The sequence below is a fragment of the Ancylobacter sp. 3268 genome, from assembly GCF_031456575.1.
Lineage (GTDB): Bacteria > Pseudomonadota > Alphaproteobacteria > Rhizobiales > Xanthobacteraceae > Ancylobacter.
Map to the genome: position 1 here is coordinate 1 of NZ_JAVDUX010000010.1, position 56895 is coordinate 56895.

The 56895-nt window shown below is 67.2% G+C and carries 48 protein-coding genes, 1 tRNA gene and 2 pseudogenes (1 of these 51 only partly in view); 21 read left to right on the forward strand and 30 right to left on the reverse strand.

Features of this window, described 5'->3' with window-relative positions; all coding sequences use genetic code 11:
* Positions 1 to 305: 305 nt before the first annotated feature.
* The 3 genes from J2X65_RS14800 to J2X65_RS14810 form a co-directional block, all read right to left on the reverse strand.
* A complete protein-coding gene (locus J2X65_RS14800) occupies positions 306 to 1133 on the reverse strand; it encodes a Hint domain-containing protein (RefSeq protein ID WP_310202321.1) in 828 nt (275 codons plus the stop codon).
* A 97-nt stretch (positions 1134 to 1230) separates the two neighbouring features.
* On the reverse strand, positions 1231 to 1419 hold the full coding sequence (locus J2X65_RS14805) for a hypothetical protein (RefSeq protein WP_310202324.1): 189 nt from the start codon (positions 1417 to 1419) through the stop codon (positions 1231 to 1233).
* 79 nt (positions 1420 to 1498) lie between these two features.
* Positions 1499 to 3148 carry a M20/M25/M40 family metallo-hydrolase gene (locus J2X65_RS14810; RefSeq protein WP_310202326.1) on the reverse strand — a complete coding sequence of 550 codons (1650 nt, stop codon included), beginning with the start codon at positions 3146 to 3148 and terminating at the stop codon, positions 1499 to 1501.
* Between the two features lie 590 nt (positions 3149 to 3738).
* Here J2X65_RS14810 and J2X65_RS14815 point away from each other — a divergent pair.
* Together J2X65_RS14815 and J2X65_RS14820 are read left to right on the forward strand one after the other, a co-directional pair.
* The gene (locus J2X65_RS14815; RefSeq protein ID WP_310202328.1) at positions 3739 to 5859 is read left to right on the forward strand and encodes an alkyl sulfatase dimerization domain-containing protein; all 2121 of its coding nucleotides are present in this window, start codon (positions 3739 to 3741) and stop codon (positions 5857 to 5859) included.
* 31 nt (positions 5860 to 5890) lie between these two features.
* A complete protein-coding gene (locus J2X65_RS14820; protein WP_310202330.1) occupies positions 5891 to 6415 on the forward strand; it encodes a hypothetical protein in 525 nt (174 codons plus the stop codon).
* 206 nt (positions 6416 to 6621) lie between these two features.
* Here J2X65_RS14820 and J2X65_RS14825 read toward each other — a convergent pair.
* Positions 6622 to 6833: pseudogene (locus J2X65_RS14825) on the reverse strand (IS3 family transposase); the annotation flags it as partial.
* A 171-nt stretch (positions 6834 to 7004) separates the two neighbouring features.
* Positions 7005 to 7262, reverse strand: a complete 258-nt coding sequence (locus tag J2X65_RS14830; RefSeq protein WP_310202332.1) for a helix-turn-helix domain-containing protein — start codon at positions 7260 to 7262, stop codon at positions 7005 to 7007.
* Between the two features lie 107 nt (positions 7263 to 7369).
* On the opposite strand from J2X65_RS14830, the gene J2X65_RS14835 reads away from it, so the two are divergent.
* Positions 7370 to 7690 carry a hypothetical protein gene (locus J2X65_RS14835; RefSeq protein ID WP_310202334.1) on the forward strand — a complete coding sequence of 107 codons (321 nt, stop codon included), beginning with the start codon at positions 7370 to 7372 and terminating at the stop codon, positions 7688 to 7690.
* 231 nt (positions 7691 to 7921) lie between these two features.
* Here the strand turns inward: J2X65_RS14835 and J2X65_RS14840 are convergent.
* Positions 7922 to 7997 (reverse strand) — tRNA-Lys (locus J2X65_RS14840).
* Between the two features lie 224 nt (positions 7998 to 8221).
* Between J2X65_RS14840 and wrbA the strand changes: the two genes are divergently transcribed.
* Complete coding sequence (gene wrbA / locus J2X65_RS14845; RefSeq protein ID WP_310202337.1) at positions 8222 to 8821, forward strand: NAD(P)H:quinone oxidoreductase type IV; 600 nt, start codon at positions 8222 to 8224, stop codon at positions 8819 to 8821.
* 75 nt (positions 8822 to 8896) lie between these two features.
* On the opposite strand, the gene tgt is transcribed toward wrbA, so the two are convergent.
* The 7 genes from tgt to gyrA form a co-directional block, all read right to left on the reverse strand.
* On the reverse strand, positions 8897 to 10033 hold the full coding sequence (gene tgt, locus J2X65_RS14850) for a tRNA guanosine(34) transglycosylase Tgt (protein ID WP_310202339.1): 1137 nt from the start codon (positions 10031 to 10033) through the stop codon (positions 8897 to 8899).
* Positions 10030 to 11106 carry a tRNA preQ1(34) S-adenosylmethionine ribosyltransferase-isomerase QueA gene (gene queA, locus J2X65_RS14855; RefSeq protein ID WP_310202341.1) on the reverse strand — a complete coding sequence of 359 codons (1077 nt, stop codon included), beginning with the start codon at positions 11104 to 11106 and terminating at the stop codon, positions 10030 to 10032. Before queA ends, tgt begins: the two co-directional genes overlap by 4 nt.
* Positions 11107 to 11281: 175 nt before the next feature.
* The gene (locus J2X65_RS14860) at positions 11282 to 11740 is read right to left on the reverse strand and encodes a peptidylprolyl isomerase (protein WP_310202342.1); all 459 of its coding nucleotides are present in this window, start codon (positions 11738 to 11740) and stop codon (positions 11282 to 11284) included.
* A 79-nt stretch (positions 11741 to 11819) separates the two neighbouring features.
* The gene (locus J2X65_RS14865) at positions 11820 to 12377 is read right to left on the reverse strand and encodes a peptidylprolyl isomerase (RefSeq protein WP_310202344.1); all 558 of its coding nucleotides are present in this window, start codon (positions 12375 to 12377) and stop codon (positions 11820 to 11822) included.
* Between the two features lie 40 nt (positions 12378 to 12417).
* Entirely contained in the window at positions 12418 to 12927 is a 510-nt protein-coding gene (coaD, locus tag J2X65_RS14870; protein ID WP_310202346.1) for a pantetheine-phosphate adenylyltransferase, read from the reverse strand.
* A gap of 86 nt (positions 12928 to 13013) precedes the next feature.
* Entirely contained in the window at positions 13014 to 13595 is a 582-nt protein-coding gene (locus J2X65_RS14875; RefSeq protein ID WP_310202348.1) for a TIGR00730 family Rossman fold protein, read from the reverse strand.
* A 77-nt stretch (positions 13596 to 13672) separates the two neighbouring features.
* Entirely contained in the window at positions 13673 to 16429 is a 2757-nt protein-coding gene (gene gyrA, locus J2X65_RS14880) for a DNA gyrase subunit A (protein ID WP_310202350.1), read from the reverse strand.
* A gap of 269 nt (positions 16430 to 16698) precedes the next feature.
* Here gyrA and J2X65_RS14885 point away from each other — a divergent pair, with 269 nt between their 5' ends.
* Entirely contained in the window at positions 16699 to 17325 is a 627-nt protein-coding gene (locus J2X65_RS14885; RefSeq protein WP_310202352.1) for a MarC family protein, read from the forward strand.
* A gap of 353 nt (positions 17326 to 17678) precedes the next feature.
* Here J2X65_RS14885 and ssb read toward each other — a convergent pair whose 3' ends face one another.
* The gene (ssb, locus tag J2X65_RS14890) at positions 17679 to 18233 is read right to left on the reverse strand and encodes a single-stranded DNA-binding protein (RefSeq protein WP_310202354.1); all 555 of its coding nucleotides are present in this window, start codon (positions 18231 to 18233) and stop codon (positions 17679 to 17681) included.
* Positions 18234 to 18558: 325 nt separating this feature from the next.
* On the opposite strand from ssb, the gene uvrA reads away from it, so the two are divergent.
* From uvrA to J2X65_RS14905, 3 genes and pseudogenes are all read left to right on the forward strand, one after another.
* Positions 18559 to 21465 (forward strand): excinuclease ABC subunit UvrA, encoded by a 2907-nt coding sequence (gene uvrA, locus J2X65_RS14895; protein WP_310202356.1) that lies wholly within the window; start codon positions 18559 to 18561, stop codon positions 21463 to 21465.
* A gap of 1621 nt (positions 21466 to 23086) precedes the next feature.
* Positions 23087 to 23851, forward strand: a pseudogene (locus tag J2X65_RS14900) (IS5 family transposase); the annotation flags it as partial.
* A 216-nt stretch (positions 23852 to 24067) separates the two neighbouring features.
* Entirely contained in the window at positions 24068 to 24457 is a 390-nt protein-coding gene (locus J2X65_RS14905; protein ID WP_310202761.1) for an IS5 family transposase, read from the forward strand.
* A 199-nt stretch (positions 24458 to 24656) separates the two neighbouring features.
* Here the strand turns inward: J2X65_RS14905 and J2X65_RS14910 are convergent, their stop codons facing one another.
* A complete protein-coding gene (locus J2X65_RS14910) occupies positions 24657 to 25724 on the reverse strand; it encodes a COX15/CtaA family protein (protein ID WP_310202358.1) in 1068 nt (355 codons plus the stop codon).
* A 186-nt stretch (positions 25725 to 25910) separates the two neighbouring features.
* On the opposite strand from J2X65_RS14910, the gene J2X65_RS14915 reads away from it, so the two are divergent.
* Positions 25911 to 26171, forward strand: a complete 261-nt coding sequence (locus J2X65_RS14915) for a DUF2842 domain-containing protein (protein ID WP_310202360.1) — start codon at positions 25911 to 25913, stop codon at positions 26169 to 26171.
* 28 nt (positions 26172 to 26199) lie between these two features.
* Here J2X65_RS14915 and J2X65_RS14920 read toward each other — a convergent pair whose 3' ends face one another.
* From J2X65_RS14920 to tpiA, 5 genes are all read right to left on the reverse strand, one after another.
* Positions 26200 to 27618, reverse strand: coding sequence for a lipopolysaccharide biosynthesis protein (locus J2X65_RS14920; RefSeq protein WP_310202362.1), 1419 nt, complete (start codon positions 27616 to 27618; stop codon positions 26200 to 26202).
* A gap of 190 nt (positions 27619 to 27808) precedes the next feature.
* Complete coding sequence (locus tag J2X65_RS14925) at positions 27809 to 28678, reverse strand: VOC family protein (protein ID WP_310202364.1); 870 nt, start codon at positions 28676 to 28678, stop codon at positions 27809 to 27811.
* Between the two features lie 145 nt (positions 28679 to 28823).
* Positions 28824 to 30452: a CTP synthase gene (locus J2X65_RS14930; protein ID WP_310202366.1), complete on the reverse strand. Its 1629-nt coding sequence runs from the start codon at positions 30450 to 30452 to the stop codon at positions 28824 to 28826.
* Between the two features lie 131 nt (positions 30453 to 30583).
* On the reverse strand, positions 30584 to 31003 hold the full coding sequence (gene secG / locus J2X65_RS14935) for a preprotein translocase subunit SecG (RefSeq protein ID WP_310202368.1): 420 nt from the start codon (positions 31001 to 31003) through the stop codon (positions 30584 to 30586).
* 216 nt (positions 31004 to 31219) lie between these two features.
* On the reverse strand, positions 31220 to 31978 hold the full coding sequence (gene tpiA, locus J2X65_RS14940; protein WP_310202371.1) for a triose-phosphate isomerase: 759 nt from the start codon (positions 31976 to 31978) through the stop codon (positions 31220 to 31222).
* A gap of 191 nt (positions 31979 to 32169) precedes the next feature.
* Here tpiA and J2X65_RS14945 point away from each other — a divergent pair, with 191 nt between their 5' ends.
* Together J2X65_RS14945 and trpE are read left to right on the forward strand one after the other, a co-directional pair.
* Complete coding sequence (locus J2X65_RS14945) at positions 32170 to 34062, forward strand: SurA N-terminal domain-containing protein (RefSeq protein ID WP_310202373.1); 1893 nt, start codon at positions 32170 to 32172, stop codon at positions 34060 to 34062.
* 25 nt (positions 34063 to 34087) lie between these two features.
* Positions 34088 to 35602 carry an anthranilate synthase component I gene (trpE, locus tag J2X65_RS14950; RefSeq protein ID WP_310202375.1) on the forward strand — a complete coding sequence of 505 codons (1515 nt, stop codon included), beginning with the start codon at positions 34088 to 34090 and terminating at the stop codon, positions 35600 to 35602.
* A gap of 244 nt (positions 35603 to 35846) precedes the next feature.
* Here trpE and csgH read toward each other — a convergent pair whose 3' ends face one another.
* From csgH to J2X65_RS14965, 3 genes are all read right to left on the reverse strand, one after another.
* Positions 35847 to 36146 (reverse strand): curli-like amyloid fiber formation chaperone CsgH, encoded by a 300-nt coding sequence (gene csgH, locus J2X65_RS14955; RefSeq protein WP_310202377.1) that lies wholly within the window; start codon positions 36144 to 36146, stop codon positions 35847 to 35849.
* Positions 36147 to 36229: 83 nt separating this feature from the next.
* Positions 36230 to 36592 (reverse strand): hypothetical protein, encoded by a 363-nt coding sequence (locus J2X65_RS14960; protein ID WP_310202379.1) that lies wholly within the window; start codon positions 36590 to 36592, stop codon positions 36230 to 36232.
* Positions 36593 to 36780: 188 nt separating this feature from the next.
* Positions 36781 to 37965, reverse strand: a complete 1185-nt coding sequence (locus J2X65_RS14965) for a LuxR C-terminal-related transcriptional regulator (RefSeq protein ID WP_310202381.1) — start codon at positions 37963 to 37965, stop codon at positions 36781 to 36783.
* Between the two features lie 701 nt (positions 37966 to 38666).
* Between J2X65_RS14965 and J2X65_RS14970 the strand changes: the two genes are divergently transcribed.
* The 7 genes from J2X65_RS14970 to J2X65_RS15000 all read left to right on the forward strand — a co-directional run bounded on the left by J2X65_RS14970 (position 38667) and on the right by J2X65_RS15000 (position 44211).
* The gene (locus J2X65_RS14970; RefSeq protein ID WP_310202382.1) at positions 38667 to 39275 is read left to right on the forward strand and encodes an aminodeoxychorismate/anthranilate synthase component II; all 609 of its coding nucleotides are present in this window, start codon (positions 38667 to 38669) and stop codon (positions 39273 to 39275) included.
* A 40-nt stretch (positions 39276 to 39315) separates the two neighbouring features.
* A complete protein-coding gene (gene trpD / locus J2X65_RS14975) occupies positions 39316 to 40338 on the forward strand; it encodes an anthranilate phosphoribosyltransferase (RefSeq protein WP_310202384.1) in 1023 nt (340 codons plus the stop codon).
* Between the two features lie 6 nt (positions 40339 to 40344).
* Positions 40345 to 41160, forward strand: a complete 816-nt coding sequence (trpC, locus tag J2X65_RS14980; protein ID WP_310202386.1) for an indole-3-glycerol phosphate synthase TrpC — start codon at positions 40345 to 40347, stop codon at positions 41158 to 41160.
* A gap of 4 nt (positions 41161 to 41164) precedes the next feature.
* The gene (moaC, locus tag J2X65_RS14985) at positions 41165 to 41659 is read left to right on the forward strand and encodes a cyclic pyranopterin monophosphate synthase MoaC (protein ID WP_310202388.1); all 495 of its coding nucleotides are present in this window, start codon (positions 41165 to 41167) and stop codon (positions 41657 to 41659) included.
* A 2-nt stretch (positions 41660 to 41661) separates the two neighbouring features.
* Positions 41662 to 42912, forward strand: coding sequence for a gephyrin-like molybdotransferase Glp (gene glp / locus J2X65_RS14990; protein WP_310202390.1), 1251 nt, complete (start codon positions 41662 to 41664; stop codon positions 42910 to 42912).
* A gap of 58 nt (positions 42913 to 42970) precedes the next feature.
* On the forward strand, positions 42971 to 43357 hold the full coding sequence (hpxZ, locus tag J2X65_RS14995) for an oxalurate catabolism protein HpxZ (protein WP_310202392.1): 387 nt from the start codon (positions 42971 to 42973) through the stop codon (positions 43355 to 43357).
* Between the two features lie 155 nt (positions 43358 to 43512).
* Positions 43513 to 44211 carry a GntR family transcriptional regulator gene (locus tag J2X65_RS15000; protein WP_310202394.1) on the forward strand — a complete coding sequence of 233 codons (699 nt, stop codon included), beginning with the start codon at positions 43513 to 43515 and terminating at the stop codon, positions 44209 to 44211.
* A gap of 14 nt (positions 44212 to 44225) precedes the next feature.
* On the opposite strand, the gene atzF is transcribed toward J2X65_RS15000, so the two are convergent.
* A complete protein-coding gene (gene atzF / locus J2X65_RS15005) occupies positions 44226 to 46055 on the reverse strand; it encodes an allophanate hydrolase (RefSeq protein ID WP_310202397.1) in 1830 nt (609 codons plus the stop codon).
* 201 nt (positions 46056 to 46256) lie between these two features.
* Between atzF and lexA the strand changes: the two genes are divergently transcribed.
* The gene (gene lexA, locus J2X65_RS15010; protein WP_310202399.1) at positions 46257 to 46979 is read left to right on the forward strand and encodes a transcriptional repressor LexA; all 723 of its coding nucleotides are present in this window, start codon (positions 46257 to 46259) and stop codon (positions 46977 to 46979) included.
* A gap of 214 nt (positions 46980 to 47193) precedes the next feature.
* Here the strand turns inward: lexA and J2X65_RS15015 are convergent, their stop codons facing one another.
* Positions 47194 to 49545, reverse strand: coding sequence for a ComEC/Rec2 family competence protein (locus J2X65_RS15015; protein ID WP_310202401.1), 2352 nt, complete (start codon positions 49543 to 49545; stop codon positions 47194 to 47196).
* Positions 49546 to 49679: 134 nt separating this feature from the next.
* Here J2X65_RS15015 and gltX point away from each other — a divergent pair, with 134 nt between their 5' ends.
* Positions 49680 to 51116, forward strand: a complete 1437-nt coding sequence (gene gltX / locus J2X65_RS15020; protein WP_310202403.1) for a glutamate--tRNA ligase — start codon at positions 49680 to 49682, stop codon at positions 51114 to 51116.
* A gap of 248 nt (positions 51117 to 51364) precedes the next feature.
* Positions 51365 to 52675, forward strand: coding sequence for a citrate synthase (gltA, locus tag J2X65_RS15025; protein ID WP_310202405.1), 1311 nt, complete (start codon positions 51365 to 51367; stop codon positions 52673 to 52675).
* A gap of 448 nt (positions 52676 to 53123) precedes the next feature.
* Here the strand turns inward: gltA and lpxB are convergent, their stop codons facing one another.
* The 5 genes in view from lpxB to lpxD are tightly spaced (each overlapping or abutting the next) and all read right to left on the reverse strand, a layout consistent with a single transcriptional unit that may run on beyond the window.
* Positions 53124 to 54296 (reverse strand): lipid-A-disaccharide synthase, encoded by a 1173-nt coding sequence (lpxB, locus tag J2X65_RS15030; RefSeq protein ID WP_310202407.1) that lies wholly within the window; start codon positions 54294 to 54296, stop codon positions 53124 to 53126.
* On the reverse strand, positions 54293 to 55183 hold the full coding sequence (locus J2X65_RS15035; RefSeq protein WP_310202409.1) for a UDP-2,3-diacylglucosamine diphosphatase LpxI domain-containing protein: 891 nt from the start codon (positions 55181 to 55183) through the stop codon (positions 54293 to 54295). The genes lpxB and J2X65_RS15035 overlap by 4 nt, the downstream gene beginning before the upstream one ends.
* Complete coding sequence (gene lpxA / locus J2X65_RS15040) at positions 55158 to 55988, reverse strand: acyl-ACP--UDP-N-acetylglucosamine O-acyltransferase (protein ID WP_310202762.1); 831 nt, start codon at positions 55986 to 55988, stop codon at positions 55158 to 55160. Before lpxA ends, J2X65_RS15035 begins: the two co-directional genes overlap by 26 nt.
* Positions 55988 to 56464 (reverse strand): 3-hydroxyacyl-ACP dehydratase FabZ, encoded by a 477-nt coding sequence (gene fabZ, locus J2X65_RS15045; protein ID WP_310202411.1) that lies wholly within the window; start codon positions 56462 to 56464, stop codon positions 55988 to 55990. The genes lpxA and fabZ overlap by 1 nt, the downstream gene beginning before the upstream one ends.
* On the reverse strand, positions 56461 to 56895 hold the end of the coding sequence (lpxD, locus tag J2X65_RS15050) for a UDP-3-O-(3-hydroxymyristoyl)glucosamine N-acyltransferase (protein ID WP_310202412.1). Its footprint extends 651 nt past the window's final position; only the last 435 of its 1086 coding nucleotides appear in the window; the start codon falls outside the window, past its right edge — the gene reads right to left on this strand; its stop codon occupies positions 56461 to 56463. Before lpxD ends, fabZ begins: the two co-directional genes overlap by 4 nt.

Genomic DNA, 56895 nt, shown 5'->3' on the forward strand with positions numbered 1-56895 from the left:
TCTCCGCCCACAAATCATCCGGAAGCAGCTTCTTCACCATGAAGCCAAACTCAAGCCGACATGGTTAACAAACGGTTTTGTTAGGCGCTCTAAGTCCCGCGCCACGAGTTAGGGCGCATTGGGCGCTGCACGGCGCCGCCCTTGCAGGTGATCTTGGCGCCGTCGCCCGCGTCGAGGCCGGCGGCCGACTTCGCGATCACCTACTGAGTGGTGTGAGTTATGACGGGCGTAAGCTCGGCCCTCACAGCCAAATGAAAAGGCCCCGCTTGCAGCGGGTCCTGGTGGTCTGCTGAGGTCTCGAAGGGTTAGGCAGCCGCGACGATGGCGGGCGCTTGAGCGGCAATCCCCGCTCGGATGCTCGCAGGCAACTGACGGGCCGACTTCACTCGCGGCAGATCAATCTCGCCGGTGCCCTGGCGTTCGGTGCTATAGAGCCCCTCGAACTCGGCGTAGTTGTCGAAGCGGCGACGGCTCACATTGTCGACGAAGGTCTCCGCCGGCACGCCCTCGGCAAGGATCAGTGAATGGTCGTCAAGCTCGACATGGTAGTAGACAAAGGTCTGCGGCATCTCAGCATGGCGCACGATGGTCGTGCCGTTCACCAGGGCACCGGCCTGGACCAGAAGGCCATCGATCTCCAGGGCGTGATCGGCCGAGACGAAGAGATCGCGCACCGGCAGGTTGTCGCCCAGCGCGCGCGCGGCGATACGGATCGGCAGCACCCGCAGCGGGTCAGCGAAAACGGTGGAAACGGTCTGCCGGGCCAGCCAGCGCACCGGCCGTGCATCGCCCCCGGCCGTGAGCACGAGATCGCCGACCCTCAACGTCTCGATCGCCACCTCGCCGTCCGGCGCGGCGATCATCGTGCCCGCAAGGAAGCAGACGATGAATGGCATTGCAGTCCATTGGACCTCATCGCCGATAGCGAGTGAAATGTCATTCGAATAGAGATAGTAGAATTCCGGAATTTCCTGAGCGACGAAGCCATCGTCATTGTATCCGATATAAATGTCGCCATAAGGCGTCAGCTCGTCCCCAGTAACAAACTCGTTGCCGGGTCTGATATTACTCGCAACTCCGGGGCTGGCACTGTAGCTTGCGGAAATGCGAGGAACCCCATCCACGATGCGCACCAAATAATACCCGGCTTAGGAATAATCGGCCATTTCCCCTCCACGTCGCCAGTTTCAGGCGCATAGACCTCTATTCGGCTGATAACACGCGCGAGGCTTACGTAGCGAGGCTGATCGGCCGCGCGTCGGTCGAGCGCGCCTTGGGCAAGGCGGTGCAGTACGGCGTGACGAACTGGTTGGCCTCGCCGGTGCGGCGGGACAGGATCTCCGGCGGCTTGCGCCAAGAGAGGATGGCCGCGCGGATCTGGGCGGGCGTCGCGCCGGAGAAGGACAGCGGCAGGGGCACACCGATCCGCGTGCCCTATATCGGCATATGTGATTGCACCTACGACGTTATGCGCAACCGGAGAAGTTGCTGCGAGCTGTCAGTCGAGGAATCGCTTGACGACTTCTCGCAGAAACCTTGGTAGCTCCTCGAAAGCGTAGGGCGTATGCACCCTTTCAAGCCGTTGGTGAAACTCGCGGCCCCAAGGTCCAATGTTCACCACGGGAAACGAAAGCGCATCCTTCCGAACTATATCGACGAGCGCTTCGGTCGGTGTGTTTGCCGCCACATAAGCACTATCTCGGTCGAGGGGGCTATGTCCGAAGAAACTCATGTCCGAAATGCCTGTGAAGTACTCGCGATACTTCAGCGGGCAGCCGCCGGCCTTCTCATGCGCAAGCCGAGCGGCTTCGATGGCGTCCGCGAAGGCCGCGTTCCCTTCCACCCTCGACAGATGCGTTGAAGGGTAGACGAGACTGCTGAAACCATAGACGACGGCGGGGCCGGTCACGCCAGCTTCCGTTGCCATCGCGCCAACGATGGCACGTGTCTGAGCTAGCGGATCGTCGGTGCCCCGTAATCCCTGATCAACACTCCTCACCCTGGCAACCGCATCGGGGCCACCCACGTGCTTAACCTGCTCTCTCAGTTCCTCGATCGAAATAAGAGAGGCCTCCGCCACCGGAGCAGCCGGGGTCGCGCCCAGCATAGCTGCATAGGAAAACACATGTTTGTTGAACTGCTGGATGGCGACGGCCGCGCCGGTGCGCACCTTCTGCTTGAACAGGCCGAGCAGATCCCGCGCCGTCCAGTTGTGCGAGAGCCAGTTGAAGGCGACCCAGACGCGCTCGGGCGTGGTGACTTCATAGCCTCCGCGAAGATCCTTCGCCTCAAGGCAGACCGGCGGCGGCGAGACTTCGCCGGCGGCCGTGTCGCACAAGGTCGGGTTCGCTTCGACCGACCGGATGATCTCAGAAGCGATCAGCTGGGCACTCACCCCCTCGAAGGGGTAGCTCGCATGCGAAGATTGGCCGACGATAAAGGCGAAAGGCAGCGCCTTTCCGATCGTGCCGCGATAGATGGCGCGGCCTTCCTCGCCGTTTCCCTGGTCGCTCGTCGCATCCAGATTGATGCCCGCCTCGATATCCAAGCCGAACTCGGCGGCCAGCGCGGGAAGCGCATCGCGCAAACTGCGCATGCCCCGTGAGCCACGTTCCTCGTCGGGGGTCGCGATGAAGACAAGGCTGCCGGAGCGCTCCGGATCGGCAGCGAAGTCCTCGAGAACCGCGATGCCTGCCGCGAGTCCGCTCTTCATATCGAGAAGGCCGCGTCCTGGCAGGAACTCACCGCTCTTGAAATCCTCCAACGCGCGCCGCTCGCCCGGCTTGAGCGGTCGATTCTCAAGGTCGGAGATCAACGCCCCCAGCAACTCGTCGGGCTTGAACGCCAGCGGCGCGAGGTCCCGATAGTTGTCGATCGAAACCACGTCGTAGTGGCCCGCCATGGCGAGCGCACGCATTCCCTTGCCGCGGACGATCGCGACGACGCTGCGAGTCATAGGGTCGCCGTGGCTGTCGACCAGACGAACTTGGTCAGGACGCTCGCGGAAATACGGGATGTCCCGAAGGAGCCCGGCGAGGCGCTCACCGAAGGCCGCCTCACCCAGCGAGCCTGTCTCACTGCCCCACTCCACGAGACGACAGGACAGTTCACGAACGCGAGCCTCGGGATTCCAGTTCGGCTGCCTCATCAGGCACGCTCCCAAGGCGCTGCGGGAGCGCGGGTAAGAGGGCTGCACATGCGGCTCCCACTTGGAGCCTAATCATCGACAGTACATAGCTTTGACGGCAGCGGGAACAGCCCGCCGCAGGTGTTCATGCCGATCGGCAGCGGGCCAGCCTGGTCATGGTGCCGGAGCTGCGGCGGTCGCAACGCCTACAGTCGATCGGACGGACGGAAGCCAACGTGCCGTCGCCGAGGTGTCAAAAGTAGCCTGGGGCGCCAGAAGCAGAAGTGGGCTGCAGCGGCTACGAATAGCCGGTTTGGGGCCGGAGCAGACTGTCGGCTTTTACGATCAGGTTATTCAAAGCAGACGTCATTGACCGACGCGGCATCCTGAATTGACTCAAACACGCCGTCGCTAGGAGTGTCGATCTTCCCCATGAGCTGATCCACCTGGCCCTTCCCAGGCTGGTATTGCGGCAGACCAAAGACCTACGCGACTGTAGCATGCTTACCTGAGGCCGCCTTAACGCGAAGTCCGAGCGAGCAGACTGAAGCGCGATAAACTCTCGGGAACTGGTCACCTCCGCTGCTTGCGCGGCCCCAGAGGAGAGTGTCATGGCCGAACCGACCAAGCCTCCGGTCAATAATGAAGTCCGCTCCACCGCCGCTGTTCCAGCGGAGTGGCGTCCTTTCGAAACGCTCCACCGCGAAATCAGCAGGGCAGAATTCCTTCGTGGCGCAGCATCGGCGGGGCTCGCCGTCAGCGTGATCGGGCAGTCCGGCGCGACGCGCGCCCAGGATGCTCCTCCCGCGCCCATGAGCGGCGCCGCGGGAAAGCCCGCCTCACGAGCGACCATCGAGTACAACGGCCAGTACCGGAACGGGTTGCCGTTCGACAACGTGCAGGACTTCAGAGATGCCCGACGTGGTTTGCTGGCAGCCCTGCCTGATCCTGCGATCATCAAGAACAGCGACGGCACGCCGGTCTGGGATCTCAGTGTCTATTCCTTCCTGGGCACGTCGGACGCCGACGATGCGCCTGACACAGTGAATCCCAGCCTTTGGCGCATGGCGAAGCTGAACATGATCCATGGCCTCTTCGAGGTGGTCGATGGAATCTATCAGGCGCGCGGATATGACCTGTCGGTGATGAGCATCATCAGCTCCGACACGGGTTACATTGTCATCGACCCGCTCGTCAGCGCAGAGACCGCCGCTGCCGTCTGGCAGCAACTTGTCATTCGCCAACTCGGCGACAAGCCTATCGTCGCCGTCATCTACACGCACAGCCACGTGGATCATTATGGCGGCGTGCGTGGCCTGGTTCAGCAGGCCGACATCGACGCCGGCAAGGTCAAGATCGTCGCGCCCGCAGACTTCACCGAGGCTGCGGTCGGGGAGAATATCATCGCCGGCAATGCGATGAGCCGCCGCGCCAGCTACATGTACGGGAACCTGCTCCCAAGGGGGGCCACTGGCCAAGTCGATGGTGGTCTCGGCAAGTCGACGTCAAGCGGAGAAGTCGGGCTGGCACTGCCCACCGACTGGGCCACCGAGACCGGACAAAGGATCACCATCGACGGGGTCGAATTGCAAGTGATTATGGCGCCAAATTCCGAAGCGCCATCGGAGTTCATGTTCTACCTGCCGGAATTCAAGGCGTCCTGCGCTGCAGAGAACGCCTGCCACACCCTCCACAATCTCTACACACTGCGCGGCGCCAAAGTCCGCGACGGCCTGCTCTGGTCGAAATATCTCCAGCAAACGCTCGATCTTTATGGCGATCAGGTCGAGGTGCTCTTCACCTCGCACCACTGGCCGACATGGGGCAATGAGGAGGTCGTCACGCACCTCAAGAAGCAGCGCGACATGTTCCGCTTCCTGCACGACCAGGTCATGCGCATGGCGAACAGCGGCATGACGCCGAAAGAGATCGGCGAGGTAATCCGCCTGCCGCACGACCTTGCCACCACATGGGCCTGCCGGAGCTATTACGGCACCGTCTATCACGACGCGGTGGCCCAATATAATCTGCGGCTCGGCTTCTTCGACGGCGTGCCGGCGACGCTGCACCAACTCCCCCCGACCGAGGCCGGGGCGCGCTATGTCGACTTCATGGGCGGCGCCGACAACGTGCTGCGACAGGCGAGGGTGTCTTACGAAAAAGGCGATTATCGGTGGGTTGCGGAGGTCGTGAACCACGTCGTCTTTGCCGACGCCAACAACGTCGCCGCGAAGCAATTGCTGGCCGATACCTATGAGCAGCTGGGCTATCAGTCGGAAAGCGGACCTTGGCGTAACTTCTACCTGACGGGCGCGCGCGAGTTGCGGCAAGGGGTCACGCAGTTGCCTACGCCGAACACCGCGAGCGCGGACACTATCAAAGCCATGCCGATCGAGATGTTCTTCGATTTTCTTGGTGTACGACTGAATGGCGATCGCGCGGCGGGCAAGACCGTGGCCATTAATGTAGAACTGACCGACACCAATACTAAATATGTCCTCGGAGTCGAGAACGCGGCCGTCCATTATACAAAAGATAAGAGTCTGCCGGACGCAGACGTCTCTATCGTCACCACCCGCGCGGATCTGAACGACATCATGCTCGGTTTGTCGACGATGGAAAAGCAAGTTGTCGAAGGCAAGGCCAGGCTGACCGGCGACCCGAAGAAACTATCCGAGTTCGTCGGTATGCTGGATAATTTCGAATTCTGGTTCAACATCGTCACTGCTTGAGCAGAGGCGCCGCATGTGCACGATTTGCGCTTTGGCGATCGAATTTGATGTTGAGCACCCTGAGGCGCTGGCCGTCGCGGTGGCTACACGGCAGGCAATCGATGCCGGCCTCCTTCCGGAAGGTGCCGGTGGACGCCTGGACATGGCGCGGTCACGGCGCCAGGCGATCGCGCTTATGGGAGTTTTGCAGCAGCGCCTAGAACTGGTGCTGCCACCTTTTACCTTGCAGGGGCTACCCAGCTTCTTCGTTCTGATGATCGAGAGCAGGACGTGGGGGTATTTCACCCCCACGCTACGCGGCTTTGATACCTCGGCCAGACCGTCGCGACCGCGCCTGAAAGGCGATGACGACGGCGGCCGGGACTGCCTGCTATTGATGTCCCAGGCGGCCGGCGCTGCTATTGCGAAAGGCCAGATCTCCTTCGCCCAAGCGACTGGGCACGGCATGGTTCTCGTGGATGCGCCGGCGATCCCCGCGACACTCGTCGAAGCAGCCTTTGACAAGGCCTATCCGGCCGGCGGCTTCAGCACGTTCGTCTGCACCGAAGTTGTGTGAACACAGATGAGCGGTTGCTCTGACTGCGACCGAATTTCCGGGACACCCTCGGTGCGATCTGTTTCGGCCCGGGGCTGCGATGGCGACGACTAGTGGCTGCATCAGGTGTTGCCCGAAAACCCGATCCAACTGACGTCCACTCTCGGGTGGGGACGGGAATGTCAATTTGAACCGCCCCGGCTTCGCCGGAGGCCATTTGGTTTGAGTCACGCCGCCATTTGCTGCTCGTCGAGCAGAGCATAGTAGCGTTCCTCGGCTTCGGCCGGCGGTGTGTTGCCGATGGGCTCCAGCGGTGGCGATGGTTGAACCGGTCTACCCAGGTTAGGGTGGCGAACTCGACAGCTTTGGTGGATCGCAATGGACCCCGCGGATGGGTGACCTCGGCGTTGTGGAGGCCGTTGATCGTCTCGGCCCGCGCGGGCCGCGCCTATGTTCGTGGTCTTGCTCATCATAACCCCATGCTCTCAGGAGTTGGGGCCTCGACAAACGCAGGGCGGTCGGAAACAAGCCATCAGATATTTTCTGATGCTTCACGAAGGCGCTCAACCGGGTCCTCCGTCAGGCAGTGAAGGACCGACGTGGATCCATTTCACTGATTGCCAATGGTCCGCTCCTTCCTCAGCCGCACCCCCGGCCCCTCGCCGTTCTCCGCGACGAAGATCACGCCGGCTGTCTCGAGGGCGCGCTGGATGGCGGTGAGCGTTGAAACCCGGGTGCTTGTCAGCGCACCGTCCATCTTTTCAAGGCGCTTGATCGTTTCAACGGACACACCAGACCGCTCGCTCAAATGAGCTTGGTCCCAGCGCAGCAACGCGCGAGCAGCTCTAATCTGTTCCGCCGAGAGCATGTGACACCTCATGTGTAATTTTTTGTACCCCAGAGGTTGACACCTCGCAAGGAGGCAATTACACCTCAAGTGTCATTATCGTTAACAGCTGCTGAAGGCAATCAGCCATGCCGAACCCCATCGTTCCGGCCAACGCCACCGCTTTGCCTGCTGCCAAGCACCATGCCGAACCGTCGACCGGCGCCGGCTGCCTGTCGGACAAGCGCCTCCTCGCCCTGGCGGACGAGCTTCAGCGTGACCCATCGGTGATGGCGGCCGTGTCCTATGACGCGCTGCTGCAACGGGTGCGCGAGGTGACGATCGGCACGATCACGGGCGAAAGTCTCGAGCCGATCGCCGAGGTGCTGCACAGCCGGCAGATGGCGCGGCACTACCGCGCTGTGGCCGCCGCTCAGGTGGAGGGCCGCGCCCATCGGTGGGCGTCGTAGTAGCTCCGGCCATGGGTGGGCGGTCGAGATAGTGACGGCGACATCACCCGCACGGCCGGACGAACCGACTGTCGATTACAGCTGAGGCCCATGCCGGCAGCAGTGACCTCAAGCGGAACTCCTTCCGGTGGTTCCCGCGTCGGTGGCGACACCGTGGCGACAATCCGGTTATCGATAGCGGCACCAAGACGGACTGCCGCCTCCCAAGCAATTGAAAAACTTAGGAAAATGTGGTGAGCCCGTCGGGATTCGAACCCGAGACCCCATGATTAAAAGTCACGTGCTCTACCGGCTGAGCTACGGGCTCCCACGGGGATGGGGCTTAAGGGTTTCGGCGCCGGATGGCAAGAAGCTGAACCATCATACGCCCCGCCTTCGACACCCACCTGACGACTCAACCTTTCCACATTGCAATTCTGCAAGGGCAAGCTGTCAATCATCGTGCTTCCGATGCACCACCCGAGCGGCTAGCTTCCTGCAACACCTCAGCCGGTTCTGCCGGCAAAGCCAGGATGCAAGGAGCATAGGGAAATGGCGAAGGTTCTCGTTCTCTACTATTCGAGCTACGGCCACATCGAGACGATGGCCGAGGCCGTCGCCGAAGGCGCCCGTGAGACCGGCGCAGAGGTGGTGGTGAAGCGCGTTCCCGAAACCGTGCCGGAAGAAATCGCCAAGGCGAACCATTTCAAGTTGGATCAGAAGGCTCCGGTCGCCACTGTCGACGAGCTGAAGGACTATGACGCCATCATCTTCGGCGCCGGCACCCGCTTCGGTACCGTAGCCTCGCAGATGCGCGCCTTCGTCGACCAGACCGGCGGCCTGTGGTTCACCGGAGGCCTTGTCGGCAAGGTCGGTTCGGTGTTCACCTCCTCGGCCACGCAGCATGGCGGTCAGGAATCCACCATTCTCGGCTTCGTGCCGACCCTGCTCCACCACGGCATGGTGGTGGTCGGCCTGCCCTACGCCTTCCAGGGTCAGATGGGCCTGGACGAAATCAAGGGCGGTTCGCCCTACGGCGCCTCGACCATTACCGATGGCGACGGCTCGCGCCAGCCTTCCAAGGTGGAACTCGACGCCGCCCGTTATCAGGGCAAGCATGTCGCCACCATTGCCGGCAAATTGCACGGCTGATCGACCGAGCCGCAGGCAGCCACCCGACAGGCGCATGGCCGGCCCCCTTGGAGCCGGCCATTTTCATGTGCCGCTTCAGCCGCGTGCCGGGATGTCGCCCCTCGCCCAGCCTTGCTTCACCTCGACCTTGAAGGCCTCGAAGCGCCCTTGCGCGATGGCGTGACGGATGCCCTGCATCAGGCTCTGGTAATAGGCGAGGTTCACCCAGGTCAGCAGCATCGAGCCCAGCATCTCGTCGCAGCGGATCAGGTGATGGAGATAGGCGCGCGAATAGTCCCGCGCCGCCGGGCAGTCGCTCTCCTCGTCCAGAGGACGGGGATCATCCGCATGGCGCGCGTTCTTCAGGTTGATCCTGCCGAAGCGGGTGAAGGCCTGCGCGTGTCGGCCGGCGCGGGTCGGCATCACGCAGTCGAACATGTCGACCCCTCGCCCCACCGCCTCGACGATGTCGTCCGGCGTGCCGACCCCCATCAGATAGCGCGGCCTGTCCTGCGGCAGGATGGCGTTGACCACCTCGATCATCGCCAGCATCACGGCTTGCGGCTCGCCGACCGCCAGGCCGCCGATCGAATAGCCGGGAAAACCGATATCGACCAGGCCGCGCGCCGACTCTTCGCGCAATTGCGGCACATCGCCGCCCTGCACGATGCCGAACAGCGCCCGGCCTGGCGGCTGCGCCTCGAAAGCGCGCTTCGACCGCTCCGCCCAGCGCAGCGACAGGCGCAGCGCTCGCGCGACCTCTTCGGCAGAGGCCGGCAGCTTCACGCATTCGTCGAGCTGCATCTGGATGTCGGAGCCGAGCAGGCCCTGGATCTCCACTGACCTCTCCGGCGTCATCTCGTGATAGGCGCCGTCGATATGGGAGCGGAAGGTGACGCCCTTTTCGGTGAGCTTGCGCAGGCTCGCCAGCGACATCACCTGGAAACCGCCGGAGTCGGTGAGGATCGGGTGCGGCCAGCGCATGAAGGCGTGCAGGCCGCCAAGTTCGGCAATGCGCTCGGCGGAGGGGCGCAGCATCAGATGATAGGTGTTGCCGAGCACGATATCGGCGCCGAGCTCGCGCACCTGTTCCGGATACATGCCCTTCACCGTCGCGGCGGTGCCGACCGGCATGAAGGCGGGTGTGCGCACGACGCCGCGCGGCGTGATCACCTCGCCGAGGCGGGCGGCACCGTCACGGGCGATCGGGCGATAGGAGAAGGCGTCGGTCATCGGGAGCTTTCGGGAAACAGCAGGCAGGCATCGCCATAGGAATAGAAGCGGTAGCCGGTCGCGATGGCATGGGCATAAGCGCGCCTCTGCGTCTCGTGGCCGACAAGCGCGGCGACCAGCATCACCAGCGTCGAGCGCGGCAGGTGGAAGTTGGTCATCATCGCGTCGATGAAACGGAAGCGATAGCCGGGCGTGATGAAGATGTCGGTCTCGCCCTGCCAGGCCGCAAGCCGGCCGGAAGCGGAGGCGCTCTCGATCAGCCGCGTCGCGGTGGAACCGACGGTGACCACTCGCCCTCCCCGCCCCTTCACCGCGTTGAGCGCCTCGGCCGTGGCGGCCGACACCTCGCCCCATTCGGCGTGCATGCGGTGGCCGGCGGTGTCCTCGGCCTTCACCGGCAGGAAGGTGCCGGCACCGACATGCAGGGTCACCCGGTGCAGTTCGACACCGCGCTGGGTCAGGCGATCCGCCAGTGCCGGGGTGAAATGCAGCCCGGCGGTCGGCGCGGCGACCGAGCCTTCGGCGGCGGCGAACATGGTCTGGTAATCGGCGCGGTCCTGCGCATCCTCGGCCCGGCGAGCGGCGATATAGGGCGGCAACGGCATGTGACCGACACGGGCCACGGCGGCATCGAGCGCCGCACCGGAGGCCCCGAAGCGCAACGTGACCTCGCCGCCCTCACCTTTGGCGAGGATTTCTGCGGCCAGCGTCGCCGTGCCGTCCTCGGATCGAAACAGGATCACATCGCCCGATGCGAGTCGCTTGCCGGGCCGCGCCAGCGCCAGCCAGCTATCTTCACTGAGCCGCTTGTGCAGCATCGCTTCGACCCGGACGTCCGAGCCGCCAGCCCGACTGCGGGTACCATCGAGGCGGGCGGGCAGCACGCGGGTATCGTTGACGACCAGCGCATCGCCGGGCTCCAGCAGTTGCGGGAGGTCGCCGACATGCCGGTCCTCCAGCTCCAGCCCCATGCCCGGCCGCACCACGAGCAGCCGCGCGGCCTCCCGCGGCTCGACAGGACGCAGCGCGATGCGCTCGGGTGGCAGATCGAAATCGAAGAGGTCGACACGCATGGCTTGTTCGGTCGGCATCATCGCCGCCCGGTCCTCCCGGGCGACGGATGGTGGAAGCGGCACAACATAAACAGGAGCGGCGCCCCGGCGGCCAGATGTCTCCATCCGATCGCCGGGGCGCCGCTCAGGTGAAGCGCGACCGGACGACAAAACCGTCCAGTGACACGCCGGACGGTCAGGCCGCCATCTTGGCGGAAACGATCTTGTCCGGGTTGATCACCGGCTCGCCGCGCTTGATCTTGTCGACATTCTCCATGCCCTCGATCACCTCGCCCCAGATGGTGTACTGGCCATCAAGGAAGGAAGCGTCGCCGAAGCAGATGAAGAACTGGCTATCGCCGGAATTCGGATCCATGGCGCGCGCCATCGAAACGGTACCGCGCTGATGGCGGCCCTTGTTGAACTCGGCCTTCAGCTTCTGGCCGGAGCCGCCGCGACCGGTGCCGGTCGGATCGCCGGTCTGCGCCATGAAGCCGTCGATGACGCGGTGGAACACGACGCCGTCGTAAAAACCCTGCTTCGCCAGTTCGCTGATGCGGGCGACATGGCCGGGGGCGAGGTCAGGGCGCATGCGGATCTTCACCGGACCTTGGGTGGTCTCCAGGAGAAGGGTGGTTTCGGGATTGTCGCTCATTATCGTCACTCCTTTAGCAATTCTGGCGGGTGGAAGCTCGCGTGAAGGATGGCTTGGCGTTGGCCTACTTGGCATTGGCCTACTTGGCGTCGGCCGCGACCTTCATCGAGACGATCTTGTCCGGGTTCTGCACCGGCTCGCCGCGCTTGATCTTGTCGACGTTCTCCATGCCGGACACGACCTGGCCAATTACCGTGTACTGGCCATTGAGGAACGAGGCGTCGCCAAAGGTGATGAAGAACTGCGAATTGGCGCTGTTCGGGCTCTGGGCGCGGGCCATGCCGACCGTGCCGCGCTTGAAGGGCACGTTGGAGAATTCGGCCGGCAGATCGGGATAGCGCGAGCCGCCGGTGCCGTTGCCATACTGGCCGTCGCCGGTTTGGGCCATGAAGCCGTCGATGACCCGATGGAACGGCACGTTGTCGTAATAGCCCTCGCGCGCCAGCTGCTTGATGCGCTCGGCATGCTTGGGGGCGATGTCGGAGCGCAGCACGAACACCACCGGCCCCTTGGTGGTCTGCATGATGATGGTGTTCTGCGGATCGGCATTCGCCGGCAGCTTGGGCGCCGTCTGGGCGACAGCGGGCAGGGCCAGCGCGGCGGTGATGGCGAAGGCGGCGATCAGGCTACGGAACATAAGGAAACTCCGGTGCGGCTGCGGGTTCGGCCGTGCGCGATCAAGTAGGGCGGCGCAGCTTCGTGGCCAGTCGGCCGACCACGAGGGCCGGCACGAAGGACGAGACGTCGCCGCCCATGCCGGCGATCTGCCGGACAAGGGTGGCGGTGATAGGGCGGGATCCCGCGGAAGCCGGTAGGAACACCGTCTGTACCTCCGGCCGCAGCACGGCATTCATGCCGGCCATCTGCATCTCGTAGTCGAGATCGGTACCGTCGCGCAGGCCACGGACGAGCAGCCGCGCGCCATGGCGATGCGCCGCTTCGACGACGAGATCGGCAAAAGTGATGCACTCGAAGGCCGCGCCCTCGCTGCGGGCGATCGGCTCGAATATGTCGGTCAGCATCTCCAGCCGCTCTTCGGCCGTGAACAGCGGTGCCTTGCCGGGATGCACGCCGATGCCGATCACCAGCCGATCGACCATGCGGGCGGCGGCACGCGCCACCTCGACATGGCCATTGGTCGGCGGATCGAACGAACCGGGGTAGAAGGCGGTGCGCAGGGCGCTCATGCGGAGCCTCTCGATGCGGGGCAAGGGTTAGCGGCCTCACGCGGCGGACGCAAGGGGTACCGATGTCGCCGGCCCCGCCCCGCCGGCTAGCGTTCACCGCGACCGATCCATTTCGCGACATGCGGCGCCCGATAGGAGCGGAGACGGGCCAGCAGATCCTCCGAATCATCGGCGACCAGCAGCATGTCGCGATGCGACTCGCGCATGAACTCCTCTGCCACCACCTGATCGACGAAGCCGAGCAACCGGTCGTAATAGCCGGCGACGTTGAACAACGCGCAGGGCTTTTCATGGCTGCCGAGCTGCGCCCATGTCCACACCTCGAACAGCTCCTCCAATGTGCCGATGCCGCCGGGAAGCGCGACGAAAGCGTCGGCGAGTTCCGCCATCAGCGCCTTGCGCTCGTGCATGGAGCCGACGATACGCAGGTCCGCCAACCCTTTATGCGCCACCTCACGCTCCAGGATGCCGCGCGGAATGACACCCGTCACCTCGCCGCCGGCAGCGAGTGCGGCATCGGCCAGGGCTCCCATCAGTCCCACCGAGGCACCGCCATAGACGAGACCGATGCCCTGGCGCGCCAGCGTCGTGCCCAGCGCGACCGCCGCCTCGGTGTAGTCCGCCCGGTAGCCGGCATTGGAGCCCAGAAAGACGCAGATGCGATGCATGACCTATCCCTCAAACGGCAACGGCGCCGTCTCCAGCGCCGCTGACTCTCAATGATTGCGGGCGGAAGACCGGCGGCTCAGTCGGCCGCCTCCTCCCCGAGACTCTCCTCGCCCTCTTCCTCGCTGACGCGCTCGACAGAGACCACCTTTTCGTCGGCGGCGGTGTCGAACACGATCACGCCCTGGCTGCCACGCCCGACGACGCGAATGCCGTTCACCGGGCAGCGGATCAGCTGGCCGCCATCGGTGACCAGCATGATCTGGTCGGCATCTTCCACCGGGAAGGAGGCGACCAGCGGCCCGTTGCGGTCATTGACCGCCATGGCGACGATGCCTTTGCCACCACGCCGGGTCGTCCGGTACTCGAAGGACGAGGTGCGCTTGCCGAAGCCGTTCTGCGACAGGGTGAGGATGAACTGCTCGGCCGCCCCCATCTCGGCATAGCGGGTCTGGCCAAGTTCGCTGCCACCCGCACTGACCTCCTCGGCGTCAGCCTCGACAACTTCCGGCCCGGCGTCGGCCCCATCATCCACACCATTAAGGCTACGCCGCATAGCGTTGGCGCGCTTGATATATTCCGCCCGCTCCTCTGCCGTTACCTCCAGGTGGTGAATGATCGCCATCGAGATGATGCGATCGTCGCCCTCCAGCTGAATGCCGCGCACCCCCATGGAGTCGCGTCCCTTGAAGACGCGGACTTCCGTCGCGGGGAAGCGGATGCACTGGCCGTGCGCCGTGGTCAGCAGCACGTCGTCGGCTTCGGTGCAGAGCTGAACGCCGGCGATAGCCTCGCCTTCCTCCAGCTTCATCGCGATCTTGCCGTTGCGGTTAACATTGGTGAAGTCGGACAGCTCGTTGCGCCGGACCGTGCCGCCGGTGGTGGCGAACATGATCTGCAGCCGGTCCCAGGACTCCTCCTCCGGCAGCGCCATGATCGAGGTAATGCGCTCGTCGGCATCCAGCGGCAGGATGTTCACCAAGGCCTTGCCGCGCCCCTGCGGCGTGGCGATCGGCAGGCGCCAGACCTTGAGCTTGTAGACCTGCCCCTTGGAGGAGAAAAACAGCACCGGCGCATGGGTGGAGGCGACGAACAGCCGGGTGACGAAATCCTCGTCGCGGGTCTGCATGCCGGAACGGCCCTTGCCGCCGCGCCGCTGCGCCCGATAGGTCGAGAGCGGCACACGCTTGACATAACCGGCATGCGAAACGGTGACGACCATGTCCTCGCGGGCGATCAGGTCCTCGTCCTCGAAGTCGCCCTCGCCTTCGGTGATCTCGGTTCGGCGCGGGGTACCGAACTGCGCCTTCACCTCCAGAAGCTCTTCCTTGACGATCTGCCGGATGCGCTCGCGGCTCGCCAGGATCTCGAGATATTCGCGGATCTCGACCGCGATCTTGTCGAGTTCATCGGCGATTTCGTCCCGGCCCAGCGCGGTGAGGCGCTGCAGGCGCAGGTCGAGAATGGCGCGCGCCTGTTCTTCCGAGAGGCGGTAAGTGCCATCGTCGTTGATACGGTGGCGCGGGTCGTCGATCAGCGCGATCAGCGGCGCCACATCCAGAGCCGGCCAATTCCGCGTCATCAGCAGTTCGCGCGCGGTCGCCGGGTCCGGCGACGTGCGAATGGTGCGGATCACCTCGTCGATATTGGCGACGGCGATGGCGAGCCCCACCAGCACATGGGCGCGATCGCGCGCCTTGCGCAGCAGGAACTTGGTGCGGCGGCTGACCACCTCCTCGCGGAAGGCGACGAAGGCCGTGAGCAAATCGAGCAGCGTCATCACCGCCGGCCGGCCGCCGTTGAGCGCCACCATATTGGCGCCGAAGGAGGTTTGAAGCGCGGTCATGCGGAACAGATTATTCAGTACCACGTCGCCCTGGGCGTCGCGCTTGATCTCGATGACCACGCGCAACCCCTCGCGGGAGGATTCGTCCCGGATCTCGGCGATGCCTTCCAGCCGCTTGTCGCGCACCAGCTCAGCCATGCGCTCGATCATCGTCGCCTTGTTCACCTGATAGGGAATCTCGGTGACGATGATCGCCTCACGATCCTTGCGGATCGTCTCCACCGTGGCGCGGGCGCGCATCACGATGGAACCGCGCCCGGTCATATAGGCCTGGCGGATGCCGCTGCGCCCGAGGATGAGCGCGCCGGTCGGGAAATCCGGGCCTGGGATGATGTCGATCAGTTTCTCGACGTCGAGGTCCGGCTCGTCGATCAGCGCCACGCAGGCATCGACCACCTCGCCGAGATTATGCGGCGGAATGTTGGTCGCCATACCGACCGCGATGCCGCCGGCGCCGTTGACCAGCAGATTCGGGAAACGCGACGGCAGCACCGTCGGCTCCTGCTCGCGGCCGTCGTAATTGTCCTGGAAATCGACGGTGTCCTTGTCGAGATCGTCAAGCAGCGACATCGCCGGCTTGGCGAGGCGAACCTCCGTGTAGCGCTCGGCTGCCGGCGGATCGCCATCGATGGAGCCGAAATTGCCCTGACCATCAATCAGCGGCAGGCGCATGGAAAAGTCCTGCGCCAGGCGCACCAGCGCATCATAGATCGCCTGGTTTCCGTGCGGATGGTACTTACCCATCGTGTCGCCGGTGACGCGGGCGGACTTGTTGTAGGGGCGCTCGGGGACGTAATTGTTTTCGCGCATCGAGAACAGGATGCGGCGATGCACTGGCTTCAGGCCGTCGCGAACATCAGGCAGTGCGCGAGAGACGATCACGCTCATCGCATAGTCGAGATAGCTGCGCGAGAGCTCCTCGGTGATCGAGACGGGCCGGATATCCGAAGGACCTTCGTCCTCGGGCCTCAGCGTATCGGAATCGGACAAGGAAGCGACTTTCCGTGGATTGCTTAGCGGGTTGTTTTATCTAGCCGATTCCGCCCGCCAACGCCAGCGCGTCGCCCCAGCGGGAGCTGCAAATTAGCCTTTGATATCAACGGGTTGCGATAGCGTTTTTCAAGCTGCCGGAAAAGATGGCGGAACCATGGCCAAAGCGTCCGAAAATACCTTCCCTTTCACCTCCCGCACATAGGAAGATGCGCCCCTGCCGCCTCCCGCAAGCGAGGCGCAGACACGGTATCTGGATACGCTAGACGATGCTCGACTACGTCCTATCGGCGGCCGTGACGATGCTGGTGGTCATCGACCCGATCGGCCTGGCGCCCCTGTTCCTCGCGGTCACCACCGGCCTGTCGGCGGAGGAGCGTCGCCATGTCGCCTGGCGCGCCTCGGCCATTGCCCTCGCCATACTCGCGCTGTTCGGCCTGATCGGCGCGCCGCTGCTCGCCGCGCTCGGCATCACCCTGCCCGCCTTCCGCATCGCCGGCGGGCTTCTGCTGTTCACCATCTCCTTTGAAATGGTGTTCGGACGACGCAGCGAACGCAAAACCGACGCGACGGAAGCGGCGATGCGCGAACATCTGCTGCACAATCTCGCGGTGTTCCCGCTGGCCATTCCGCTCATGGCCGGCCCCGGCGCCATCACCGCGATGATGCTGCTGGCCGGCGAAGCACGGGGCGACGTCGCCCGCCTCGGCGCCCTTTTCGCCATCACGCTGCTGGTGATCGCCTCCTGCCTGGTCGTCTACCTCGCCGCCGACCGCGTAAACCGCTGGCTCGGCATCACCGGCAACGCCATATTGACACGGCTGCTCGGCGTGGTCCTCGCCGCCCTTGCGGTTCAGTTCGTCATCGACGGCGTGAAGACGTCGTTCGGCCTCTGACGCAAAGGCCCGCCGCGCCGCGCCCACGGCACCGAAACACGGGTTGCGTCACGACGTCCTCCACGTCGGGGCGTTACATCGCGCTGAATGAATGCCCCCATTCAAAGACAGCGCCATATGTCACGCATCGGCCCGGCGGACCACCTGCCGACGAGGATCGAAGCCAACTGCCCCCACGGAAAAGCGGCGACAGCCCCACCGAACCGCCGAGCGCCACAACCGCAACGCCCGAAAGATATCGAAACGGCCCATGGCATGTACGGCCACAAGAAAAGATCCGATCGAACGCCCGTCAACACCGTTCAGCCACACCCGCCGCACCGATTGTCGCAACCCGCCGGGCCGGCGATCCCTCAGAATGGGATTTCGTCGTCGATGTCGCTGCTGCCGCCGCCAAACGAGCCGCCGCGCGAAGCCGCCCCGCCGCCGACCGCCGCCGGCTTGCGCTCGCCGCCGAACGAGCCGCGGGCGGACGAGCCGCCAAAGGAGGAGCCGCTGGAGCCGAAATCGCTTCCTGCGCTGTAATCGTCACCACCGCCCGAGCCTTCGCCGCCACCGCGGCTGTCGAGAATGGTCAACTCGCCGCGGAACTGCCGCAGCACGACTTCGGTGAAATAACGCTCGGCACCCGACTGATCCGTCGCCTTGCGGGTCTCGAGCTGACCTTCGATATACACCTTCGTGCCCTTGCGCAGATATTGCTCGGCAATGCGCAGCAGGTTCTCGTTGAAGATCACCACGCTGTGCCATTCGGTGCGCTCGCGGCGCTCACCCGAGGCCTTGTCGCGCCACGTCTCCGAGGTGGCGATGCGCAGATTGCACACCCGCCCGCCGTTCTGGAACGTACGCACTTCCGGATCCCGGCCCAGATTGCCGACCAGGATCACTTTGTTGACGCTGCCGGCCATGTCGTTCTCCAAAATCCGTCTGCCGTATCGGGTCGGCGACTATAAACCATTGCACCGCAGGTCGCCGGACAGGGGACGCGCTCGTCCACACCTTTGGCGCGCACAGTGGCAAAACCTCGACGCCTCGCCACCTATAAACAATGTTCTTGTTATGTTCGTATCATCGTGCATAGTTCGGCGCAAGCCCGATGACGTTTCGGCCGAGCGACACTATGTTTGACGCCATGCAACAAGCACGCGCGCCCTCCCCGAAAGCGGTCATGCCGTCCACCGGGGGATCGGGCGCTTTCGTGTTGGCCTTCTGTGCCGGGATTGAGAGACAGGAATGAAAGACCTTCCGCAGCCGTCGCGTCGTGATGCCCGCTCGATCACCATTCGCGGCGCGCGCGAGCACAATCTGAAGAATGTCGATCTCGAGATTCCTCGCGACAGCCTCGTGGTATTCACTGGTCTCTCCGGCTCCGGCAAATCCTCCCTCGCCTTCGATACCATTTATGCCGAGGGGCAGCGGCGTTACGTGGAGAGCCTCTCCGCCTATGCCCGCCAGTTCCTTGAAATGATGCAGAAGCCGGACGTCGACCAGATCGACGGCCTGTCCCCGGCCATCTCCATCGAGCAGAAGACCACCTCCAAGAACCCCCGCTCGACCGTCGGCACCGTCACCGAGATCTATGATTACATGCGCCTGCTCTGGGCGCGCGTCGGCATTCCCTATTCGCCCGCCACCGGCCTGCCGATCGAGAGCCAGACGGTCAGCCAAATGGTCGACCGGGTACTGGCGCTGCCGGAAAAGACCCGGCTCTATCTGCTCGCGCCGGTGGTGCGCGGGCGCAAGGGCGAGTACCGCAAGGAACTGGCGGAGTTCCAGAAGAAGGGCTTCCAGCGCGTCAAGATCGACGGCGCCTTCCACGAGATCGCCGAGGCACCGGCGCTCGACAAGAAATTCAAGCACGATATCGACGTGGTAGTGGATCGCCTCGTCGTGCGCGCCGATATTGCCAGCCGGCTCGCCGACAGCTTCGAAACCGCGCTCGGCCTCGCCGACGGCATCGCGGTGATCGAGTTCGCCGACGAAACGGAAGAAAATGGCACGCCGAAGCGCATCATCTTCTCGGAGAAATTCGCCTGCCCGGTCTCCGGCTTCACCATTCCCGAGATCGAGCCGCGGCTTTTTTCCTTCAACAATCCGTTCGGCGCCTGCCCGACCTGCGACGGACTCGGCCACGAAAGCAAGATCGATCCCAATCTCATCGTGCCGGATGGCACGCGCACGCTGAAGCAGGGTGCGATCGCCCCCTGGGCGAAATCGAGCTCGCCCTATTACGGCCAGACGCTGGAGGCTCTCGCTCGCCATTACGGTTTCAAGCTCACCACTGCCTGGGCCGAACTGCCGGAAAAAGTGCGCGACGTCATTCTGCACGGTTCGGGTGGCGAGGCGATCCGCTTCGTCTATGACGACGGCGTGCGCGCTTATGAGACGTCCAAGACCTTTGAAGGCATCGTCACCAATCTCGAACGTCGCTGGCGTGAAACCGAGAGCGAATGGGCGCGCGAGGAAATCAGCAAATATTTCTCCGACGTCCCCTGCGCCGCCTGCAACGGCTATCGGCTGAAGCCGGAAGCGCTGGCGGTGAAGATCGCCGGCTCGCATATCGGCCATGCGGCACAGCTTTCGGTGCGCACCGCGCTGGAGTGGTTCGCCGCCCTGCCCGGCCAGCTCACCGACAAGCAGAACGAGATCGCCGTGCGGATTCTCAAGGAGATCCGCGAGCGCCTCGCCTTCCTTCTCGATGTCGGGCTCGATTATCTCACTCTCGCCCGTGCCTCCGGCACGCTGTCCGGCGGCGAGAGCCAGCGCATCCGCCTCGCCTCGCAGATCGGCTCTGGTCTGACCGGCGTGCTCTATGTGCTGGACGAGCCGTCGATCGGCCTGCACCAGCGCGACAACGAGCGGCTGCTCGGTACACTCAAGCGCCTGCGCGACCTCGGCAATACCGTCGTGGTGGTGGAGCACGACGAGGACGCCATTCTCGCCGCCGATCATGTCGTCGATGTCGGGCCCGGCGCCGGCGTACATGGTGGGCGCATCGTCGCCCAAGGCACGCCGCCGGAAATTCTCGCCAATCCGAATTCACTGACCGGACAATATCTTACCGGCGTGCTGGGGGTGCCGGTGCCCAAGCGGCGCAAACCGAACCCCAAGCGCCTGCTCCGGGTGGTCGGCGCGCGCGGCAACAATCTGAAGGACGTTTCCGCCGAGGTGCCGCTTGGCCTGTTCACCGCGGTCACCGGGGTCTCGGGCGGCGGCAAGTCGACCTTGCTCATCGACACGGTCTACAAGGCGGTGGCGCGGCGGCTCAACGGCGCCTCCGAGCCGCCCGCCCCCCATGACCGCATCGAGGGCCTTGAACACCTCGACAAGGTGATCGACATCGACCAATCGCCGATCGGCCGTACCCCGCGCTCCAATCCGGCGACCTATACCGGCGCGTTCACCCCGATCCGCGAGTGGTTCGCCGGCCTGCCGGAGGCGAAGGCGCGGGGCTACGGCCCCGGCCGCTTCTCCTTCAACGTGAAGGGCGGACGCTGCGAGGCCTGCCAGGGCGACGGCGTCATCAAGATCGAAATGCATTTCCTGCCAGATGTTTACGTCACCTGCGACGTCTGCAAGGGCAAGCGTTACAACCGCGAGACGCTGGAGGTGACCTTCAAGAACAAGTCGATCGCCGACGTGCTCGACATGACGGTCGACGAGGGTGCCGAGTTCTTCAAGGCGGTGCCGGCGGTGCGCGACAAGCTGGAGACGCTGTCACGCGTCGGGCTCGGCTATATCCATGTCGGCCAGCAGGCCAATACCCTGTCCGGCGGCGAGGCGCAGCGGGTGAAGCTCTCCAAGGAGCTGTCGAAGCGGGCGACCGGCCGCACGCTCTACATCCTCGACGAGCCGACCACCGGCCTGCATTTCCATGACGTGGCCAAGCTGTTGGAAGTGCTCCATGAATTGGTCGAGCAGGGCAATACCGTGGTGGTGATCGAGCACAATCTCGAGGTGATCAAGACCGCCGACTGGGTTCTCGACCTCGGCCCGGAAGGCGGTGACGGCGGCGGCGAGATCGTTGCCGAAGGGCCGCCGGAACAGATCGCCAAGACGCCACGCAGTCATACCGGCCGATTCCTTGCCGAGGTGTTGGCACGCCGCCCCATGAAGAAGCGGCCGGACGCCGCCGAGTAGCGCCGACACTCGCGACGAGCTGCGAAGAGTGCAGTCAGGTGTCGCGTGAGACCGATCGGGTGCGGGAAGTCGATGCGGACCGCATGAGCGAAGTCCGGCCCGCGCCGGCAACCAACCGGCGGGCTGACGCTTCATGGTCGAAGGCCATGGGGCAAATCGGCGCGGATTGACCGCCGTCTGGGACAGGCAACCCGTCGCCATCGCCCCGCCGGCCGACGCGCTGGGCACTGGCATCGAGGTGGCGGCGGGGATGCTGTTCCGAGCCATGGCTGGCGAGATCCGTGTCCGGCGATCTGCCTCGGTGGCGAACGACCCTCCAACGGCGTGCGGCAGGCAGCGCTCTTGCTGCCCGATATCGTTCGGGGTGGCCGCCCTCGGCATGTGCCGACCTGGTGCCGGATGATCGCCGGCCGGCGGACGCTCGATGGACCCGATAACGCCATCCTTCGGCGGCGGCGCCTTCGGTGCCCTCATGTATCGCGACGGCTCCTATATGCTTCCGGCGGTCGGGCGACATCGGGCGAGGCAGCTGCGGTGGAGTGATCGCTCCAAGGTGCGCGGAATCACAGCGGCGGGCGAGCCTTCGATGGACCGGCGCGCCGCCGCTCCTCCGCTCCGCCGCAATGAAATGGCCTGCGCAGGCCATAGGGCGCTCCTCAGCTTCATCAGGGAGTTCTGAACGGCGTGCTCATCCCGAAGCGCGGCCCCGCGCCTATGCGCGCCCCTCCACTCGACGCAGCCACTATCGGCCGTATCGCCATGCGGGTTTCGAGCACGCAACTTTCGTCGGCGCCGCTGTTGGCGCGGATGACGGCTGCTGCCCAGCCATAGAAATACCTGGTAAAGCTGCGTCCCTGGCAAGCTCTCGCTACTTCCGGACCGGCGTTGGCGCATCGGCGCCTCGCACATCGTCCATGAGCGGCAACGCACCGGCTGAGGATCCGTGATTTCCGGCTCAGCGCCTTCACCGGGTGGTGAAAGCCGTGCCTGTCCCGGCTGGAAAATTTCTCCTCTGTCCCGACACCGCGAACTCGCACGGTCTCATCGAAAACGCCACCGGAGGCGGTATCCGTTCGCGCCGCCGCCGGCACATGTGAAGGGCATTCGGGCAGCCCCGTCACGCGCTCGCCTCGCGAGGACGCAACCGGCCCATGCGCGCTGGCCGGGCACCGGCCGCCCCGCCGGCCGTTCGCGCCCAACGCGGTTGGCGCCGACCCATGCTTTGTTGCCCATGGAGCCGCCACGAGGACGGATGTCACCGGCTGAATTGCCCCCGGTACCGCGCTGCCGACGTCGCGCTTGCCGCCGCCTCGATGGATTCTGCGGCAGCTTCGACAAATCCGGAGGGTGAGCGGAGGCCGCCGCCGGGTGCCGGCCCGTCGACAGTTCCAAGCGGCCATCCAGTTGGAGGGGACGATAGGGGCAGCAGCCCGCAGTTTCGACAACAACGCGTCCGAAACCGATTGCCGTATGCCGGTTTCCGGAAATATCGACGAGCGAGCATCCCGCTCGGCTGGCCGGTTGCGTTTGGCGGGCCCCTAGGCGGTAGTGACCATTTAGGGATTTAGGGATCCCCCGCGGGTCGCACATCAGATTCAACGCTGGTTTTTGGAGATCGGCGATGGACTGCGATGCGCTTCGGGATGACCAGCGGGAGCGGATCAAGGGCTTCGTGCCTGGCGGCACGAAGGGCAAGCGCGGGCCGGGCACGGACAACCGGAAGTTCCTCGATGCGCTGCTTTGGATGGCGCGCTCCGGCGAGCGCCGGCGTGATCTTCCCGAACGGCTCGACGATTACCGTTCGGTGAAGCGACGCTATTACCGCTGGATCGAGATGGGCGCACTGGACGAGATGCTTTTGACGCTTGTCCGCCAAGCCGATCTGGAATGGCTGATGATCGATTCAACCATCGCGCGTGCGCACCAGTACGCGACAGGAGCGCGCAAGGCCAAAGGGGGGCGGATGCCCAGGGCCTGGGCCGGTCTCGCGGCCTGAGCACCAAGATTCACGCGGCATATGAAGCCCTCGGACTGCCGGTCCGCCTGATCGCCTCGCCCGGCTGGCGCAACGACATCGCTTGCGCCCATGACCTGCGCCCTAGACCTGCGCCCATGACCTGCGCCCATGACCTGCGCCCATGACCTGATCGAGGGCATCGACGCGCAAGCCACCATTGCCGACAAGGGATACGACGCCGGTCACCTCGCGGGCAGGATGGCTTACGGCGGTGCCGAGGTCGTTATCCCGCCCAAGCGAAACCGGAGGATCCGGCGGGCCTATGACGCCGAACTCTACAAGGAACGCAACCGCATCGAGCGCTTCTTCAACAAGCTCAAGCAGTTCCGCCGCGTCGCAACACGACATGACAAGCTCCTGGCCAACTTCGCCGAAGGACTACGGCCCGCACAAGACGCTGTACGACCGCTTCATCCGCTGAAGCCGGCTCGGGGTCTTCGACCGCATCTTCGCCAACCTTGCCGGCGAAGGGCCCAGACCGGAGCGCATCATGATCGATGCCACCCACCTGAAGGCCCACCGCACGGCGGCAAGCCTGCTTGAAAAGGGGATGTTCCCCGTCGTATCGGGCGCACCAAGGGCGGGCTGAGTTCGAAGCTCCGCACCGTCTGCGACGGCGAGGGCCGGCCGATCATCATGGTGCTGTCGGAGGGTCAGATGAGCAACCACAAGGGTGCCCGCCTCGTTGTCGAAGCCTTGCCGCCGGCGAGATGCCTGATCGCCGACCAGGGTTATGACAGTGCCTGGTTCCGCGAGGCAGTGGCCGCCAGGGGCATCGATCCCTGCATCCCGTCATCGCGCAGCCGCAAGCGGCCTTATCCCTACGACAAAACCCTCCACCGGCAGCGCAACAAGGTCGAGAACCTGATCGCCAAGCTCAAGGACTGGCGCCGCATCGCCACACGCTACGATCGATGCGCCCACACCTTCTTCTCGGCCATCTGCATCGCAGCGGCCGTCATCTTCTGGCTCTGATCAATGAGTCCCGTGCCTAGTGTCCGCAACCGGTTATCCGGCGGAACCGGAGCGACCGCCGGTTGCGGGCAAGCCAGCTTCTGCCCCGCCGGCAGAAGGCTCGGCACCGGCATTGGGAAGCCACGATCCTCGATGTCCCGGGTGCCGCGATCGGCGGTCACGTCGCGCAGCTACCGCGCTGCGCGGCCGCTTCCCGGCCTCAGCCGGTGCCCTGCAGACGCCGCAGATGCAGCGTGGCGGCGATGAGCACCAGGGTGGCGCCCAACTGATGCGCCAGCGCAATGTCGATTGGCACCTGGTGGATCAGCGTCAGGATGCCGAGCAGCGCCTGCGCCGCCACCAACCCGGCCACCAGTGCCGCCCGCCCGGCGGCGGGGCCACTGCCGCGCAGCGTCAGCCAGTTCACCACCGCCAGCGCCAGCACGGTATAGGCCATCATGCGGTGGTTGAACTGCACCGTGAGCACGTTCTCGAACAGGTTGCGCCATGCCGGCTGCTGGACCAGCAGGTCTGCCGCCGGCGGGATGAAATGCCCGTCCATCAGCGGCCAGGTAGTATGGGTGAGACCGGCATCGAGACCGGCGACCAGCCCGCCGAGGAAGATCTGCAGCAAGACCGCCAGCAGCAGCGCCCAGGCCAGCGGCACGGCAAACCGCACGGCACGCGCGGGTGTCGCCGGGCCGGCCTCGGCCGGTCGCAGGCCGTCGGCCACCGCCACCGTGGCGGCGAGGATGACGCAGGCCAGCGTCAGATGCGTCGCCAGCCGGTACTGACTGACATCGACCCGCCCGACCAGGCCGGACGCCACCATCCACCAGCCGACCGCGCCCTGCAGCCCACCGAGCAGGAACAGCCCGCCAAGCTTCCAGCGCAACGGCCCGGTGACCAGCCCGCGCCACAGGAAATACAGGAACGGCAGCAGGAAGACGAAGCCGATCAGCCGGCCGAGCAGGCGGTGCCCCCACTCCCACCAGAAAATGGTGCGGAACTCGTCGAGGCTCATGCCGCGATTGATCTGCTGATATTGCGGGATCTGCCGGTATTTCTCGAACTCTGCCTGCCACGCCGCCTCGCTGAGCGGCGGCAGCGTACCGGTGACCGGCTTCCATTCGGTGATCGACAGGCCGGATTCGGTGAGCCGCGTGGCACCGCCCACCACCACCATCAGCACGATCAGCGCCGCCACGACATAGAGCCACAGCCGCACCGGGCGCAGGCGATCCGCCACCGGCGCGGCGGAAACATCGACGATGCCGGAAAGGGCCATGAGCTGCTCCTGCCATTTCGCGCCCCGGCATGCCGCAGCGGCAGACCGGCGCCAAGCCGGGTTTCAACCCGGCGCGGGTTTCAACCCAGCGCGGGTTTCAACCCAGCGTCGGAGCGGATATAGCTCGCAGCGCGCCCGCACAACCGGGCGAATTGTCCCTGAGATCACTTATCGGGCACCCTGCCTATGGACGACCGCGCTTCCCGGCCCCCGGACCACCTGACGCTGCCCCCGCGCCTGCGCAAGCTGATCGGCACCTGCCTGATCATCCTGCTGGTGATCGTCTGGGCGCTCGGTGCCATGGCGCTGGCGCAGGGACGGGTGACGACGCTGCCGGCCTTCTGGCAGTTCGTCGCCTATGTGGTGCTGGGCATTGGCTGGGTGGTGCCCGCGGCGCTGCTGATCCGCTGGATGCAGAAGGGCGACCGCAAACCGGAAACGCTCTGACGCCGGAACCCTTGCGGGCGCCCGCCCCTCACGCCGCGTGCGGCAGGCGGCCGGGCACCGGATCGGCGAAGGTCACCATGGCGATATCACCGAAGCCGCGCGCGGCCAAGGCATCGAAGGCCTGCACCGCGTCGGTGGTGCGCGCGCCGGGATGGGTGACGAGGATCAGCGTCGGGCTCTGCGCGGCGATGCGGGCGGATTCCTCCAGCACGCCCAGCGGCGGCGCTGCGACCACGACATGGTCATAGGTCTGCTCCAGCGCCCGCAGGATCAGCCCCAGCCGCTCGGAGGCGACGAGACCATCGGCCTCGCGGGCGCCGCGGCCCGGCGGAATCACATGGCAGCGCGAGGCGGTCTCGCGGTGGATGGCGTCGGAGAAGCTGGCGACGCCGAACAGCAGGTCGGTGAGGCCCGGCGCCCGCGGATCGGCGGTGAGCTCGGACAGCGCCTCGGCGGTGACATCGAGGCAGACGATGACCACCCGCTTCTCGCAGGCGGCCAGCGAACGGCCGAGCGCCAACGCGCAATGCGCGGTGCCTTCGTCCGGTGACGGGCCGGTGACCACCACCAGCCGCGCCGCCGCGCCGCGCAGGCGCACCAGACGCGACAGGTCGGCGAGTTCGCCGTCGCGGCCGAGTCGCGAGCGGGTGCGCTTCGGCAGCTCGTCCGATTCGTCCTCCAGCCGCGAGCCGATCCATGGCAAATGCTGGACCGGCGCCTGCGGCACCTCGCTCGTCGTCGCCTCGGACGCCGCCTGCGCCGGTTCGCCGCGGGGGCGGCGGCGCCAGATCGCCTGTAGCAGGAAGGTCAGCGCGAAGCCGAGAGCGCCGGCCCCGAGCCCCCATTGCAGCGGCGACAGGCCCAGCGCCTGGCGCGGCGGCAGGGCGCGCGACAGGCTGACCGGGGCGGCGACATCGCCAAACGCCCGGCGCAGTTCGACATAGGATTCGCCGAACGCATTGGCGACATCGGCGGCCAGTCCGCCATCGGCTGCGGTGAAGCCGATGACGGCGCGCCCGTCGGCCGACGTGGTGAGCCGCAACCCGGATTCGATGGCGCGCAGGGCGCGCTCGTCATCCAGCGGCGCGGCCGCGACCGCCGCCGGGAAGGGCAGCCACGCCGCCAGCCCGCCCGGGGCGGCCAGCCGCGTGCCGATCCCGGTGCGGTGCAGCACCTGCCGGGCGAATTCGCGTGAGGTGATGACCTGGAACTGGCTGCGCCGGGCGGCGCCGGCACGGGCATCGAGCGGCCAGCTTTCGACGCGCAGCCGCGCCTCGGCGACATAGCGCGGCTCGATACCCTGATGCGCGAGGCCGCCGGCGAGAAGACCGGCAAGGAGCGGCGCGACAAGCCGGCGACGGGCGAAACGCAGCGCATAGCGCAGCGCCGCCGCCGGCGTGCCGACCGGTGCCGTCCGCTCGCGGGCGCCGGACACAGAGGTGTCCATGGCCTTGTCGCCGTCATCCATCATCCGGCCATTAGACCGGAGACCTAGTTTCCACCGCGTTAAGGACAGCCATGGGATCGGCCGCGGCGCGGTGCCACGATTAGGCGGGCGCCAGCCGCCGGGCCAGCGGCGCGGCGCACATCAAGCCGGATCGGACAGGGACGGGCGCGGGGAAAGGCGAGCCGGCCGATCAGGCAGCGGGCTCGAACACCAGCATGGCGCCGAGCGCCGCCTTCGGGCCGACGACGATGACGCCCTCGATCTCCTCGGCGGTCATGCGGCTGGAGCCGAGGCGGCGGCGGGTGCGGTCGATGTCCTCCACCGCGAAGCGGACGGCCGCCAGCCGCAGGCCCGGCCCCGAAGGCGCGGCGACGTCGAAACGATCGCTGAACAGCTTGCCGCTCAACACTTCCACCCGGCCGCGCGGCGTCTCGGCGATGTGCCAGCCATCCACCGCGCGGCGGAAGCTGGCACCGGTGAACACCGACAGGAAATCGAGGTGCTGGGCCGGGTCCTCGGCGGCGAGCACCACGCCGGCGACGCCGGTGGTGCCGTTCATGTGGCGCTGAAGGTCGGGCGCCCAGAAATTCTCCGGCCGGCGCTGGGTGCAGGTGAAGAAGCCGGTGTGCGGCGAGGCCGGATCACGGGCGAAGGCCAGCGAGAACGCCACCTCGACATCGCTGCCGTCCGGCCGCTTGGCGGTGCGGGCGAAATCGAACAGGTCGAGGCCGCCAAAGCCGGCGGCGTCGAACTCCGCCTTCTCGGCGGCGGGGTCGCGGCCCTCGAGCACGAGAAACGGCAGGCCCGGCCCCTTTTCGGCGAGGAAGTCGCGATTAAAGGCGCCGAATGAGAACGCGGTTTCGCCATGCGGCGGGATCTGCTCCGGCTCGGCGATTTCCAGCAGTTCGAGGAAGAAGCCGGGGGTCTGGACGATGCGGTTCTGCGTGCCCCAGGGATGCCGGTTGCGCGCCCCGACCGTGAAGCCGAGCATGTCGTAGAGCTCTCCCGCCGCTTCGAGATCGCGGACGACATGCACGACGTGATCGAGGCCACGGATCATGGGGCTTCTCCTCCGAACCCTTCCCGGCCGACCGGGCAAACTACCCGACCGCCCAGAAAGCATCCTATTTTCAACAGGATCGAGCGCGTTCCTCAACGAGAAGGTTAACTCCCGCGAACCGGCTCCAGCGGATGGAGCCCCGCCGTCAGACGAGGCGACTTTGCACCATCGCCGCCCCGATGAAGGAGGCGAAGAGCGGATGCGGCTGGAACGGGCGCGACTTCAGTTCCGGGTGGTACTGCACGCCGATGAACCAGGGGTGGTCCGAATACTCGATGATCTCCGGCAGCAGCCCATCCGGCGAGGTGCCGGAGAACAGCATGCCGCAGGCCTCCAGCCGCTCCCGATAGCGCAGATTCACTTCATAGCGATGACGGTGCCGCTCGGAGATTTCGGTGGCGCCGTAGACCTGCGCCACCCGGCTGCCCTCCGCCAGCGCGGCGGGATAGGCGCCGAGCCGCATGGTGCCGCCGAGATCGGTGTCGAGGCCACGCTTCTCCAGCTCGTTGCCGCGCAGCCACTCGGTGAGCAGGCCGACCACCGGCTCCGAGGTCGGGCCGAACTCGGTGGAATTGGCATCGACGATGCCGGCGAGATTGCGGGTGGCCTCGATCACCGCCATCTGCATGCCGAAGCAGATGCCGAGATAGGGCACGCGCCGCTCGCGGGCGAACTGCGCCGCGCGGATCTTGCCCTCGGCGCCGCGCTGGCCGAAGCCGCCGGGCACCAGGATGCCGTGGACGTGCTCCAGGAACGGCGCCGGGTCCTCGCGCTCGAAGATCTCGCTCTCGATCCAGTCGAGATTGACCTTCACATTGTTGGCGATGCCGCCATGCGCCAGCGCCTCGATGAGCGACTTGTAGGCGTCCTTCAGCCCGGTGTACTTGCCGACGATGGCAATGGTCACCGCGCCTTCGGGGTTGCGGATGCCGGACTGGATCTTCTGCCAGCGGGTGAGGTCCGGCTCGGGCGCCGGCTCGATGCCGAAGGCGGCCAGCACCTCGGTGTCGAACCCGGCCTCGTGATAGGTCGCCGGCACCGCATAGATGTTGTCAGCGTCGCGCGCCTCGATCACCGCGCTCTCGCGCACATTGCAGAACAGGCCGAGCTTGCGGCGCTCCTCGCGCGGTATCTCGCGGTCGGTGCGGCAGAGCAGGATGTCCGGGGCGATGCCGAGCGAACGCAGCTCCTTCACCGAATGCTGGGTCGGCTTGGTCTTGAGCTCGCCGGCCGAGGGGATGTAGGGCAGCAGCGTCAGGTGCACATAGATGCAGTGCTTGCGCGGCAGTTCCTGCCCGACCTGGCGGATGGTCTCCAGGAACGGCATCGCCTCGATGTCGCCGACCGTGCCGCCGATCTCCACCAGCACGAAATCGTACCCCTCATTGCCGGAGAGGATGAACTCCTTGATGGCGTTGGTGACATGCGGGATCACCTGCACCGTGGCGCCGAGATAGTCGCCGCGCCGCTCCTTGTTCAGGATCTCCTGATAGATGCGGCCGGTGGTGATGTTGTCCTGCTTGTTCGCCGAGCGGCCGGTGAAGCGCTCGTAATGGCCGAGATCGAGATCGGTCTCGGCGCCATCGTCGGTGACGAAGACTTCGCCGTGCTGATACGGGCTCATCGTGCCCGGATCGACGTTGAGATAGGGATCAAGCTTGCGAAGCCGGGTCTTGTAGCCGCGGGCTTGCAGCAACGCGCCAAGGGCGGCGGAAGCCAGACCCTTGCCGAGCGAGGACACAACGCCGCCTGTGATGAAAATGTAGCGCGCCATGGAGTTCGGTTTCTAACTGCGAAAACGCGATTCGGCGAGGGCCGTCTTAGCCGGACGACCCCCGCCTTGGGGATAAAGAGCGAAACGGAGCGGCAGGAACGGCCCGCCGCCGGGCGATTACGCCGTCGCGATCACTGCGACTGCGGAACCTGCGGCGCCGCGGGAGCGGCCGGAGCCGCGGGGGCCGCGGGGGCCGCCGGCGCGGTGCCCGGCGCCGGCTGGGCGCCCTGAAGCTGCTCGAGCACATTGCCGCCCGGCGCCGCGGGCGCGCCGGAAGGCAGCGTCGTCGGCGTGGTGAAGATCGAGGACGGGCCGCGCCCCCAACCCGCCAGAATGGTGAGGCTGAGGCTGGTGATGAAGAACAGCGCCGCCAGGATCGCCGTCGCCCGGGTCAGCACGTTGGCGGTGCCGCGGGCGCTGAAGAAGCCGCCCCCGCCGCCGCCACCGCCGCCGCCGATTCCGAGTCCGCCGCCCTCCGAGCGCTGGATCAGCACCACGCCGATAAGAGCCAGCACCACCATGAGGTGGATGATGATGAGTACGGTCTGCATCTGACGCCTTCAAAATCAGTAACGGCGGCGGACGAAACGTCGCCGCCGGCTTTTGTCGGTCGGGTTCCTACACGATCACGCCCGGCATTTCCAGCACGCCACGGAAGGGCGGCAAACCCATCCCGCCCGCCCCGAACGCCGACGGTGCACCCGGTTCACCAGACGACGTCCAGGTTCTTGTTCCCACAGGCGAGGCGCCTTGCGCGAGACCGCGCCCTAGATATAGGCACCGGCTATCGCCATGAAATCCCCCGCCTGCAAACTGGCGCCGCCGACGAGCGCGCCGTCGACATCGGCGACCGCGAGGATCTCAGCTGCATTGCCCGGCTTCACCGAGCCGCCATAAAGGAGGCGGATGCCGCCGCCCACCCCCTCGCCGAAGCGCGCCACCAGCGCCGCGCGGATGGCGCCGTGCATCTCGGCGATGTCGGCCACGCTCGGGGTAAGGCCGGTGCCGATGGCCCAGACCGGCTCATAGGCGACGACGAGGTTTTCCGCTGTGGCGCCGTCGGGAATCGAGCCGGCGAGCTGCACGCGCACCAGATCGAGCGCGACGCCTTCCTCCCGCTGCTGGCGATGCTCGCCCACGCACACCACCGCCAGCAGCCCGGCGCGCCAGGCCGCCAGCGTCTTGGCCCGCACCGCGGCATCGGTTTCGCAATGATCGGTGCGGCGCTCGGAATGCCCGAGAATCACCGCGCTGCCGCCGGCGTCCCGGATCATCTCGGCGGCGATGTCGCCGGTATGGGCGCCCTGGGCCTTGGCGTGGCAATCCTGGCCGCCGACCGCCACGCCCGAACGGCCGGCCGCGGCCGCGAGCGTGGCGATCAGCGTCGCCGGCGGGCAGATCATCAAATCGGTGCGGGCGCGCAGGTCCCCGTCATAGGCGCCCACCATCCGGTCGAATTCCTGCAGCGACGCCTTCAGCCCGTGCATTTTCCAGTTACCGGCGATCAATGGACGGCGCGTCGTCATGAAAATACCCGCTCCTTCAAATATCCGCGGCTGCAAGCCTATTTACCCCGCGTAACAGACGCGACCAAACCACGCAAATGCCTGCATGTGCGGCGTTGCGACACCACGGCGCCATCCCTATGATGCGCGCCTTTCGCGACCCGGGCCGAGACTCCCGGGTTTTTGCCGGCCTACGCCCGACGAGAAAAACGATGCTGCAGACCCTGCGCAAGAGCGCCTCCGGAATTGTCGCCAAGGTCCTGATGGGACTTCTCATCATCAGCTTCGGCATCTGGGGGATCGCGGATGTGTTCCGCGGCTTCGGCGGCCAGACGCTGGCATCGATCGGCTCGACCGAGATCAGCGTGCCGGAGTTCCAACAGCTCTACCAGCAGCGTCTCCAGCAGATTTCGCAGCAGCTCAAGCAGGGGCTGACCCCGGATCAGGCGCGCGCCTTCGGCATTCCCGACCAGGTGCTGAACGAGCGCCTCGGCGAAGCGGCGCTCGACGAGGCCGCCCGCCGGCTGGGCCTGTCGGTCTCCGATGCGCAGGTGGTGGAGCGGGTGCAGCAGAACCCGTCCTTCTTCGGCCCCTCGGGCAGCTTCGACCACAATTACTTCCTGCAGCTGCTGCGCTCCAACGGCTTTACCGAGCCGCGCTTCGTCGAGGCCGAGCGCCGGCTCGCCCAGCGCCAACAGCTGATCCAATCGCTGGCCGGCGGGATGGAAGTGCCGCAGGTGCTGAAGGACGCGGTGAAGCGCTATGAGAGCGAGACCCGCTCGGTGAACTACGCCATCCTCGGCGCCTCCAATGTCGGCCCCTTCGCCGAACCCAGCGAGGAGCAGCTGAAGGGCTTCTTCGACGCCCGCAAGGCGGCGTTCCGCGCCCCGGAATTCCGCAAGATCAACCTGCTCGCCCTCACCCCCGAGGCGCTGGCGGGCAAGGAGGAGGTCTCCGACGCCGATGTGAAGGCGTTCTACGACGCCAACCAGGCCCGCTTCGGCACGCCGGAGCGCCGGGTGATCGACCAGATCGTGTTCCCCAACGCCGACGAGGCCAAGGCCGCCGCCGACAAGATCGCCGCCGGCGCCTCCTTCGCCGACATCGCCGCCGAGCGCAAGCTGGAGGCCAAGGACACCACGCTCGGCACCGTGACGCGGGCCGACATCTTCGACGCCGCCATCGCCGACGCCGCCTTCGCGCTGGCCGCCGAGGGCACCAGCGGCGTGGTGAACGGCCGCTTCGGCCCAGTGATCGTGCATGTCGGCGCCATCACCCCGGCCGCGGTGCAGCCGCTCGCCGAGGTCTCCGCCGACATCCGCAAGGAATTGCAGCTCGACGCCGCCCGCCGGGCGATGCTCGCCGCCTATGACAAGATCGAGGACGACCGCAACGCCGGCTCCACCCTCGCCGAGGCGGCGTCGAAGGCCGGGCTGACCCTGCAGACGCTCGACACCAGCGCCCAGGGCACCGCGCCGGACGGCACGGCGCTCCCCGCCATCCCGGCGCGCTCGGACGTGCTGCGCCTTGCGTTCGCCGCCGAGGTCGGGGCGGAGAACGACCCGATCACCCTGCCGCAGAATGCCGGCTTCGTCTGGTACGAGGTCACCGACATCGCCGCCCCGCGCGACCGCAGCTTCGAGGAGGCGCGCGCGCAGGTGCTCGCCCGCTGGAAGGAGGACGAGACGGCACAGGCGCTCGACGCCAAGCTCGCCGAGCTGAAGAAGAAGATCGCCGACGGCGCCGCCTTCGACCTCACCGTCGCCGATGCCGGGCTGGAACTGCGCACCGCCAACGGCCTGCGCCGCGGGCGCGCCAATGAGGGCGTGCCGCAGGATGCCATCGCCGCCATCTTCGATGCCCGCGACGGCGCGGTGGGCAGCACCACCCTGCCGGGCGACGACCGGCTGCTGTTCAAGGTGACCAGCGTCAGCCTGCCGGAGAGCGCGCCGCAGAACGACAAGATCATCGCCGATATCGGCCAGAGCATGCAGAACGACCTGATGACCGAATATCTGGTGCAGCTGCAGAGCGACCTCGGCGCCAAGATCAACCGTGCCGCCCTCGACCAGATCGTCGGCGTGCCCGGCGAAGCGGTGAACTGAGGCGGCGGGAAACGAGAAGCTTGCGATGAATCTCACTCCCGATGCGGAAGCCTTCGCCGGCGTCTATGCGCGCGGCGAGGCGCAGGTGATCGGCGAAACGCTGGTCGCCGATCTCGAAACCCCGGTCTCGGCCTATCTGAAGATCGCCGGCGACCGGCCGAACTCCTTCCTGCTTGAATCAGTCGAGGGCGGCGCCACGCGCGGGCGCTACTCGATGATCGGCATGGAGCCGGACCTGATCTGGCGCTGCCGCGACGGCAAGGCGGAGATCAACCGCCGCGCCGCGCTCGACCCCGGCGCCTTCGAGCCGCTGGCCCAGCCGCCGCTGGCCGCGCTGCGGGCGCTGGTGGAGGAATCGCGCATCGCCCTGCCCGACGGGGCCCCGCCGATGGCCGCCGGCATCTTCGGCTATCTCGGCTACGACATGGTGCGGCAGATGGAGCGCCTGCCGGAGGCCAAGCCCGACGTGCTCGGCGTGCCGGATTCCATCTTCATCCGCCCGACCGTGATGGTGGTGTTCGACGCGGTGCGCGACGAGGTGACGGTGGTCACCCCGGTGCGTCCGGCGGCCGGCGTCTCCGCCTCCGCCGCGCTCGAGGCCGCGCATGAGCGTATCGCCCGGGTGGTGGCGGCGCTCGAGGATGCCCTGCCCGCCCAGGCCGCCGAGGACGCGCTGCACCAGCTCGTCGTGCCGGTCTCCAACACCGAGCCGGAGGCCTATCTGGCGATGGTGGAGCGGGCGAAGGAATATATCCGCGCCGGCGACATCTTCCAGGTGGTGCTGTCGCAGCGCTTCGACGCGCCCTTCACCCTGCCGCCCTTCTCGCTGTACCGTTCGCTGCGGCGGATCAACCCGGCGCCGTTCCTGGTCTATTTCAACTTCGGCGGCTTCTCCATCGTCTGCTCCTCGCCGGAAATCCTGGTGCGGCTGCGCGACAACACCGTCACCATCCGCCCGATCGCCGGCACCCGCCGGCGCGGCGCCACCCCGCAGGAGGACAAGGCGCTGGAGGAGGAACTGCTCGCCGACCCGAAGGAGCGGGCCGAGCACCTGATGCTGCTCGATCTCGGCCGCAACGATGTCGGCCGCGTCGCCGCCATCGGCACGGTGGAGGTGACGGAAAGCTTCTTCATCGAGCGCTACAGCCAGGTGATGCACATCGTCTCCAATGTCGAGGGCGACCTCGACCCGAAGCACGACGCGCTGGACGCCCTGGCGGCGGGCTTCCCCGCCGGCACGGTGTCGGGGGCGCCGAAGGTGCGGGCGATGGAAATCATCGACGAGCTGGAGCACGACAAGCGCGGCATCTATGCCGGCGCCATCGGCTATTTCGGCGCCGATGGCGAGATGGATACCTGCATCGTGCTGCGCACCGCCGTGGTGAAGGACGGCAAGATGCATGTGCAGGCCGGCGCCGGCATCGTCTTCGATTCAGTGCCGGAAAGCGAACAGCAGGAATGCGCCAACAAGGCCAAGGCGCTGTTCCGGGCCGGCGAGGAAGCGGTGCGCTTCGCGGCGCGGGCCGGCCGGGGGCAGTGAGCGGAGCGCCGACGCGGAGCCGGCGCCGGGATCGCCGGGGATCTTCCTGAAGCAGCCGGACGCCCGGCTGGAAAGCGATGGCACCGGCAGCCGGCGGCGGTGGAAGGCCGCCGGCGTTCAAGGCCACCCGAGGACATCGGCCTCGGGTTCCCCGGTGCCGCCGGGTTCGCCCCGGACGGTGGGCAGCCTAGCCGTGGACCGCAACTCGAAACGATGGGCCGGCCGGCGGCTGCGCTGCTCGCGATTACGATTTGGAGGTCGCGCAAACCAGCTTACCGTCATGGGAATAGACCTTCAGCTGCGCGCTCCAGCCGGCTGCGCCGACATAGGCCGTCGCCAGCCGGCCGTTTTCCAGCTCGCCGGCCTCGAACTCGCCGCCCTGCCGTGAGGTCGACACGTTGTCGGATCCCCCCGAGCGGACGACCAGCACATATTGTCCCTTTTCGACCAGATGGCCGTCGAGCACCGCCTCGAGCTTGACGAAGCCGTTTCTTTCAACCGCCTCGATATGGCACGGCGGTATAGTGGCAGCTGCTACGATCATCTTGCTGTCTCCTCACGAAACCGCTGCGGCCGGCGGACATTCATCGATGACCGCCGGCCGCCCTGTGGTCCTGGCCGCGTCGTTCAATGCTGGACGATCACCGAGGAATTGCCCTTGCCCACCTGAACGGTGGTGGCATCGTTGTACTTGCCGAACTGCAGGGTGCCGGAGACATTGCCCTTGCCGGCCTGCACCGTCAGAGCCTCGTTCTTCTTGCCGAACTGGCCGATGCCGGAGACGTTGCCCTTGCCGGCCTGCAGCGACACGGCTTCGTTCTTCTTGCCGACCTGGCCGATGCCGGAATAGTTGCCCTTGCCGACCTGACCGATGCCGGCCTGGTTACCCTTGCCGGTCTGCGAGACATCGGCCTCGTTGCCTGCGGCATAGGCGGTGGGAATCGCGACCAGGACGAAGGCGGCGACGCACAGTACAGACGTGATTTTCATGGCTTATCTCCTTGGGTTTCCCGTTCTTTATTAACGGCCCCAGGAAAATAGCTATGGCTCTACAGACATACTCGACCGAAATTCAACCAGCCTTTTGGAAGATATCGGCATGATTCCCGCTCAAATCCGGATGCGTGTAATTAAACAATCTTAGAAATTGGTCCGTCCATACTATGCCGATGGCGCAGCTACATGAAGAATGAGAGCTGCGAGAGCAGGTTCAGCAGTTGCGGCTGCCGGTGCAATCCAAGCCGGTTCATCGCCGAAGCCAGCTGGTTGTGGACGGTGTTCTTGGAGACCTGGCGCGCCTGGGCGATCTCGGTGCTCGATTCACCGCTGGCCAGCGCGCAGGCGATGCTGGCTTCGGTGGCGGTCAGGCCGAGCACCATGCGGACGGCATCGGGCTTGAGGGAATCGTTGCGGCCCAGTTCGCGGATGCTGAGAAGCGCCACCCGCTCCGGCACCGACACCGCGACCTTGAAGAGCACCGAGCTATGGCCGTTGCGGGTGGCGACGGCGAGACTGACGATCCAGCCATGCGCTTCGCAGCCGCGATGTATCCACACCACCCGGCGATCGATCCGCCCGGCGAGGATGGCATCGAGCGACCCGTGAATCTCTTCCGCCAGCGCCGGGTTGTGAATTTCCAGTTCGCCATCGGAGATGCCGATATCGGGATTGTCGGTGACCAGGGCGATGAAGGCCCGGTTGGCCTGAACGATCTTCAGATCGGACCGGACCAGTGCCCGCGGGGTCGGCGCATTGGTGAAGATGAACTCCATCCGCTCCGCCAATTCCCGCTGGCGCACCAGTTCCCGGTGAGTTTTGAACGACAGCTGCAGATAGGGGAGGATCGACATCACCTCCTCCTTCTGCTTCGCCCAGGAGCGGCTGCCATTGTGGGGATGGAGGAGGAACAGCGCGAAGCGGCGCTGCCCTTCGCGCGCGATCAGCATGCCCCAGATCAGCCCGTGATCGCCGAAGGCATGGCGCAGGGCGCGCGCCTCCGGCCGCACCGCGAGGTCGCGCAGTTCGACCTCGAATGTCGCGCCCTGCCCGAGCGATTGGGTGGCCGTATCAAAGAACGACACGATCTCCGGGCATAGCAGCGTTGCCTTCGGCGCGCCGCGCGCGACGACGGCGGCCTTGTCGCCGTCGCAATGACCATGGCCATGACCATGACCATGACCATGACCGCCGTTTCCGTTGCTTTTGCCGTTGCCATTGGCCAGGCCGATGAAGAAGCCGACCTGGGCGCCGGTTCTCGCCATCAGACTGGCCAGAACCTCGTCCCACAGCTCTGGGGAGATGGGGGCTTCCTGGATGGTGGTGACGATCGAATTCAGCCAAGAGCCGGCCTCAACCTCGGACATCAGGGGCCCCCGCCTGCAACGGCTACCGGGGCACAAGATGTCGGGTCGCCCCAATCCCGTACCGATTTAGAACTAAAATAAACTTATTTCAAGCACAATTCTGAAAAATCTTCGAGAACGCTACGGCATCCCGATATTTTTACGTACTGCCGACCCGTTCCGTCTTCGTATCGGCGGAAGCATGACTTGGCTCGACGGGCGAACGGCCGGGGACATGACAGCCCCCGGCCACCGGCACGGAGTGCCGGTCGGATACATTCCCTTACGTAACTTTCTATCTGTGATTGTACGGCAACTTGCACCTACTGCCCCGTGCCGCAGGGCGGCTTGAACAAGTTTTGCGTACTTGCCCGGATAATCTTCCCAATTTCAAACGAACCATATGCGGGCGAATCCTTATTGCCGAGCCGGAACACGGCGCGGTAGTGGCAGCCTGGGCGTACTACCGCCGTGGCTTGACCCGATACCCGGGTGCATCCTAAGTATTTCACCGGACAATCCGAAAGCGCCGCGAAGCTCGACGTCGCGGCGGCTCAGGATGGTAAGTCCGCAGCAGGACGGCAGAGTGGCGATGGACCGGGAGCGTGGCGAGCGATGGCGTGGTGGGCGCTGACGGGCTCATCAGGTGCGGCTTGACCCCGCGCCACCTCGCATCCTAGAGCTTCCCCAAGTCGGAAGCTCGCCGCTCGAACGGACCCGCGATGATCCTCCTCGTCGACAATTACGACAGCTTCACCTGGAATCTCGTCCATTATCTCGGCGGGCTCGGGGTGGAGGTGGACGTGCGCCGCAACGACACCCTCCCCACCGACGAGGCGCTGGCGCTGAGGCCGGAAGCCATCGTCATCTCCCCCGGCCCGGCGACGCCGAACGAGGCCGGCATCTGCCTCGACCTCATCGCCCGCGCCGCCGGCGAGGGCGTGCCGGTATTCGGCGTCTGCCTCGGCCACCAGGCGATCGGCCAGGTGTTCGGCGGCGAGGTGGTGCGCGCGCCACTGCCGCTGCACGGCAAGATGAGCGACATCCACCATCGCGGCGAGAGCGTGTTCCGTGGCATCAACGGCCCGTTCAAGGCGACGCGCTACCACTCGCTGATCGTCGCGCGCGACACCCTGCCCGCCCCGCTCGCCATCACCGCCGAGACCGAGGACGGCCTGATCATGGGGCTCTCCCACAAGGAGCTGCCGGTGCACGGGGTGCAGTTCCATCCCGAGAGCATCGCCTCCGAGCACGGCCGGACCATACTCAAGAACTTCCTCGACCTCGCACGCGCCTGGAACGCCGGCCCCCGCCGTTCGCGCGCGGCCTGAGGCGCGGGCAAAGACGAAAGCGGCAGCGGAAAGCGGGACCATGGAGAATTTGAAGGCCGTCATCGGCAAGATCGCCACCGGCGCCACGCTGACGCGGGCGGAGGCGGCGAGCGCCTTCGACATCATGATGTCCGGCGAGGCCACCCCCTCGCAGATCGGCGCCGTGCTGATGGGCCTGCGTGTGCGCGGCGAGGATGTCGAGGAGATCGCCGGCGCCGTCTCCACCATGCGCGCCAAGATGCTGCGCGTCGTCGCCCCGGCCGGCGCGGTCGACGTGGTCGGCACCGGCGGCGATGCGTCCGGCTCCTACAACATCTCCACCTGCGCCGCCTTCATCGTCGCCGGCGCCGGTGTGCCGGTGGCCAAGCACGGCAACCGCGCGCTGTCCTCCAAATCCGGCGCCGCCGACGTGCTCACCGCGTTGGGGGTGAGGATCGACCTGTCGCCGGCCGGCATCTCCCGCTGCATCGCCGAGGCCGGCATCGGCTTCATGTTCGCCCCGGCACACCACCCGGCGATGAAGCATGTCGGCCCGACGCGGGTGGAAATGGGCACCCGCACCATCTTCAACCTGCTCGGCCCGCTGTCCAACCCCGCCGGGGTGACGCGGCAGATGGTCGGCGTGTTCGCGCGCGGCTGGATCGAGCCGCTGGCGCAGGTGCTGAAGACGCTCGGCTCCGAGCGCGCCTTCGTGGTGCACGGCTCGGACGGGCTGGACGAGATCACCACCACCGGCCCCACCTATGTCGCCGAGCTCAAGGACGGCAAGCTGGCCAGCTTCGAGATCGACCCCGAGCGCTTCGGCATCGCGCGGGCGACGCCGGAGGCGCTGAAGGGCGGCGACGGCGAGGTCAATGCGCTGGCCCTGCGCGCCGTGCTCAACGGCGCCAAGGATGCCTATGCCGACATCGCGCTGCTGAACGCCGCCGCCGCTTTGGTGGTGGCCGGCAAGGCCGACGCGATCGGCGAAGGGCTGGAGCTCGCCCGCTGGAGCCTGAATGGCGGCCATGCCGAGGCGGCGCTGGCGCGGCTGGTCGCGGTCTCCAACGACATCGAGGAGTAAGGCGCGATGGCGGACATTCTCGAGAAGATCGGCGCCTATAAGCGCGAGGAGATCGCCGCGGCCAAGCTGAAGGTGCCGCCGGCGGAGATCGCCGCCCGCGCCGCCGCCGCCGCACCCCCGCGCGGCTTCCTCAAGGCTATCGAGGCCAAGATCGCCGCCGGCAGGACCGCGCTGATCGCCGAGATCAAGAAGGCCAGCCCGTCCAAGGGGCTGATCCGGCCGGATTTCGATCCGCCGGCGCTGGCGAAGGCCTATGAGGCCGGCGGCGCCGCCTGCCTCTCGGTGCTGACCGACACCCCCTCCTTCCAGGGCGCACCGGAATTCCTCACCGCCGCGCGCGCGGCCTGCTCGCTGCCGGCGCTGCGCAAGGACTTTCTCTACGATACCTACCAGGTGATGGAGGCCCGCGCCTGGGGCGCCGACTGCATCCTCGTCATCATGGCCTCGGTCGACGATGCGCTGGCACGCGACCTCGTCGACGCCGCGCACGGGCTCGGCATGGACGCGCTGGTCGAGGTGCATGACGATGCCGAGCTCGACCGGGCCCTGACGCTGCCCGCCCGGCTGGTCGGCATCAACAACCGCAATCTGCGCAATTTCGAGGTGACGCTGGCGACGTCCGAGCGCCTCGCCCCACGGATTCCGGCCGACCGGGTGATCGTCGGCGAGAGCGGCATCTTCACCCCCGACGACATTGCCCGGCTGGCGGGCGTGAACATCCGCACCATCCTCGTCGGCGAGAGCCTGATGCGGCAGGACGACGTGGCGGCGGCGACGCAGGCGCTGCTTGCCGCCCCGGCCCCGCAGCGCGCGGCGGGCTGAACCCATGGGCGACGCCGCCGACCCGCCGAAGCTCTCGCATATCGACGCCACCGGCGCCGCCAACATGGTCGACGTCGCCGACAAGGCGGTGACCGACCGTATCGCCGTGGCCGAAGGCCGGGTGGTGATGCTGCCGGAAACGCTGGCGCTGATCGAAAGCGGCAACGCCAAGAAGGGCGACGTGATCGGCACCGCGCGGCTCGCCGGCATCATGGCCGCCAAGCGCACCCATGAGCTGATCCCGCTCTGCCATGCGCTGCTGCTCTCCAAGGTGGCGGTGGAGATCGAGGCCGATGCCGCCCTGCCCGGCCTGCATGTGCGGGCGAGCGTGCGCACCGCCGGCCAGACCGGCGTCGAAATGGAAGCGCTGACCGCGGTGTCGGTGGCCTGCCTCACCATTTACGACATGGCCAAGGCGGTGGATCGCGGTATGCGGATCGAGGGCATCCGGGTGCTGGAGAAGGCCGGCGGCCGCTCCGGCCATTGGCAGGTGTCCTAGCCATGGCGAAGCCCGCGCTGATGCCGGTCGAGGAGGCGCTGGAACTCCTGCTGTCGCAAGCCCGAACGCTGCCGGCCGAGACCGTGCCGCTCGACGCGGCGCTGGGTCGGGTGCTGGCGGCGCCGGTAGTGTCGGGACGCACCACGCCGGGCCGCGACGTCTCGGCGATGGACGGCTATGCGGTGCGCGCCGGCGACGCCACGCTCGGCGCGGTGCTGGAGGTGGCGGGCGAATCCGCCGCCGGCCGGCCCTATGCCGGCAGGCTCGGGCCGGGACAGGCCGTGCGGCTGTTCACCGGCGCGGTGGTGCCGGACGGCGCCGACGCGGTGGTGATCCAGGAGGACACGTCGCGCGACGGCGCCCGCATCCGCATCAACGAAGCGGCGACGCCGGGCCGGCACAGCCGCAAGGCCGGCGGCGACTTCCGCCAGGGCGAGACGGTGCTGAAGGCCGGGCACCGGCTCACCGCGCGCGACCTCGCGCTCGTCGCCGCCTGCGATCTGGCGCAGGTGGAGGTGTCCCGGCGCCCGCGCGTGGGCCTGCTTTCCACCGGCGACGAGCTGGTGCGGCCGGGAATGGGCGCGCAGGCGCATCAGGTGATCCTCTCCAATATCTATGCGGTCGGCGGCATCGCCAGGCGGGCCGGCGCCGACGTGAGCGACCGCGGCATATTGCCGGACCGGATGGAGGCGACGCGCGAGGGCATCCGCGCCGCACGCGACGCCGGGCTCGATGTCCTCGTGACCTCCGGCGGCGCCTCGGTCGGCGACCACGACCTCGTGGCCCCGGCGCTCACCGCCGAAGGCGCGACGCTGGCGGTGCACAAGATCGCGCTGCGGCCGGGAAAGCCACTGATGTTCGGCGGTTTTCCCGCTGCGCAGGGGATTGGCACCCATGCTTTCGACAGCCACGTGCTCGGGCTGCCGGGCAACCCGGTCTCGGCCTATGTCTGCGCCCTGCTGTTCCTGCGCCCGCTGCTGCGGCGGATGCAGGGCGAGGCCGGGGTCGGCGGGCTGGAGCTGGTTGCGGCCGAGCTTGCGGTCGATGTGAAGGCCAACGACCATCGCATGGACTTCATGCGCGCCGAGATCGTCGGCCACCACGCCGGAACAGCTTTGGTCCGGCCGATGCCGGTGCAGGATTCCTCGATGCTGAGCCTGCTCGCCCGCGCCGGCGCGCTGCTGGTGCGCCGGCCGCACGCCACCGCCGCCAAAGCGGGCGAGCCATGCGAGATTCTGCCGCTGGAGGATTGACCCCGCGCCGCTGAGGCTGTGTGCTGGCCGACGGCAAGATGCGAGGAATCTCAGGGCGATGGACATCAATATCCCGGACGTGCTGGCCGAAGTCGAGGCGGCGTTCGCCCGCTACGAGCTGGCGCTGACCAGCAATGACATCGCCGCCCTCGACGATCTTTTCTGGGACGATCCGCGCACCATCCGCTTTGGCGGCGGCGAGAACCTCTACGGCATCGCGGCGATCCGCGCCTTCCGTGCCGGCCGCTCGCCGCACGGGCTGGAGCGGAGCCTCGACGGCACGGTGATCACCACCTATGGCCGCGACATGGCCACCGCGGCGACGCTGTTCCGCCGTGCCTCGGCCCCCGGCAAGGTCGGCCGGCAGATGCAGACCTGGATGCGGACCGCCGGGGGATGGAAAGTCGTCGCCGCCCATGTCAGCCTGATCGCCGACCCGGCATAAGCGCCGAATCCGTCTCCAACCCGTGCACCAGCCTGCCGTGAACCCTATAGCCTGCCGTGAGCCGATGATCCGTTCCACCGCTCTCCTCGCCGCGCATGATGCCCTCGCGCCCGTTCTCGCGGGCCCGTTGCCGCGCGCCGGCCGGCGGAGCTGACATGTCGCTTCCCGACAGTCCTGTCGCCGTCGCCGCCCCGACCGGAGCGCCCCGGCTCGGCCGCAAGACCCGCGCCGAGGATATTCGCGAGCAGGTCGCCGACGAGATCACCCGCGGCCTGCTGCCGCCCGGCACGCTGCTGGACGAGAGCGCGCTGGCGGCCCGCTTCGGCGTGTCGCGCACGCCGGTGCGCGAAGCCATTCGCGAGCTCGCCGCCTCCGGCCTGATCGATGCCCGCCCGCATCGCGGCGCCATCGTCGCCCGGCCGAGCTTCGAGCGGCTGCAGAACATGTTCGAGGTAATGGCGGAGCTGGAAGCGCTGTGCGCCGGGCTCTGCGCGCAGAACATCGCCCCCGCCGAGCGGCGGCGGCTGGAGATGCTGCATGCCGAGATGGGCGAGATGATGCGTCTCGGCGATTTCGCCGCCTATCGCGAGGCCAACGAGCAGTTCCACACCTCGATCTATGCCGGCGGCCACAACGACTATCTGGTGGAGCTGACGCTGGCGACGCGGCAGCGGCTCTCGCCGTTCCGCCGCGCCCAGTTCCGGGCGCTGGGACGTCTCGCGCTATCGCATCAGGAGCATGACCGCGTCGTCACCGCGATCCTGCGCGGCGACCGCGACGGCGCGGCCGCGGCGATGCGCGACCATATCTCCATCGTTCACGACGCATATGAGAAATACGCGCAACTGATCTGATAATACTGGGCTTTCTACTCCGCCGCCGGAATGCCGGCCGCCTGCCGCTGCCGCTGCTCCTCGGCGAGGAAGTCTCGCCAGCCGCCGAAGCCGGTGATGTCGCGCGCATCGCGCGCCGCCACCGCCTCCAGCGCGAAGCCCTTCACCCGGCTGCCGTCCTCAAGGAGGATGGTGGCGATGCCGAGCGGCGCCGGGATGGCGTCGACGAAGCGGGCGAAGGCCTCGGCCGGCAGCGCCCAGATCTCGCATTCGATCGACGCGCCGGTGCCGGCCTCGACGCGCAGCAGGCCGGGCCGGCGCACCCGTCCCTCGGGGAGCGCGTAGAACCGGTAGTCCTCGCTGGTGCGGGCGCGGCGCATGAACACGCCGCCCGCTTCCAGCAATTCGCCATTGAGCGGCAGGCCGGAAAGATGCGCGCCGAACAGCGCGATCTCGTGATAGCCGGCGCCGGCGCGCGGGGCGGCGGGCGGCAAGGGCGGCAGCTTCTCGCCGGTGGCGCCCATGGGCAGATCGGTCGAGGCATGGAAGGCGGAGGCCAGCGCGGCGAGGTGCGCATCCCGCCCGGCGCCCGCCAGCAGGGTGACGCCGACCGGCGCCCCGTCCGGCCGCAGGCCCGAGGGCACGGCGATGCCGCACATGTCGAGCAGATTGACGAAATTGGTGTAGACGCCGAGATGCGTATTGAGCCGCACCGGATCGGCCAGCATCTCCTCCACCGTGTAGACCGTCGGCATGGTCGGCACCATCAGCGCATCACAGCCGGCGAGGCTGACGCGGGTGCGCGCCGCAAGTTCGACGCGGCGGTAATGGCCGCGGAAGGTCTCGACCGCGGTGCGCCGGCGTCCCTCCTCGATGATGGTCCGGACCACCTCGTTGAACGCTTCCGGCTTCGCCTCGAGAAACGGACCGACCGCGGCATAGCGCTCGGCGACCCACGGCCCCTCATAGAGCAGCTTGGCGGTCTCGTGGAACGGCTCCATGGCGATCTCGACGAGGCGGGCGCCGAGCGAGGTCATGCGGGCGATGGCCTGGGCGAAGGCCGCCTCGGCCTGGCGATCGCCGAAGAACACCCGGTCCTCCGGCCGCGGCACGGCGATGCGCGGCGCCACCGGGAAGGCGCCCGGCGTGCCGAGCGGCAGCGGCCGCGAGAACGGATCGGCCTCGTCCGGCCCGGCCATGACCCGGAGCGCGGCGAAGGCGTCGTCGACGGTGAGGCCGAACACCGAAATGCAGTCGAGCGTGCGGCAGGCCGGCACCAGACCGCTCGTCGAGACCAGGCCGAGGCTCGGCTTGATGCCGACAATGTTGTTCAGCCCGGCGGGGATGCGCCCCGAACCGGCGGTATCGGTACCGAGCGCGAAGGCCACCAGCCCCGCCGCCACCGCCACGCCCGAGCCCGAGCTCGAGCCGCCCGGCACCAGATCGGCGCGCACGGCATTGCGCGGCGTGCCATAGGGCGAACGGGTGCCGTTCAAGCCGGTGGCGAACTGATCGAGATTGGTCTTGCCGATGACGATGGCGCCGGCCCGCCGCAGGCGCGCGACGGCGGTGGCATCGCGCGCGGCGACATAGGCGAAATCCGGACAGGCGCAGCTGGTTGGCAGCCCGGCGACGTCGATATTGTCCTTCACCGCGAACGGCACGCCATAGAGCGGCAGGCTCGACGGATCACGCCCCTCCAGCGCCGCCACCTGCTCGGCGAGCGCCTCGCGCCCGAACAGCGCGGTGAAGATCGACGGATCGGCATGCCGTTCGATCCGCTCCAGGCAGGCGGCGACGGTGCGCGATGGAGTCGAGCGGCCGGAGCGGTGCGCATGGAGAATGTCGGCGATCGTGGCAGGCAATGCGGATCTCCCAATCAAGCAAGAAGCCAAATCTGCGTATCACTTAGGCAATGACCGTGACATTGCATACATTAGCGGGAGCCCATCATCGCGTCGACCGCTTAGGGCTTTATTTACCGATTGTGGAACACAAAAAGAACGGATAGTGTTTGTTCGTGATTTGTTTCATTTTGGCTGCCCGCCGGGGATGGACCTGCGCTGATGCTCACCCGCAAGCAACACGAACTGCTCCGCTTCATCAATGAACGCCTGAAGGAGAGCGGCGTACCGCCCTCTTTCGAGGAGATGAAGGAAGCGCTCGACCTCCGGTCCAAATCCGGCATCCACCGGCTGATCACCGCGTTGGAGGAGCGCGGCTTCATCCGCCGGCTGCCAAATCGCGCGCGGGCGCTGGAAGTGATCCGCCTGCCCGAGACGGTGCAGGCGATGCCGAAGCCGGCGGCTTCCGCCCAGCCCCGCAACTTCGCACCGAGCGTGATCGAGGGCAGCCTCGGCCGCTCCCGCCCTGCCGCGCCGCCGCCGGGCGACGACGAGGCGATGCGGCCGATCCCGGTACCGGTCATGGGCCGCATCGCCGCCGGCTCGCCGATCTCCGCCATACAGTCGCCGAGCCAGACCATTTCCATGCCGGCGGAGATGCTCGGCGGCGGCGAGCATTTCGCGCTGGAGGTGCGCGGCGATTCGATGATCGAGGCCGGCATTCTCGATGGCGACCTGGCGCTGATCCGCCGCGGCGACACCGCCGAGACCGGTTCGATCGTGGTGGCGCTGATCGATGACGAGGAGGCGACGCTGAAGCGGCTGCGCCGCAAGGGAGCCTCCATCGCCCTGGAAGCGGCCAACCCGGCCTATGAAACCCGCATTTTCGGGCCGGACCGCGTGCGCATCCAGGGGCGGCTGGTCGGCTTGTTCCGCCGCTACTGAGCCTCACCGCCGGCGGACCAGCGTTTTGACGGGGCGAAGCTGCGCCGTGCCGGCGGCGGCGCAATGCTTCCGACACATCGATGGTCCTGAATCCCGGCGCGGGGACCGGGTGGCCGGTGACACCCCTGCGGATTTCGCGCTTGAGCGCTTTCGGTGAACCCGGTTCACCGGGAAGGCTCCTGCTCTTTGTTTCGGCGCCGTTCTTTTCGCAGAATCACGGCGCAGTCTTGCGGAAATAGCTCGAGGATCCCGGGAGCCAGGGGCGCGCGCCATCCGGCGGGCGGGCATCGATGCGGCGCCAGCCGCCGTCCGGCTCGAGCAGGAAAGCGGTCCCGGCCCCCTCGCCCGCCCGGTCGAGTTGCACCACCTCGGCGGCGCAATCCGCCGGCGCCGTAAAGCGTGTCAGCACCAGCGCGGCGCGGCGGCAGTCATCCGCCAGCGCGGCGCGGTCGAGCGGATAGGCGACGAGCCGCCCGTCGCGTGCCGGCAGGACGCAGCCAAGTGCATCGCATCGGCCGGTCGGCGCTCCCGGCGCCGCCGATCTTGCCGGCGACTGCGCCGCATCTACCGCCGGGGCGGCGTGCCCCGGCGATGAGGCGGGCGCCGCTCCCGCCCCCTTGCCGCGCAACCCTTCGGCCGAGAGCCACTGCTCGGCGGAAAACCGCTCGGCAAGGCCCTTGCGGCGATCGCCCATCAGCGCGAGCTGCCCGTCCGGCCCGCGCACGGCCACGGTCCGCGCCTGCGCGTCGATCAACACGTCGGGAGGGCGGGCGGCGGCGAGCGGCCAGATGGCCGCCGCCGCAAAGACCACCGCCACCAAAGCGAGCCGGGTGCGCAGCAGGCAGGCGGCGAGAAAGGCGAAGGTGATCAGCGCCAGGCTGGCGAGCGGCATGGCCCGCACGCCGCCATCGGCGCCGGGCAGCGCCGCCACGTCGCGGGCGATGGCGTTCATGGCATCGATGCCCCAGCCCATCACCCGGAACGCCGGCGCCTCCCAGCCGAAGGGCATGGCGAGCGTGCCCATCAGCCCGGCCGGCATGATGACGAAGCTGACCAGCGGCGTCGCCGCAAGATTGGCGACAAGGCTGAGGGGCGCCAGGCGCTGGAAGTGATAGGCGGCATAGGGCGCGGTGGCGAGGCCCGCCGCCAGCGAGGTGAGCGCCAGCGCCGCCAGCCAGCGCGCCGGGCCGGATGCATACCACGGCACCCGGCCGGCGCCGGCGGCGATAAGGCGACGGCCGCCGCGCTCATAGGCAACGACGAGTGCCAGCGTAGCGGCGAAGGACATCTGCGCGCCGGGATCGAGGATCGCCCAGGGCGCGAGCGTCAGCACGATCAGCGCCGCCAGCGCCAGTGTGTGCAGGGTGAGCGCCGGCCGTCCGAGCATCACGCCGCACAGCACCAGCAGCGTCATCACATAGGAGCGCTGCGTCGCCACCTCGGCGCCTGACAGCAGCAGATAGTAGGTGGCGGCGGCCAGCGCCGGAACCGCCGCCCAGGCCTTGATCGGCCGGCGCAGCGCCAGCCCCGGCCACAATGCCAGCAAGGCGCGGGCGAGGAAGAACACCGTCGTCGCCACCAGCGCCATATGCAGGCCGGAGATCGAAAGAATGTGCGACAGGCCGGAAATGCGCATCGCCTCCTCCAGCGGCTCGGGCACCTGGCCGCGAATGCCGGTGACCAGCGCCACCGCCACCCCGCCCGCCTCTCCCGGCAGCACCGCGCGAATGCGCGCCGCGATCGCCTGCCGGCTCGCCTCCAGCCAAGTGGCAAAGGCAAGCCGCAGATCCGGCGCGGCCGGTGCCGGCGTCTCCCGCCATTTGCCGACCGCATAGCCGGTGGCGCCGATGCCCTCGAACCAGACGGCGCGGCCGAAATCGAACCCACCGGGATAGGCCGGCCCGGGCGGCGCGGCGAGATCGGCCCGCACGCTCACATGCGCCCCGACCGGCGGCGGGCTGGAGGAGGCCAGCGCGATGCGCACCCGCTGCGGCGCCACCTCGGGCGGGCGGTCGAAGCCGGTCACCTTCAGCACGATGCGGCTGCCGCGCGGCCGCAGTTCGGCCTGCTCGACGCTTCCGCTCACCGCGACGCCGGCGAGTGGCGCCGCCAGCACCGGATGGGCGATGCGCTGCACCTGCAGGCTGGCGACGCCGAAGCCGGCGGCGAGCGTCGCCGCCAGCGCCAGCGCATAGAAAGCGAAGGGCCGCGCCCGCGCCGCCAAAGCGAGCCCCAGAAAGACGGCGAACGCCACCGGCCCGGCATAGGGCGAAGGTTCGGTCGCGGCGCCGAGATAGAGCGCGATGCCGATGGCGAAGCCGACGGGGACGAACAGCGAGGCGCGCCGGTCCTCGACCTCCTGCGCCAGCATCGCCCCCAAAGCGGCGGCGAGCCGGGCCGGCAGCGGATAGGGGTTGCGGCCCGCGCGGGAGAACGAGGCGTCGGCGAAAGGCGTGCGGCCGGAGACGGCGTCGCGCGGCACGGCCGCGGCCGTCGCCGGCGAGGCGATCGCCCGCGCCCCGGCGTCCGCGCGCGACTTTGCGTCCGCTCCGCCCCTGCCCGCCATGCCCCCGCATTTCCCCCGCGCCGGCGGCCGGCGGCCGCACGGCGGCTTTTCCCCGCTCGCGCTCCTATGGTACACGCACGCATCCCGACCGCTACCGCCCCGCGCAAAACGCCCGGCGACGACACGGAAAGCCGATGTCCGACACCGTCATTACCCGCTTCGCCCCCTCCCCGACCGGCTTCCTGCACATTGGCGGCGCCCGCACCGCGCTGTTCAACTGGCTGTATGCGCATGCCAAGGGCGGCAAGATGCTGCTGCGCATCGAGGACACCGACCGCCAGCGCTCCACGCCGGAGGCCATCGAGGCGATCATCGACGGGCTCACCTGGCTCGGCATCGACTGGTCGGGCGACACCATCTACCAGTTCGCCCGCGCCGAACGGCACCGCGAGGCGGTGCAGCAGATGCTCGATGCCGGCCACGCCTATCCCTGCTACGCCACCGCGGCGGAGCTGGAGGAGATGCGCGAGACCGCCCGCAAGGAAGGCCGCGCGCCGCGCTATGACGGGCGCTGGCGCGACCGCGACCCCGCCGAGGCGCCCGCCGGCGCCAAGCCGGCGATCCGCCTGAAGGCGCCGACCGAGGGCGAGACGGTGATTGACGACCTGGTGCAGGGCCGCGTGGTGTTCCAGAACAAGGAGCTGGACGACCTCGTGCTGCTGCGCTCGGACGGCACGCCGACCTATATGCTCTCCGTGGTGGTGGACGACCACGACATGGGCGTCACCCACATCATCCGCGGCGACGATCATCTCACCAATGCCGCCCGCCAGACGCAGATCTACCGCGCGCTCGGCTGGGGCGTGCCGACCATGGCGCATATCCCTTTGATCCACGGCTCGGACGGCGCCAAGCTTTCCAAGCGCCATGGCGCGCTCGGCGTCGACGCCTATCGTGCCATGGGCTACCTGCCGGCCGCGCTGCGCAATTATCTGGTGCGCCTCGGCTGGAGCCACGGCGACCAGGAGATCTTCTCCACCGAGGAGATGATCTCCCATTTCGATCTCGACCGCGTCGGCCGCTCGCCGGCCCGGTTCGACTTCGCCAAGCTGGAGAACATCAACGGCCACTATATGCGGGCGACGCCGGACGCCGAGCTGCTGGCCGCCATCGACCAGCTGCTGCCGCATCTGCCCAACGGCGCCGCGATCGCCGACGCGCTCACCCCCGAGCGCCGCCGACAGCTGCTCGCCGCCATGCCCGGCCTGAAGGAGCGCGCCAAGACGCTGGTCGAGCTGATCGACAGCGCCGGCTACATCGTCAAGCAGCGTCCGCTCGACATGGAGGACAAGGCCAAGGCGCTGCTGACCGACGACGCCCGCGCCCTGCTGGCGAGCGCCCATGAGGCGCTGGCGGCGACGCCGGACTGGACCGCCGCCGGCACCGAGGCGGCGGTGCGCACCGTCGCCGAGGCCAAGGGCGTCAAGCTCGGCGCCATCGCCCAGCCGCTGCGGGCCGCCATGACCGGACGAACCACCTCTCCCGGCATCTTCGATGTGCTGGCGGTATTGGGACGCGACGAGTCGCTGGCGCGCATCGCCGATCAGGCCACCGTCCCCCGGGCAGCCTGAAGGGCTTACGACGAAGTGTTGATGCAGGTGCGAAATCGATCAAACGCCCTGCCGTTACTGGATTTCGATGTTATCGCACTACCGTGTCCGCTGCGCTTGCGAGCACGGATCGAAACCGTTACGACTTTACGCGTCCAGCCACTGGGGAGCATAGAAGGCCCCTCGGAAACGGCTGCCGCACAACAAGGCGAGAACCCCCGCCGACGCGCTCCGCTTCGTTCGGTCCATTGACTCCAGGGAGACCCCGCATGGACGCCATCAACGGCACTTCCGCGAAAACGGCCACACTGACTATCGGCGACAAGAGCTGGGAACTTCCGATTCTGAACGGCACGATCGGGCCGCAGGTCGTCGATATCGGCAAGCTTTACGGCCAGACCGGGATGTTCACCTACGATCCCGGCTTCACCTCCACGGCGAGCTGCGAGAGCCAGATCACCTATATCGACGGCGACGAGGGCGTGCTGCTCTATCGCGGCTACCCGATCGAGCAACTGGCCGAAGAGGGCGACTTCCTCGAGACCTGCTACCTGCTGCTGTATGGCGAACTACCCACCGCCGCCCAGAAGGCGGATTTCGACTACCGCGTCACGCGCCACACCATGGTGCATGAGCAGATGAGCCGGTTCTTCCACGGCTTCCGCCGCGACGCCCACCCGATGGCGGTGATGGTGGCCTCGGTCGGCGCGCTCTCGGCCTTCTATCACGACAGCACCGACATCTCCGACCCGCAGCAGCGGATGATCGCCTCGGTACGGATGATCGCCAAGATGCCGACTCTGGCGGCGATGGCCTACAAATACACCATCGGCCAGCCCTTCGTTTACCCGCAGAACGAGCTCGACTACGCCTCCAACTTCCTGCGCATGTGCTTCTCGGTGCCGTGCGAGGAGTACAAGGTCAATCCGGTGCTTTCGCGCGCCATCGACCGCATCTTCACCCTGCACGCCGATCACGAGCAGAACGCCTCGACCTCCACCGTGCGCCTCGCCGGTTCCTCCGGCGCCAACCCCTTCGCCTGTATCGCCGCCGGCATCGCCTGCCTGTGGGGGCCGGCGCATGGCGGCGCCAACGAGGCGGCGCTGAAGATGCTCGGCGAGATCGGCTCGGTGGAGCGCATCCCCGAATTCATCAAGCGCGCCAAGGACAAGAACGATCCGTTCCGCCTGATGGGCTTCGGCCACCGCGTCTACAAGAACTACGATCCGCGCGCCAAGATCATGCAGAAGACCTGCCATGAGGTGCTCGGCGAGCTCGGCATCAAGGACGACCCGCTGCTCGACATCGCGGTGGAGCTGGAGCGCATCGCGCTGCAGGATGAATATTTCGTCGAGCGCAAGCTCTATCCGAACATCGACTTCTATTCGGGCATCACGCTCCGCGCCCTCGGATTCCCCACCTCGATGTTCACCGTGCTGTTCGCTCTCGCCCGCACCGTGGGCTGGATTGGCCAGTGGAAGGAAATGATCGAGGATCCCGGCCAGCGCATCGGCCGCCCGCGCCAGCTCTACACCGGCGCCACCCGCCGCGACTACGTGCCGATCGCCCGCCGCAAGTGAAAGTGGTCCATCCGGGCCGGCTCGGCATCGGAACCTGACGAAAGGACATCCCCGCCCTCCCCAGAAGGGCGGGGATTTTCGTTTGTGCCCCCGCCATCTCGCGAGGCGGGCCGCGATACGCCCGCGCGCGCTCTTCCCCCGCGCCGGCGCCTCCCGGGGGTGCCGGGCGCGCGCCTTCCATGAGGGGCACCTCTGTCGTCCGCGCCTTCCACCTGCCGCCGACCCATGCGGGAGGAGATGGAACGAGGCTTGGAGCGGCCGAGGACCATCTCGGGGCCGGTGAGGCGGCAGCGTCGGGCGGCTCGAGAGGGCAAGAAAACAGCCGGCTATTGTTTTTCGGCGATATTGACCGGCCGCATCGAGCAAAATCAAGATCCTGGGCTACACAGCCGGCTACGGAAGATCCGTCCGGTCATGTTTTTGCTCGATGAAAGTCCCGGCCGGCTTTTCAGCCGCGCCCGGCCCGCATGGTCTCCAGCACCGCGGCGGCGGCGCGGCGGCTCGGCTTGTCGCCTTCCACCCCCATGATGGCGTCGAGGCGCGAGAAGGCCGCGAGCTGAGCCTGGCGTTCCTCGCCGCCGGCGATGAGGCGCGCAAGCTGGGCCGCCATCGTCGGCGGGTCGATATGCCATTGCAGATATTCCGGCATCGCCTTCTCCGACAGGATCAGGTTCGGCAGGATCGCCGTGGTGATCTGCAAAAGGAAAGGCGCGATCCGTCCCTCCAGCCAGCCGATGCGATAGGCGGCGACGGTGGGAATGCCGGCAAGCGCCAGTTCCAGCGTCACCGTGCCCGAGGCCGCGAGCGCCGCCCGGGCACTACGGAACGCCGCCAGCTTCTCCTCCTCGCCGACGACGATGCGCGGCTGCACCGGCCAGCCTGCCACCATCTCGCGAACCTGCGCCAGCCGGCGCGGCAGGGTCGGCAGCACCAGCTCGACATCCGGGATCTCCTGGCGCAGCAAATCGAGCACCTCGCCGAAGGCGACGCCGAGGCGCGCGATCTCGGCGCGCCGGCTGCCGGGCAGCACCAGCACCCGCGGCGGGGCCGCCTCGCGGCGGGCGGCCTCCTGCGGATCGGGGCGCAGCCGGTCGATCTCGTCCAGCAGCGGGTGGCCGACATAGGTCGTCGGCGGCCCGCCGAACCTGGCCATCGCTGCCGGCTCGAAGGGCAGCACCGCGAGCACCCGGTCGACATCCGGCTTCATCGCCCGCGCCCGGCCCGGCCGCCACACCCACACGGTCGGCGCGACATATTTGACGATCGGCAGGTCCGGCAGCCGCGCCCGTACCTTGCGGGCGACACGATGGGTGAAATCCGGCGCGTCGATCAGCACCAGCACGTCGGGGCGCGCCGCCACCACCGCATCGGCGGCATCGCGCATGCGGCGCAGGATCCGCGGCAGGCCGGCAATCACCTGGCCGAACCCCATCGCGGTGATATCGTCGATCGGGAAGATCGAGCGGAGGCCTTCCGCCTCCATGCCCGGACCGCCGACGCCGAGAAAGGCGATCTCCTCGCCGGCCAGCGCCCGTAATTCGCGCATCAACCCGGCGCCAAGGACATCCCCGGATTCCTCGCCGGCGATGAGAAAGATGCGACGCGGCGCGCTCCCGGTCATGTCGCGCCTGCCGGTTCGAAGCCGTAGACGAACAGGCCGGCGGCATCCGCAGCGGCGATGATGGCGGGAAGGTCGGCAGCGATGACGCCGCCCGCCTCGACCGCGATGCCGGCCAGCCCGGCCCGCGCCACGCCCTCGACCGTCAGCACGCCGAGCGAAGGCAAGTCGAAGCGGCGGTCCTGGTCGATCTTCGGCACCTTGACCAGCACGCCGGACGCGGTCGGCGCGCGGACACGGCCGTTCTCGCGCAACTCGGCACAGCGGCGCAGCATCAGGTCGGTGCCCTCGGCGGCCTCGACCGCCACCACATGGCGGTTGATCACCACCACGCCCTGGCCGATATCCAGCGGCCCCATCGTCGTCAGTGCCCGGCGGCCGATCTCGATGTCATCGAGCATCGCCCGGTCGGGAGCCTTGCGGCCGAGCCGGCCGGCCGGCACCAGAATGTCGGGGGCGACCTCATGCGCGCCGAGCAGGCGGAACCCGTCCCGCTCGAACAGCCGGCCGATATTTGACAGCAGGTGGTTGTCGCCGCCGCGCAGCATGCCGACGATGCGCGGCAATAATCGTACCGTCTGCCAGTCGAGCTTGATGTCGCGCAGGCGCGGGCGCAGCACGTTGCCGATGAACACCACGTCGCGGCAGCCGCGCCGTCGCAGCTCCGCCTTCAGCTTGCCGTACTGGCCGAGGCCGATCCACACATGCGGGAAGGCCGCGACACCGGGATCGGCGTGGCCGCGCAGCGCGAAGATCTGCACGGATCGCCCGGCCCGGCGCGCCGCGTGAGCCACCGCCAGCGGAAACGCCCCGCCGCCGCACAGAATGGCGAGCGGCTCGCCGCCGGCCTCGGCCGGGGCGGGATCAGTCCGCGTGGGACTCGACGCCATGATCGTCGGCATCGGCGGGAACCGTGAGGCGGCGCTTGCCGGCGCTACGGACGAAAGCGACGATCCGCATGACATTGGCGTCTTCTTCGAAGCGCTCCGCCACACGGTCGGTGCGCTGGGCGAGCGTGCCGGCGCCATAGAACAGTTCGCGATAGGCGTCCTGCAGCTGGCGGCGCTGCTGCAGCGACAGGCCGCGACGTTTCAGCCCGGTATAGTTGAGCGACCGCAGCCCCGGATGTCCCTCCATCATCAGGCCGAACGGAATCACATCGAAATGCACGCCGCACATGCCGCCGATCATCGCGCCATCGCCGATGCGGGTGAACTGGTGCACCGCGGCGAGCCCGCCGATGAACACGTTGTCGCCCACCGTGACATGGCCGGCCAGCGTCGCATTGTTGGCGAACACCACCCGCTCGCCGATCACGCAGTCATGCGCGACGTGGCTGCCGACCATGAAGAAGCCATGCGCCCCGACGCGGGTCTCCATGTGGCCGCCGGCGGTGCCGATGTTCATCGTCACATGCTCGCGGATGATGCAGCCCTCGCCGATGACCAGCCGGCACGGCTCGCCCTTATAGTGCACCGATTGCGGCGGCAGGCCGAGCGAGGCGAACGGGTAGACCTCGGTTCCCGCGCCGATCCGGGTGTGGCCGCCCACCACGACGTGCGAGACGAGGCGCACGCCGGCGGCCAGCTCGACATTGGGGCCGACGGTGCAGAAAGGACCGATCTCGACGCCGTCGCCGAGCACGGCGCCGTCCTCGACGATGGAAGTCGGGTGAATACGCACGGAGGACCCCATCACTTGCGCCCGCCGTCGTGGGCGATCATCGCGCCGACCTCGGCTTCGGCCACCAGCTGACCGTCCACCTTGGCCTCGCCACGGAACCACCACATGTTGCGACGCTTGGCGATCTGCATCATGTGGTACTCCAGCACGTCGCCCGGCACCACCGGCCGCCGGAACTTCGCCTTGTCGATGGTCATGAAATAGACCAGCGACGGCTTGCCGCCCTCGGCACGCTGCAACAGGCAGACGGCCCCCGCCGTCTGCGCCATGCCCTCGAGGATGAGCACGCCGGGCATGACCGGATTCTCCGGAAAATGGCCCTGGAAATGCGGCTCATTGGCGGAGACGTTCTTGACGCCGACCGCGCGCTTGTCACCCTCGATGTCGACGATCTTGTCGACCATCAGGAACGGGTAGCGGTGCGGCAATACGGCGAGGATCTTCAGTATATCCGCAGCGCCGAGTGTGGTGGCGGCCTGTTCGCTCATGGGTTCTTCCGTCCTTCGTCCGCGCTCCGCCCGGCGCCGCGATCGGCCCGGGCAAGGCGCTGGATCGCCATCACTTCCCGGAACCAGTCCCGCATCGGCTGTGCCGGCGAACCGCCCCATTCGACGCCCGGCGGGACGTCGTCCTTCACATTGCTGGTGGCCGCGATCTTCGCCCCGTCGCCGATGCGGACATGGCCGATCACCCCGACCTGCCCGCCCAGCACCACGAAATCGCCCAGCGTGGCGCTGCCGGCGATGCCGGTCTGGGAGACGATCACGCAATGCCGGCCGATCACCACGTTGTGGGCGATCTGCACGAGATTGTCGATCTTGGTGCCCTCGCCGATCACCGTGTCGCGCAGGCCGCCGCGATCGACCGTGGTCGAGGCGCCGATCTCGACGTCGTTCTGTACGATCACCCGGCCAATCTG

What these genes read in the sequence shown, in the direction of transcription:
- gltA (WP_310202405.1), top strand. Translation starts at nt 51,365, where the DNA reads ATGGACGCCATCAACGGCACTTCCGCGAAAACGGCCACACTGACTATC.
- J2X65_RS14965 (WP_310202381.1), bottom strand. Translation starts at nt 37,965, where the DNA reads ATGTCCGAGGTTGAGGCCGGCTCTTGGCTGAATTCGATCGTCACCACC.
- queA (WP_310202341.1), bottom strand. Translation starts at nt 11,106, where the DNA reads ATGCGTGTCGACCTCTTCGATTTCGATCTGCCACCCGAGCGCATCGCG.
- J2X65_RS14910 (WP_310202358.1), bottom strand. Translation starts at nt 25,724, where the DNA reads ATGGCCCTTTCCGGCATCGTCGATGTTTCCGCCGCGCCGGTGGCGGAT.
- fabZ (WP_310202411.1), bottom strand. Translation starts at nt 56,464, where the DNA reads ATGAGCGAACAGGCCGCCACCACACTCGGCGCTGCGGATATACTGAAG.
- J2X65_RS15000 (WP_310202394.1), top strand. Translation starts at nt 43,513, where the DNA reads ATGTCGCTTCCCGACAGTCCTGTCGCCGTCGCCGCCCCGACCGGAGCG.
- J2X65_RS14835 (WP_310202334.1), top strand. Translation starts at nt 7,370, where the DNA reads ATGCCGAACCCCATCGTTCCGGCCAACGCCACCGCTTTGCCTGCTGCC.
- lpxA (WP_310202762.1), bottom strand. Translation starts at nt 55,988, where the DNA reads ATGGGGTCCTCCGTGCGTATTCACCCGACTTCCATCGTCGAGGACGGC.
- tgt (WP_310202339.1), bottom strand. Translation starts at nt 10,033, where the DNA reads ATGACCGACGCCTTCTCCTATCGCCCGATCGCCCGTGACGGTGCCGCC.
- J2X65_RS14970 (WP_310202382.1), top strand. Translation starts at nt 38,667, where the DNA reads ATGATCCTCCTCGTCGACAATTACGACAGCTTCACCTGGAATCTCGTC.
- trpC (WP_310202386.1), top strand. Translation starts at nt 40,345, where the DNA reads ATGGCGGACATTCTCGAGAAGATCGGCGCCTATAAGCGCGAGGAGATC.
- lexA (WP_310202399.1), top strand. Translation starts at nt 46,257, where the DNA reads ATGCTCACCCGCAAGCAACACGAACTGCTCCGCTTCATCAATGAACGC.
- trpD (WP_310202384.1), top strand. Translation starts at nt 39,316, where the DNA reads ATGGAGAATTTGAAGGCCGTCATCGGCAAGATCGCCACCGGCGCCACG.
- csgH (WP_310202377.1), bottom strand. Translation starts at nt 36,146, where the DNA reads ATGATCGTAGCAGCTGCCACTATACCGCCGTGCCATATCGAGGCGGTT.
- J2X65_RS14860 (WP_310202342.1), bottom strand. Translation starts at nt 11,740, where the DNA reads ATGAGCGACAATCCCGAAACCACCCTTCTCCTGGAGACCACCCAAGGT.
- J2X65_RS14875 (WP_310202348.1), bottom strand. Translation starts at nt 13,595, where the DNA reads ATGCATCGCATCTGCGTCTTTCTGGGCTCCAATGCCGGCTACCGGGCG.
- trpE (WP_310202375.1), top strand. Translation starts at nt 34,088, where the DNA reads ATGAATCTCACTCCCGATGCGGAAGCCTTCGCCGGCGTCTATGCGCGC.
- uvrA (WP_310202356.1), top strand. Translation starts at nt 18,559, where the DNA reads ATGAAAGACCTTCCGCAGCCGTCGCGTCGTGATGCCCGCTCGATCACC.
- J2X65_RS14960 (WP_310202379.1), bottom strand. Translation starts at nt 36,592, where the DNA reads ATGAAAATCACGTCTGTACTGTGCGTCGCCGCCTTCGTCCTGGTCGCG.
- tpiA (WP_310202371.1), bottom strand. Translation starts at nt 31,978, where the DNA reads ATGACGACGCGCCGTCCATTGATCGCCGGTAACTGGAAAATGCACGGG.
- lpxB (WP_310202407.1), bottom strand. Translation starts at nt 54,296, where the DNA reads ATGACCGGGAGCGCGCCGCGTCGCATCTTTCTCATCGCCGGCGAGGAA.
- J2X65_RS14920 (WP_310202362.1), bottom strand. Translation starts at nt 27,618, where the DNA reads ATGGACACCTCTGTGTCCGGCGCCCGCGAGCGGACGGCACCGGTCGGC.
- J2X65_RS14885 (WP_310202352.1), top strand. Translation starts at nt 16,699, where the DNA reads ATGCTCGACTACGTCCTATCGGCGGCCGTGACGATGCTGGTGGTCATC.
- gltX (WP_310202403.1), top strand. Translation starts at nt 49,680, where the DNA reads ATGTCCGACACCGTCATTACCCGCTTCGCCCCCTCCCCGACCGGCTTC.
- secG (WP_310202368.1), bottom strand. Translation starts at nt 31,003, where the DNA reads ATGCAGACCGTACTCATCATCATCCACCTCATGGTGGTGCTGGCTCTT.
- J2X65_RS14945 (WP_310202373.1), top strand. Translation starts at nt 32,170, where the DNA reads ATGCTGCAGACCCTGCGCAAGAGCGCCTCCGGAATTGTCGCCAAGGTC.
- J2X65_RS14830 (WP_310202332.1), bottom strand. Translation starts at nt 7,262, where the DNA reads ATGCTCTCGGCGGAACAGATTAGAGCTGCTCGCGCGTTGCTGCGCTGG.
- J2X65_RS15035 (WP_310202409.1), bottom strand. Translation starts at nt 55,183, where the DNA reads ATGGCGTCGAGTCCCACGCGGACTGATCCCGCCCCGGCCGAGGCCGGC.
- J2X65_RS14930 (WP_310202366.1), bottom strand. Translation starts at nt 30,452, where the DNA reads ATGGCGCGCTACATTTTCATCACAGGCGGCGTTGTGTCCTCGCTCGGC.
- J2X65_RS14865 (WP_310202344.1), bottom strand. Translation starts at nt 12,377, where the DNA reads ATGTTCCGTAGCCTGATCGCCGCCTTCGCCATCACCGCCGCGCTGGCC.
- J2X65_RS14815 (WP_310202328.1), top strand. Translation starts at nt 3,739, where the DNA reads ATGGCCGAACCGACCAAGCCTCCGGTCAATAATGAAGTCCGCTCCACC.
- J2X65_RS15015 (WP_310202401.1), bottom strand. Translation starts at nt 49,545, where the DNA reads ATGGCGGGCAGGGGCGGAGCGGACGCAAAGTCGCGCGCGGACGCCGGG.
- moaC (WP_310202388.1), top strand. Translation starts at nt 41,165, where the DNA reads ATGGGCGACGCCGCCGACCCGCCGAAGCTCTCGCATATCGACGCCACC.
- ssb (WP_310202354.1), bottom strand. Translation starts at nt 18,233, where the DNA reads ATGGCCGGCAGCGTCAACAAAGTGATCCTGGTCGGCAATCTGGGCCGG.
- J2X65_RS14810 (WP_310202326.1), bottom strand. Translation starts at nt 3,148, where the DNA reads ATGAGGCAGCCGAACTGGAATCCCGAGGCTCGCGTTCGTGAACTGTCC.
- coaD (WP_310202346.1), bottom strand. Translation starts at nt 12,927, where the DNA reads ATGAGCGCCCTGCGCACCGCCTTCTACCCCGGTTCGTTCGATCCGCCG.
- hpxZ (WP_310202392.1), top strand. Translation starts at nt 42,971, where the DNA reads ATGGACATCAATATCCCGGACGTGCTGGCCGAAGTCGAGGCGGCGTTC.
- glp (WP_310202390.1), top strand. Translation starts at nt 41,662, where the DNA reads ATGGCGAAGCCCGCGCTGATGCCGGTCGAGGAGGCGCTGGAACTCCTG.
- J2X65_RS14925 (WP_310202364.1), bottom strand. Translation starts at nt 28,678, where the DNA reads ATGATCCGTGGCCTCGATCACGTCGTGCATGTCGTCCGCGATCTCGAA.
- wrbA (WP_310202337.1), top strand. Translation starts at nt 8,222, where the DNA reads ATGGCGAAGGTTCTCGTTCTCTACTATTCGAGCTACGGCCACATCGAG.
- J2X65_RS14915 (WP_310202360.1), top strand. Translation starts at nt 25,911, where the DNA reads ATGGACGACCGCGCTTCCCGGCCCCCGGACCACCTGACGCTGCCCCCG.